Here is a 56,590-nt window from a genome sequence, read left to right on the forward strand (position 1 = left end):
TGCTGCTGCACGCCGCGGAGCGTGCCGACGGGGACCGACCCGGCGCCGAGCACGTCCGGCTCGCGCGCGAGACCGCCGCCGACGGACTCGCCGACACTCGTCGCTTCATCCGCGAACTGGCGCCGCCCACCCTCGAAGCGGGCCTCCCTGCGGCACTGCGCCGGCTCGCCGCGACGCAGTGGTCCGCCGACGGCGTGACCGTCGCGGTCGACGCCCCGGAGACGGTCGCGCTCCCGATGGACCTGCAGACCGCGCTGCTCCGCATCGCCCAGGGCGCCGTCGCGAACGTGGTGCAGCATGCCGGGGCCGCCCGCGTCCGCCTCGTGCTGGCGGTCGACGGCCGGGAGGCACGACTCACGGTGACGGACGACGGGCGCGGCTTCGACGTGGTCGCCGTCGACGGCCGGGCCCGCTCGACCGACTCGTTCGGTCTCCGGGCGATGGCCGACCGTGTCGCGCAGTTCGGCGGACGCCTCGAGGTCGACTCCTCGCCCGGCTCCGGCACGACGGTCGTCGCCACGCTGGAGGTCCCGTGATCCACGTCGTCATCGCCGACGACCACCCCGTCGTCCGTGCCGGACTCCGTGCGCTGCTCGACGGCGAGGACGACATCGCAGTGCTCGCCGACGCGTCCACCCCGGACCAGGCGGTCGAGCTCGCCGCACGGCTCACGCCCGAGCTGGTGCTGATGGACCTGCAGTTCGGCGAGCGGACCACCGGCGCCGACGCCACGCGCCGCATCCGGGCGCTGGACGCCGCACCGTACGTCCTCGTCCTCACGAACTACGACACGGACGGCGACATCCTGGGCGCCGTCGAGGCCGGAGCGAGCGGCTACCTGCTGAAGGACGCGCCACCGGAGGAGCTCGTCGCAGCGGTCCGGGCGGCGGCGTCCGGCCAGAGTGCGCTGGCTCCGGCGATCGCCGGACGTCTGATGGCGCGGATGCGTGCGCCGCGGGTCGCGCTGTCCGCGCGGGAGATCGAGGTGCTCGCGCTCGTCGCCGAGGGTGCTCCGAACACCGAGGTCGCCTCCCGGCTGTTCATCTCCGACGCCACCGTGAAGTCGCACCTCGTGCACGTGTTCTCGAAGCTCGGGGTGTCCTCGCGGACCGCCGCCGTCCGCGAGGCGCTGCGGCTGGGGATCCTGCGGCGCGGCGCTTGACCCGCCGACCGCGGCACGGTCTGATGGGGTGATGCGGGCCCGACACCGTGCTGCCCTGTTCGCCACGTCGACGATGACGGGGTTCGGGATCGCCTCCTGGATCACCCGGACGCCGGCCGTCCGCGACGAGCTCGGTGCCAGCATCGAGACGATGGGTCTCGTCCTGCTCGGGCTCTCCGTCGGGTCGATGATCGGCATCCTCGGCGCCGGCGCCCTCGTCCGGAGGATCGGCACCCGTCCGCTCGTGCTCGTCGGCGCAGCGCTGCCGGTCGTCGGCATGCTGCTGGTCGCACTCCTGGCGCCCGCGCACCTCACGGCCGGGGTGTGGGTGGGTCTCTGGTGCATCGGCTTCGGCTGCGGCGCGGCGGAGATCGGACTCAACGTGGAGGCCGCCGCCGTCGAACGGCGGCTCGGTCGCCCGGTCGTGCCGGTCCTGCACGCCTGCTTCAGCCTGGGCACCGTGGTCGGTGGTGCGGCGGGCATCGGGCTGACGGCCCTGCGCACACCGGTCACGGCGCACCTGCTCACCGCGACCGTGGTGATGGCGGGTCTGGCGGTCTACGCCGCGGCCAACCTCCGTCCCGAGCACCGCGTCGACCCGGCGGACACCGTCGGCACGGCTGCGCCGGCCCCGCGCCTCCGCTCGGTCCTGACGGTGCAGGTCCTGCTCATCGGCGTCATCACGCTCGCGATGGCGTTCGCCGAGGGGGCCGCGTCCGACTGGCTGCCGCTCCTCATCACGACCGGGCACGACGCCCCCGAGGTCACGGGGTCGCTCGTCTTCACCGGCTTCGCCCTGGCGATGCTCGTCGGCCGCAGCGCGGGGACACCGCTCGTGGCACGGTTCGGCCGTGCACCGGTGATCCGAGCGTGCGCGGTCATCGGGACCCTGGGTGTCCTGCTGGTCGTGACGGCGGCGACACCGGTCGTGACCGCGGTGGGTGCCGCGGTCTGGGGTCTCGGGATCGCGCTCGGGTTCCCGCTGGCCATCTCCGCCGCCGGCGACCACCCGACGGACGGGGACCGCCGGGTCTCCGTCGTCGCGACGGCCGGGTACGTGGCGTTCCTCGCGGGTCCGCCGTTGCTCGGGTTCCTCGGCGAGCACCTCGGGCTGCAGGCGGCGATGCTCGTCCCGGCCGGGCTGCTCGTGGTCTCCGCGTGCATCGCGTCCGCGACCAGGACTGCGCGATCCGGACAACGTTCGAGGCTCCCCGGATGACGCGCCAGGATGAGACGGTGCTCGTCTCCATCCTCTACATGAGCCGCGCGAACGTCCCCTTCGAGGACGGCGACATGCAGGAGCTCCTGACGGCGGCGCGGCTGCGCAACACCGCCCTCGGCGTCTCCGGGCTCCTGGTCGCGAAGGGCGGCCGGTTCATGCAGCTGCTCGAAGGACCTGCGTGGAGCGTCGACGACCGCTTCGCCGCGATCTCCCGTGATGCCCGGCACGGTGACGTGAAGTCGCTCGTCCGCGAGGACATCGACCGCCGACGCTTCGACGGCTGGGCGATGGCGTACCGCGCGCTCGAGGACGCCGACGTCGAGCAGCAGGAGGGGTTCAGCCCGTTCCTCACCAGCGACCTCGACTTCCCGCCCGAGTTCGACCGGACGAGCTCCGCCTGGCTGCTGAAGTGGTTCCGTTCGCGGGAACTCACCGACTCCTGACCGTCGCCGGCGGTCCGAGCGTCACCCACTCCTCGTCACGTCGGTACCCGAGCGCGGCGCAGGCGGCGATGATCGCCGGGTTGTCGTCCGAGCCTCCGGTCCGGAATCGGACGACGGCGTCGTCCTCGAGCAGGGCCAGCACGGACGCGGCCTTCACGGCCTGGCCGACGCCCGCGCCACGGTGCGTCCCGTCGACCACGGTGAACGCGGTCTCGACGGTGTCGCCCTCGACGTCGACGAACGTCATCCCGACGAGCTCCCCGTCCGGCGTCAGCGCGCCGAACGCCCGCCGAGCCGCCGTGGGTGTGGCCGAGGATCGGGTCAGGGCGGTGTGCTGCGTGGCGACGCTCCCCGGGTAGTCGTGCACGGTGGCGGCGTCGAGCCGGAGGACGGCGTCGAGGTCGGCCGTGCCGAGTTCGCGGACCACGACCGGCGCGATCCGGTCGACGAGCGCAGTGAGCCGCGGCCGGTCGACGTGTGCGGCGTCGAGCTGCGCCGCCCATGACCGCGCGGTGATCCGCCACCCGGCGTCGAGACGTGCGGCGACCTCCGCGTGGTCGGCCGGCAGGACGGTGGTCTCCCCCATGCACCGAGCCTAGGCGCCGACGGGCTGGTCGCCGAAGAGCTCCGCGACGACGCCGAGCAGCCGCTCGCGGTGACGCGGGGCCGCGATGCCGGCGATCACGATCCGCCACATCGCCGCGACCGCCGGGAAGAGGTCCTGGCGGCCGGTCCGCACGGCGGACACGAGCTGCACCCCCGTGAACATCGGCACGACGGTCGCACCGAGTTCCTCCGCGGACAGGTCCGTCCGCAGTTCACCGGCCGCGATCGCGAGGCGGAACAGGTCGCTGATCCCGCCGATCCACTGCTCGTAGAAGGCCGCCGTCGCCGCACCGAACTCGCCGCGTTCGAGGGAGAGCCGGATGCCCGCGCTCACGACGGGGTCGGTGAGGAGCATCCCGGCGATGCCCCTCGACGCCGCGACGAGCGCCACGGTGGGCGACGAGTCGACGTGGCTCACGACGTCGAAGGTCCTGACGTTCTGCTCGTCGATGACGCCGAGCGCGAGGGACACCTTCGTGGGGAAGTGGAAGTGCAGCGTCCCCTGCGGGACACCCGCCTCGCGGGCGACCGCCGCGATGGTCGTGGCGGCGTAGCCGACGCGCTCGAACTCGCGGGCGGCGGCCTCCAGGATCAGTGCGCGGCGTTCCACGCCTCCAGTGTGCCGGTCTGGAGGCGCGGGTCGGGCCCGACCCGCGCCTCCAGTCCGAGGGGTGCTCACCTCAGCGTGTCAGCCGTGCAGGCTGTCGGTCCGCTCCGGCGGCGTCTCCGGCTCGAGCCACACCTTCACCACGGGACCGGAGTGCGGGCTCGTCGACCGCGGGACCTCGACCTCGAGGGCCTCCACGGTCTGCGTCCAGGCGGCCTCGCCGTCGACGCCGAGCACCTGCACGCTCCTGATGGGACGGGTGAGCAGGCCGGCACCGCTGCCGAAGGACCGGATCCGGGCCGTCCCGTCCGCGGGGTCGGCGAGGAGGACCGCATGGACGTACTCGCCGGTGACGTCGGTGCGGCGGGTGAAGCGGACGTCCTCGGCGACGTACACCGGCAGGTCCGCGTCGACGAACGATCCCGCCTGCACACGGGTCGGCCCCTCGCCCGACACGGTCCAGGGGCGCGTGCCGTAGATCGCCTCCCCGTTCACGACGAGCCAGCGCCCGATGTCCTCGAGCAGCTGCTGCTCCGGCTCGGGGATGGTGCCGTCCGGCTTCGGGCCGACGTTGAGCAGGAGCACCCCGTTCTTCGCGACGACGTCGACGAGTTCCGCCACGAGGTCCCGCGCGGTCTTGTAGTCGTGCCCCTCCACCCAGCACCACGCGGTCTTCGACACCGCGGTGTCGTTCTGCCAGACGAACGGCGGGGTGGCGCCCATCGCGCCGCGCTCGATGTCGTAGACCGCCGAGCCCTCGGCGAACGCCTGCCACTTGTAGTTGATGACGACTTCGCGGCCCCACTCGGCGGCGCGGTCGTAGTAGTACGCGGCGAGGGTCCGGAGCCACGGCTCGAACGCGGGCTGCTCGATCCACCAGTCGAACCACAGCACCTGCGGCCGGTACTTGTCGATCACCTCGACCGTGCGGAGCAGCCAGTCCTCCAGGTGCCGTTCGTTCGGCGCGGTCTCCTCCCGTTGCGCCGGGCCGTAGAAGTCGATGAACCGTGGATCGAGCACGTCCGAGTCGAACCGGGTCCCCCCGTTCATGAAGAACCAGTGCTCGGCCCGGTGCGAAGACGCACCCCGGACCATGAACGCGTCGTCGACCGCGCCGAGGAGGTCACCGAACACGTCGCGCTCCGGTCCCATCCGGGCCGCGCTCCACCGGGAGCGGTCCGTGTCGTACATCGCGAACCCGTCGTGGTGCTCGGCGACCGGCACCACGAACTGCGCCCCGGCGCGACGGAAGAGGGCCGCCCAGGCGTGCGGGTCGAACCGCTCCATGGTGAAGGACGGGATGAAGTCCTTGTACCCGAACCCGGACTGCGGTCCGTACGTCGCCACGTGGTGCTCGAACTCGGGCGTGCCCTCCCGGTACATGTCGCGCGAGTACCACTCGTTCCGGAACGCCGGCACGGAGTAGACGCCCCAGTGCAGGAAGACGCCGAACTTCGCGTCCTGGTACCAGCGCGGCGGCGTGTACCGCTGCAACGACTCCCAGGTCGCGTCGTACGGCCCCGCGGCGATCACCGCCCGGACCGCCGCCAGCGCCTCCGAGTTGTCGTGGACGTCGACCGGTTCCGGCAGGGTCTCCGGGTCGATGCGGGGCAGGTCGTGCGGTGCGGTCATCACTCCTCCTCGAGTTGCACGAAACGTTACGCTCCCGCCAGCCGGAGCGCTAGCCTGTGTCGTGACGGTCGACCCGAAACGTTCCGTCTTCTGTTCGGCTCGTCGTGCTCCGGGTCGTCCGACCCGTCGCCCCGCTCCCGAGAGGACCACCCATGGACACCGCGACCACACGCACCCTGCGGACCGGCGCGACGATCCCCGTGATCGGCCTCGGGACCTTCGGTTCCGACCGGTACGGGCCGGAGGAGGTCGCGGCCGCCGTGCGCGGCGGATTGGAGGCCGGGTACCGGCTCGTCGACTGCGCAGCGGTCTACGGCAACGAGGCCGCGGTGGGCAGGGCGATCGCGGCGAGCGGTGTCCCGCGCGACGACCTCTTCGTCATGTCGAAGGTCTGGAACGACGCGCACGACCCGGACGCTGCCGTCGCTTCGGTCCGTCGTTCACTCCGGGACCTCGGCACCGACCACCTCGACGCGGTGTTCGTGCACTGGCCGTTCCCGAACCACCACGCGCCGCACGCCTCGGTCGAGGACCGCGACCGGACGGCGCGCCCGTACGACCACGCCGCCTACACGGCACTGTGGCGTGCGCTCGAGGGGCTCGTCGACGAGGGGGTCGTGCGGCACCTCGGGACCTCGAACACCACCGTCCCGAAGCTCCGGCTGCTGCTCCGGGACGCCCGCGTGCTGCCGTCCCTCAACGAGATGGAGCTGCACCCGACGTTCCAGCAACCCGAGCTGTTCGGGTTCTGCGTGGACAACGACATCCAGCCCGTCGGCTACTCGCCGCTCGGATCGCCGTCCCGCCCCGAGCGCGACCGCACCGAGGACGACCCGGTGGACGTGGAGCACCCGACCGTCCTCCGGATCGCCGAGGCCCACGGCGTGCACCCGGCCGTGGTCTGCCTGCAGTGGGCCGTCGCCCGCGGGCAGGTCCCGATCCCGTTCTCGGTCAAGCCGGAGCAGTACCGGGCGAACCTCGAGGGTGCACTCGCCGACCCGCTGACTCCCGACGAGCTCCGGGCGATGGCGGCGGTCGACCGAGGAGCACGGCTCATCAAGGGACAGGTGTTCCTGTGGCCCGGCGCCACGAGCTGGCACGACCTGTGGGACGAGGACGGCACGATCCCGGGCGGCCTCGCGTGACGGCGACCTACAAGGACCTGCAGCGCGAGACCGGGCTGTCGCTCGCGACGATCTCGAAGTTCTACAACGGCGGGACGGTCCGGGCGGAGAACGCCCGCGCCATCGAGCGTGCGGCGACGGCCCTCGGCTTCCTCCCGAACGCGTTCGCGCGGAGCCTGCGCTCCCGACGGTCCGGCACGATCGGGGTGCTCCTGCCCGCGCTCGACAACGACTTCCACCTGACGGTGATCGCCGGGGTCGAGAGCGCCCTCCGACCGACCGGCGGCAGCGTCATCGTGTCGTCGAGCCCGGACGCCGAGGCCGGAGCGGTCGACCTGCTGCGCAGCCGCATGGTCGACGGGATCATCGCCGTCCCCTCCCCGCACGACGTCGTCCCCCTCGCACGCGCCGCCGAGCACGTCCCCGTCGTGCAGATCGACTGGCGTGCGGACGGGCTCGACACCGACGGGGTCTTCCTCGACAACGAGCGCGCCGGGGCCCTCGCCGCGCAGCACCTGGTCGACCACGGGCACCGGCGGCTCGGTGTGGTCGGTGGCGATCCCGCGGTGTCGACCATGCGCGGCCGGGTGCAGGGCTTCCGTGCCGCCGCTGCCCGGGCCGGGGTCGACCCGGCACCGGAGGCCGTGCTCACCGGTCCGCTCACGGTGGAGCACGGGCAGGCGGCGATGCAGCGGCTGCTCGTGCTGCCGGAGCGTCCGACGGCGGTCTTCTGCGCGAACCACGAGCTCACCATCGGGGCGGTGATCGCCCTGAACGAATCCGGGCTGACCCTGGGTCGGGAGATGTCGGTCCTGGGGTTCGACGGCCGCGAGCTCGCGCAGGTGACGGTCCCGAAGCTCACCGTCATCGAACAGCCCACGCACGAACTCGCCGTACGGGCCGCCGACCGCATCCGGGAACGGCTCGCCGAGCGGACCGCCGGGGCCACTCCTCCGGCGCCGCCGGTCGACGTCGTGGTCGCACCGCGGCTCGTCGCCGGCGGGTCCGTCGCCCACCTCGGACCATCCACGACGACCCCGGAGCACTGATGCTGCGCTACACGCTGACCCACCGCCCGACCCTGAGTGCGCTGGCCTCGCTCGGCCACGGGTCGCGGGTGCTCCTCGCCGACGGGAACTACCCGTTCGCGACCGCGATGCACCCCCGGGCGGAGCTCGTGCACCTCAACTGGCGTCCGGGCGTGCTCGACGTCGACGAGGTCCTGACGACGCTCCTCGACGCCGTGCCCTTCGAGGCCGCGACCGTGATGACGGCGCCGCCGGACGCCCCGGTGACGGCGCACGACGGCTACCGGCGTATCCTCGGGCCGGACGTGCCGTTCGGGTCGCTCGACCGGTTCGCGTTCTACGACGCCGTCCGGGCGCCGGAGACCGGGCTCGTCATCGCCACGGGCGACCAGCGGTCACACGCGAACCTGCTGCTCGAGGTCGGCTTCGTCGCGACCGCCTGACCCCGTCGGCCGATCACGAGGCGCCGCCCATGTACGACGTCGCCGCTGTCGGACGACGACGGCACCGTCGCAGTCCCGCGTCCGCAACAGTCAGCGCCCGCAACGGACGACCCGGCCGCCGTCGTACGACGACGACGCTGTCGTCCGGCGGCGGCCGGAACTGAGCGTGCGAGCGCCCGGCGCACACCCGGCCGCGGCCCCGGTCAGGCGGCGTGCCTGCCCAGGGTGATCCGTTCCTCCCGGCCGGCGCCGAGGTCCCGACCACGGAACCACCGCAGCAGGAAGTCGGCGGAGGTCCCCGACAGCGACGCGGGCAGGCCCTCCCGGCGCTGCAGGAACCCGCTGAACCCGGGCTCGTCGAGGACGTCGGCGTCCGAGGGCGAACCGAACGCCATCGCCCAGCCGTCGAACCGCCGGGACTCGATCTGCTCCCGCGACAGCGACTGCACCTCGGTGTGGCGCGGGTCGCGCTCGATGGCCGCGTAACGGTCCTCGACGCTCCACGCCGGACCCTCCAGCACCTGGAGGAAGCGGCCGTCCTTCGCGAGGAGCAGTCCGGAGACGCCGAGGGCGTCGTTGCGGAGCCGGGCCTCGCGGAGCATGGCGACGAGGTCGTGGTCGGTGAGCTCGTCGACGGCGACGGACATGTACACGAGGGAGGTGAGGGAGGTCATCGGCGCCAGTGTCGTTCCGGTCCGGAACATCCGTCAACGTGGTCGTCCACGGACCGCACCGGGCCCGTGGACGAACGCGTGTTCCGGACGGTCCGGGTCCCGGGCGGTCCTGGTCGCGACCGGTGCGGGTCCCGTCCTTGCCCTTCCAGAGCTGCGTGAGGCCGGACTGGCAGTCGTCGTCCCGGAGGACGTCGCGATCGTCTCCTTCGACGGCGCCGCCGAGGCGGACTACACGAACCCCCAGCTCACGACCGTCCGGCAGCCGATCGAGGCGATGGCCCGCGCCGCCGTCGACCGCGTCCTCGGGATCGACGACACGGACGGCGGACACGGCGGCCTCATGCCGCCGGAGTTGGTCCTCGGCGCGAGCTGCGGCTGCAGCGTGCGTCGCTGACGCACGCGCGCGACGGCCGGGAGGCCCGTGGCGGGCCCGCCACGGGCCTCCCGGCCGTCATCTGGTCACGCTGTGCCGAGGCGGTCGGCCCACCCGGGGTGGACGCCGCGGCGCACCCTCCGGGTCAGACGCCCCGGACGGCGAGCCGGTCGAGCGGGACCGGCCGCCCGGTCGCAGCGACCACGGCTGCCGGCACGACCACCTCGTCCGTCTCGCGGTCCACGATCGCGAGGTCCGACGGCCGCGCGGACGGGTGGTGCCGGTCCGCCCACGCACCCAGTGCGAGCAGGACCGGGGCGAGGTCGCGGCCGGCGTCGGTGAGGACGTACTCCTCCCGCGACCGCCCCCCGTCGGGCTTGTAGGAGACCCGCTCGAGCACGCCGCCCTCGACCAGGGAGCCCAGGCGCGCGGTGAGGACCTCGCGCGGGATGCCGAGTCGCTCCCGGAAGTCACTGAACCGCGTCACGCCGAGCATCGCGTCGCGGACCAGCATGAGGGACCACTTCTCGCCGAGGACGTCGAGGGACCGCGCGATGGGGCAGCGCTCGTCGCCGCCGAGGATGCCGAGCATGGCCCCACCCTACCTGGGTTCGGAATACGGATGCACCGTGCTAGGTTCGGTACCCGTACTCAGCCACCTTCGTCAGGAGCACCCATGACCGCCATCACCGACGCCGTCGTCCTCGTCACCGGAGCCAACGGAGGACTCGGCACCGAGTTCGTCCGCCAGGCCCTCGCCCGCGGCGCCGCCAAGGTCTACGCCACCGCGCGCACCCCGCGCAGCTGGGACGACGAGCGCGTCGTGCCGCTCGCGCTCGACGTGACCGACCAGGCAAGCGTCGACGCGGCGGTGCAGGCCGCCGGCGACACCACGATCGTCGTCAACAACGCCGGCATCGGCGGCGCTGCACCCCTCGTCGAGACGAGCGTCGAGGACGTCGAGCACGTCTTCGCCACGAACGTGTTCGGCGCCCTGCGGGTCGCGAAGTCGTTCGCCCCGACGCTCGGCGGGAACGGGGGCGGTGCACTCGTGGACGTCCACTCCGTGCTGAGCTGGCTCGCGATCGCGGGCGGGTACTCGGCATCGAAGGCCGCGTTCTGGTCGATCACGAACTCCCTCCGCCTCGAACTCGCGCCGCAGGGCACCCAGGTCGTCGGCGCGCACCTCGGGTACACGGACACGGGCATGACCGCCGACCTCGACGTCGACAAGGCCGACCCGGCGGACATCGTCGCCACGATCTGGGACGCCGTCGAGGCCGGCGAGCACGAGGTCCTCGCCGACGAGGTCAGCCGGAACGTCCGGGCCGGGCTCGGTGCACCGCTGCAGGCGCTCTACCCGGCGCTCGCGCAGGGCTGACGGGCCGCGGGGCCTGGCGGACCCCCGGCCAGGCTCGGTCCGGTGGCACCTCCCGCGCGACGAAGCACGTGTCGTTCGACGCGTGCTCCGTCGCGATCGACGTGCATCCCGCCCGCGCACTGCCACACCAGGGACGCTCTACATCTTGTAGAGTCTTCCTCCGTGCGGCACGAGGTCGCGCCCGACACCGGAGAGCCCCGATGCCGCACGCCCCCGCAGCCACGCACACGCCCGCGCCAGCACCGCCACGGCCACCCGCCAGCGCGGGCTGGTTCCCCCAACTCCTGCTGCGCCTGCACTTCCTCGCCGGACTGTTCGTCGGCCCGTTCATCCTCGTGGCGGCCCTCAGCGGTGCCGTGTACGCCGTGGCCCCGTCGATCGAGCGCGTGGTGTACGCCCACGAGCTCACCGCGCCGGAGTCCGCGACCACACTCCCCCTCGCCGACCAGGTGTCCGCCGCCGAGCAGTACGTCGAGCGCCACCACCCGGGCGACACGGTCACCGAGGTCCGCCCGGCCCCGGCGAGCGGTACGACCACCCGCGTGATGTTCACCGAGGAGGGCCTCGCCGAGTCCACGACCCGCGCGGTCTTCGTCGACCCGGGCACCGCCGAGGTCCGCGGCGACCTGCCGGTGTACGGCACGTCCGGCTCCCTGCCGTTCCGCACCTGGGTGAGCACGGTGCACCGCAGCCTGCTGCTCGGCGACGTCGGCCGGCTCTACAGCGAGACGGCGGCGTCGTGGCTCGGCATCGTGTCCCTCGCCGGCATCGCGCTGTGGGCGACCCGGATCCGTCGAGCTCGTCGCAAGCGCGAGCTCGTCGTGCCGGACAACCGCGCGCGCGGGTACCGGCGGACGTTCTCGTGGCACGCCGCGACCGGCGTCTGGGTGCTCCTCGGCGCGCTCTTCCTCTCGGCCACGGGCATCACGTGGTCGCACTTCGCGGGCGACAACGTGACCGCGGTCCGGTCGGCACTGAGCTGGCAGGCGCCGGCGGTCGACACGGCCCTCGGCAGCGAGCCGACCGCGAACGGCGCAACGAGCGGGGAGCACGCCGGCCACCACGGCGGCGCCACCCCGACGGCTGCCGCGGCCGAGGTGACGCCGGACCAGTTCGACACCGTCCTCGCGGCTGCCCGTGGTGCGGACATCGACGCCGCCGAGCTCCGGATCCACGTCCCGACCGCCGCCGACCAGGCATGGCGCGTCGAGGAGAGCAAGCAGACCTGGCCCGTGGCGATGGACGCCGTCGCCGTCGACCCGCGCGATGCCCACGTCGTCTCGACCGTGCGCTGGGACGACTACCCGGTCATGGCGAAGGCCGCGAAGCTCGGCGTCAACACGCACATGGGCGTGCTGTTCGGGCTGCCGAACCAGATCGTGCTCGTGCTCGCCGCGCTCGGCATCGCCGCGATGGTCGTCTTCGGGTACGTGATGTGGTGGCAGCGACGCCCCACCGGCGCTCGCGTCGGCCGGGCTCCCGCCGCGGGTGCGCTCGCGCGGACACCGGGCTGGGGACTGGTCACGGTCGGCCTGGTCGCGGCCACGATCGGGGTCCTGCTCCCGACGGTCGGTGTCACCCTGCTCGGGTTCCTGCTCGTCGATGCAGTGGTCGTCACGGTGGGGGCGGCCCGCCGACGCTGAGCGTGCGAGACTCGATCAGTGCACCACCCACCGATCGCGGTCGTCATCGCCGCCATGAGCGAGGAGGTCTCCGCGTTCGCGGGACTCCTCGGCGGCACCCCCATCCTCGACGGTCCGGTCGGCGGCCACGACGAGCACCACCTGCTCGACGTCGGCGGCGCGACCGTCGCGGTCCGCCGCAGCGGGATCGGGTTCACGAACGCCACCGCGGCGGTCGCGCACGCGTTCCACGACTTCGGCTCCGGCATCCCGGTGATCAGCGTCGGCACCGCCGGCGGCCTCATGCACGGGGTCGCGATCGGCGACGTCGTGGTCGGCGACCGCTACGTGAACCTCAACGCCGACGCGACGGCCTTCGGCTACGCGCTCGGCCAGGTGCCCGGGATGCCGACGGGCTACGAGCCGGACCAGCGGCTGGTCGACCTCGCGCTCGCCGCCGGCACCGGCTCCCCGATGCGCGCCGCGACGATCGGGTCGAGCGAGATCTTCGTGACGGAGGGTCGCGCACGCCTGCTCCGCGACGCCTTCCCGACGGTCGCCGCGGTCGACATGGAGTCGGCGGCGATCGCGCAGTTCGCGCACGTGCACGACATGCCGTTCGTGTCGATCCGTTGCATCAGCGACCTCTGCGCCCCCGACGGGGACGAGTTCAAGGAGCACCTCGACGACGCGGCGGCGCGTGCCGCGCGCGTGGTCCACGACGTGGTGACGGGACTCGCCGGCTGACGTCGTGCCGTGGTCGCGACCACGGAACGGCCTGGAGGCGCGGTGCCCGCTGGCACCGCGCCTCCCGTCCGTCCCTCGGTGAGGACTACGCCGCTGCGGACGCCGTGATCGCGTCGCGCAGGGCGGACGCCGCAGCGGCGACGTCGTCGGCGCTGTAGATCGCACTGCCGGCCACGGCGACCCGCGCGCCCGATGCCTGGACGGCGGCGATCGTGTCGGTGGTGATGCCACCCGCGACGGAGAAGTCGACGCCCGAGGCCTCGCCGTCGCGCAGGAGCGTCTCGAAGGTGAAGCCCTCCTCGGCCTGCTCGTCGAGGCCCGCGTGCATCTCGACGAACTCGGCGCCGAGCGCCGTGACCTCCTTCGCGCGGGCTGCCTTGTCCGGCACGCCGATGAGGTCGACGACGATCCCCTTGCCGTGCTGCTTCGCGGCCTTGACGGCACCCGCGATCGTGCTGTCGCCGGCGACGCCGAGGACGGTGACGAGGTCGGCTCCGGCCTGGAAGGCGATGTCGGCCTCGAGCTCCCCGGCGTCCATCGTCTTGAGGTCGGCGAAGACGATCTTGTCGGGGTGGGCGTCCTTGACCGCGGTGATCGCGGAGAGGCCGGCGCTCTTGATGAGCGGGGTGCCGAGCTCGATGACGTCGACGTACGGCGCGGCCTTGCCGGCGAGTTCGAGGGCGTGCTCGGTGGTCAGGGTGTCCATGGCGAACTGGAGCTGCATGGTGGTGTCCTTCCGGTGGTGGGTCATTCGAGGTTGGCGTGGCGGGGCCACAGGTCGTCGGCGGAGTGCCCGCTGCGCTGCCAGAGCGCGTGGAACAGGGCGTCCCCGAGCAGGGCGACGGCCTGCTCGAAGAGGCTCCCGGCGTACTGCGCGGACGCGGTGCCGGAGCGGTCGGTCTTCGTCGCAGCAGGGACCACGAGCGTGGTGTCGGCTGCCGTCGACAGCGGCGAGTCGGCCGTCGTGCTCACGGCCAGGACCCGGGCGCCGACCTCCGCAGCGGTCTCGGCCGCGCGGACGATCCCGCCCGTCGTGCCGGAGCCGCTCGCGACGAGGAGCACGTCGCCCTCGCGGATGGCGGGGGTCGTCACCTCGCCGACCACGTGGACGTCGAGCCCGAGGTGCATGAGGCGCATCGCGGTCATCCGGAGCGCGAGGCCCGAGCGTCCGGCACCGTGCACGAAGACGCGGTCGGCGTCGGTCAGCAGCGTCAGTGCACGCTCGAACGGTGCCGGGTCGGCCGCGCGGACGGCGGCGACGAGGTCCTGCAGTTCGCTCCCGATCGTGCCGAGGGCGTCCGCGACGGTGGTGGTGGGCATGGCTCCGATGCTGCCGTGGTGTCGGTCGACGCGGTGCCGCCCGGGCGCACGGTCGTCCCGTCCGATCGGGTGGGACGGTCCGTCCGGGTGGGACGGGTAGGTTCGGTGCGTGGGATCGAGGTCACCGGGTGCACCGGCCGCTCCGGCGTCCAGCCGGACAGCGGCCGCACCGGCGTCCAGCCGCACGGCCGCCGCCGAGCACGCGCGGACGGTGGCCGAGACGGCGGACCGCCACGCCCTCACGCTCGAGTCCGTCCTCGCTGCCCTCCGCTCCGGCCGGCTCTCCGACGCCGCCGCCCGCGCCGAGGCCGTCGAGATCGCCTCGGCTGCACTCGTCGAGCTGCGCACGTCGAGCGACCGGCAGCGGAGCACGCTCCTCGAGCCCGTGACCGGCGCGTTCTCCCGTCTCCGAGCCGACCTCCGGCCGCTCGTCCGCTTCGGCGACCTCGACGTGCAGTTCGTCGAGCCGCCCGCCACCGGCCGTGCCCTGCCCGGGGACGTCGCTCACAGCGCCCGCGCGATCGTCCGCACCGCGGTCCTCGCGCTCGTGGACGACGGCGCCGCCCACCGAGTCCGCATCCAGTGGGACTGCGACGGACGGAACCTGCTCATGCAGCTCCGCGACGACGGCGCCGGGACCCTCGACGTGCACGACGACGCCGTCCGGCCCATCGCCGAGCGGGTCGTCGCCCTGGACGGCACCCTCGCGGTCGACTCGACGCCCGGGTGGGGATCGACGCTCGACATCGCGCTGCCGCTCGACCCCTCCCCCGCGACGCTCGACGTGCCTGACGACGCGGACCTCACCGAGCGGGAGCGCGACGTGCTGCGGCTCGTGGCGACCGGCGTCGGGAACCGGGAGATCGCGGACGGACTCGGCATCAGTGTCAACACGGTCAAGTACCACGTGGCGAACCTGCTCCGGAAGCACGGGGCCCGGACGCGGGCGGAGCTCGCGGCGTTCAGCGTGCGGGGCTGACCGGGCTCGCTCGGGCGGGTTCGTGAGCGCCCTCTCATGCACTTCACGCACGAGGCCCGGTGTCCGCGGCCGTTCGGCGGGCATCGTGGTTCGATCACATCGGGCACGAGCGGTGTCCGTCCGAGCACGATGATCGAGAGGCCACGAGATGCCGTCGAGGTCGACCGGGGCGCTCCGTCGCCGTCTCGCGGGGTGGGCGTTCGTCGTCGTCGGGTGCGCGGTGGTGTTCCTCGCCGAGGCGGTGGGCCGCGCGGTCACACTGGGCGAGATCGTCGTGACCGAACCGGTCGAGACGGCTGCGCCGGCGGAGGTGTCGGCGGACTAGCCGCGACCCCGGTGGCGGAGGGTGTGGGATTCGAACCCACGAGACATCACTGCCCACCTGTTTTCAAGACAGGCTCCATCGGCCGCTCGGACAACCCTCCAGTGACGCGACCACGTGGCGAGACGTGACCGCGTCCCGGGAAGTCTAGCGGGCCTCCCGGCTGGCGACCGATGGTGCGAGGTTCCACGCACGGTGGGACGTCTGGTGGCCCGCACGGTGTGCGGAACCTCGCACGCTGCGGGCGGCGCCAGCCGGGCCTCGCACGGTGCGAGGCGTCTGAGCGCCCGCGCGCCCGCGCGCCCGCGCGCCCGCGCGCCCGCGCCGGCCCTACCGCGGCAGCGTGTCGAGCGCTGCGGCGAGCCCGTCGTCGGTGACGCCGCCGGTCACCTCGTTGCCGGCCTCGATGACGTCGTCCGGCGCCTGTCCCATCGCGACCCCACGACCGGACGTCGACGCCCACCGGAGCATGTCGATGTCGTTCCGACCGTCGCCCGCGGCGAACACCCGGGAGCGCGGGATGTCGAGCCACTCGCGCACCCGCTCCATCGCGGTGGCCTTCGTCACGCCCTCGGGAGCGATGTCGAGCCACGAGGTCCAGCCGACCGAGTACGAGACCTTGTGCAGCCCCATCTGCTCGACGACCTGCAGGAAGTCTTCGGTGTCGTGCCCGGGCGAGATCACGACCACACGGGTGGCCTCGACGCCGAGCAGCTGCTCGAACGGCACGTGCTCGCCCTGCACGGTCATGGTGTCGTCGGGGAAGTTGCCGGAGAGCAGGAAGTGGCCGTCCTCGTCCTCGACGCCGAACGCAGCGTCGGCCAGGGCGCCGTGGATCGTCCGGAGCACCTCGGTCGGGTCGAACTGCTCGACGTGTGCGTGCTCGTACGAGCCGTCCTCGCGACGGCGGAGCGTGAGGGCGCCGTTCGCGGTGACGAGGTACTTCGGGTGGATGCCGAGCGTCTCGAGCAGGGGCACCGTCATGCTCTCGCTGCGGCCGGTGGAGAGCATGACCTCGTGCCCGGCTGCCTCGGCGTCGCGGACGGCGGCGATCACGGTGTCGGTGATGACGCCGTTCTCGCGCATGGTGGTGCCGTCGATGTCGAGCGCGACGAGCCAGCGCTTCGTCCGCGCGGGCGCCGCAGCGGCAGCACCGCCGGCGGCAGCACCGCCGGCGGCAGCACCGGTCGCGGGACCGGCCGAGGCACCACCGGCAGCAGCGCCACCAGCGGCAGCCCCGCCGCCTCGTGTCCCGTCGACGAACCGCTCGTGCGAGGTCATCGGGGCTCGATCGCCTCGACACCGCCGAGGTACGGGCGGAGCACCTCGGGCACGACGACCGACCCGTCGGCCTGCTGGTGGGTCTCGAGGATCGCGACGATCCACCGCGTGGTGGCGAGCGTGCCGTTGAGGGTCGCGACGGGCGCGGTCTTGCCGGACTCGGTGCGGTACCGGATGTCGAGGCGACGGGCCTGGAACGTCGTGCAGTTCGAGGTCGAGGTGAGTTCGCGGAAGGTGCCCTGCGTCGGCACCCACGCCTCGATGTCGAACTTCCGCGCGGCGCTCGTGCCGAGGTCACCGCCGGCGACGTCGATCACGCGGTAGTGCAGCCCGAGGTCCTGGAGCATCGACTCCTGGTACCCGACGAGCTTCTCGTGCTCGGCCTCGGCCTCGTCGGGGTGCACGTAGGAGAACATCTCGAGCTTGTTGAACTGGTGCACGCGGAGGATGCCGCGGTTGTCCTTGCCCGCGGACCCGGCCTCGCGGCGGTAGCAGGTCGACCAGCCGGCGTATCGGTGCGCCTCGCCCTCCGCGAGCGGCAGGATCTCGTCGGCGTGGAACCCGGCGAGGGCCACCTCGCTCGTGCCGGTCAAGTAGAGGTCGTCGGCCTCGAGGCGGTAGACCTCGGCCGCGTGCTCGCCGAGGAAGCCGGTGCCGGCCATCGTCTCGGGCCGGACGAGCGTCGGCGTGATGAGCGGCTCGAACCCGGCGGCGACGGCACGGTCGAGGCCGAGCGACATGAGCGCGATCTCGAGTCGGGCGCCGAGGCCGCGGAGGAAGTAGAAGCGGGAGCCGGAGACCTTGACTCCGCGCGGGATGTCGATGATCCCGAGGTGCTCGCCGAGGTCGGCGTGGTCCTTCGGCTCGAAGTCGAACTCGGGCTTCGTGCCGACGGTGCGGAGGGTGACGAAGTCGTCCTCGCCGCCCTTCGGCACGTCGGGCAGCACGACGTTCGGGATCGACCGGACGACCTGGTCGAAGGCGTCCTCGGCCTCCGTGACGGTGGCCTGCGCCTCCTTCACCTTCGCCGCGAGCGCCTGCGCCTGCTGCACGAGCGCCGCCTTCTCGTCCTTCGGCGCCTTCGCGACGGTCTTCCCGAAGGCGTTCTGCTCGGCGCGGAGGGACTCGAACGAGGTGATCGCGCTCCGCCGGGCCGCGTCCGCGGCGACGGCGTCGTCGACGACGTCGACGGAGGCGCCACGCGCCTCCTGCGAGGCCTTGATGACGTCGGGGTTGTCGCGCAGGAGCTGGGGATCGATCACCGGATCATCCTAAAGGGGCGGCCTGGAGGCGCGGGGCGGGCCCGCCCCGCGCCTCCCGGCCGGTCCCTGGTCGCGCCCGCGTCCCTTCGCAGCGTCCGGTCGGTACCGTGGCAGCATGTCGACCCCTTCGGAGACCGCGCCCACGGATGACGCCCTCCAGACCGAGCAGCGGACGGCCGCGGTGGTCTACAACCCGGTCAAGGTGCACCTGCCGACCCTCAAGCAGACCATCGAACGGCACCAGCGCGATGCCGGCTGGGCCGAGACCCTGTGGTTCGAGACCTCCGAGGAGGACCCGGGCGGCGGCATGACCCGCGAAGCGCTCGAGGCCGGTGCGGACGTGGTCGCGGCGGCCGGCGGCGACGGGACGGTCCGCGCCGTAGCCGAGGTGGTGCACGGGTCCGACGCCGCCCTCGCCCTGCTGCCAAGCGGGACGGGCAACCTGCTCGCCCGCAACATGAAGCTGCCGCTCGACGACCTGGAGGCGAGCGCGCGCACGATCTTCCACGGGGACGACCGTCCGATCGACTTCGGCACCCTCACCGTCGAGCGCGACGGCGGCGAGCGCGAGCAGCTCGGCTTCCTCGTGATGGCGGGGCTCGGGCTCGACGCCCGGATGCTCGCGAACACCCGGCCCGAGCTGAAGAAGCGCGTCGGGTGGCTCGCGTACGTGGACTCGCTGTTCCGCTCGGTCCGCGACGCCGACGCGTTCGAGTTCCGCTACCAGCTCGACGACGACGGCAACCATTCGGCGCGGGCACACTCGCTCATCGTCGGGAACTGCGGGCAGCTCCAGGCCGGGGCGATCCTGCTGCCGGACGCCGAGATCGACGACGGCGTGTTCGACATCGCCGTGATGCGGCCGCGCGGGTTCCTCGGGTGGGTGCGGATCGGGGCGCGGGTGTTCTGGGAGAACGGGATCCTCCGAACCTTCCGGCGGTCGTCGCTCGCGAACACCGCGGTGGGCAAGAAGATCGTGTCGGCCTCGCGGGAGGAGCGTCCGCTGCGGTACCTGCGCGGACAGGAGTTCACGGCGCGGCTCGAGCATGCGGACGAGTTCGAAGTCGACGGTGACCCCGTGGGCAAGGTCGTCGCGTTCCGGTCGCGCATCGATCCGCTCGGCCTCCGGGTCCGCGTGCCGAAGCCGGGCGACGATCGCCACGGCTCGCGTCAGGTCCCGTAGCCCGGCCTGCAGCCCGCGGTACCGGGTCCCGCCCCGGTCCCCGGCTTGGGACGCGTCGCGGGCCGCGCTGACCGATGGTGCGAGGTCACGCGCATGGTGCGAGGCCCACGGCGTCGCACGGTGCGCGAAACCTCGCACGGTGCGGGCGCTGCCTCGCACCGTGCGAGGCCGCCGGCGCGGGCGGTGCCGAGCGGTGGTGCGAGCGGTGGTGCGAGCGGTCCCGACAGATGGTGCGAGGTCACGCGCATGGTGCGAGGCCCACGGCGTCGCACGGTGCGCGAAACCTCGCACGGTGCGGGCGCTGCCTCGCACCGTGCGAGGCCGCGCGTGCGCGGGCGCAGTCGCGCACGGCGCGGGCGCTGCCTCGCACCGTGCGAGGCCGCGCGTGCGCGGGCGCAGTCGCGCACGGCGCGGGCGCTGCCTCGCACCGCGCGAGGCCGCGCATGCGCGGCCCCAGCCGCGCGCGCTCTACTGCGCCCCGGGCGCGCCCGAGACGATCGCGCGGAGCCAGTCCCGCGCCTCGACGAACGCCTCGTCCGAGTACCGCGCCGGCACCTCGGGTCGGAAGCCGTCCGCCCGCGGGTACGACCCGAGGAACGTCACGCGGGGGCTGAACCGGCGCAGGCCGAGCAGGGCGTCCGCGACGCGTTCGTCGCGGACGTGCCCGTCGAGGTCGATGACGAACCGGTAGCGTCCGAGCTCGTCACCGATCGGCCGCGAGGACAGCAGCCCCATGTTGATCCCCCGGGTCGCGAACTGCTCGAGCATGTCGACCAGGGCACCGGGGTGGTCGGCGGGGAGCTCCACGATGACGCTCGTCTTGTCCGCGCCGGTCGGCTCGGGCAGCGCGAGCGTCCGGGACACGAGCACGAACCGCGTCACCGCCGAGGCGTTGTCCCCGATCGAGGACGCCAGGACGGCGAGGTCGTGGTGGTCGGTGATGCCGGGCGGGGCCACGGCTGCGTCCGCGGTCGGGTGGTCGTCGAGCAGCGACACCGCGGCGGCGACGTTCGAGGACGCCGGGATGTGCCCGTGCCCGGGGATGTTCGCCTCGAGCCAGTTGTGCGTCTGCGCGTACGCGACCGGGTGGGCGTTCACGGTCCGGACGTCGGCGAGCGCGGTGCCGTGCCGGGCGACGAGGACGAAGTCGACGGGGACGAGGTACTCCCCCACGATCCGCACGCCGGGGATGCGCGCGAGGGCGTCCTGGGTGGCGCTGACGCCGCCGTCGACGCTGTTCTCGATCGCGATCACGGCGCCGACCGAACGACCGCTGACGACGTCGTCGAGCGCCTCGCCGACGTTGTTGACGCTCCGCCAGGGCTTGCCGGCGGCGGCGTCGACGAGCTTGAGGGCGGCCTCGGTGAACGTGCCGGCCGGTCCGAGGTAGGAGTACGTGTCGGAGGGCTCGGCGGGCGCGTTCATGCGGCGAGCCTATTGCAGCGCGTCGGCCGGATGACGCGCCACCGACCGGGCGTCAGCGCAGCGACCCGTGCGCCTGTTCCTGCCCCGTGAGCCGGGCCTCGCAGATCGCCGGGTCGTCCTCCTCGCGCGGGTACGACACGGCGGCGAAGCGCCCCTCCGGGTCGAGCCGGCCGAGCAGCGCCTTCGTGATGCCGTCGAGCTGTGTGACCTGCTCCTCGGTGAGGGCGTCGATCACGAATGCGCGGGCGGTCCGGACGTGCTGCGGGGCGGCCTCGACGATGGCGTCCCAGCCGGCGTCGGTGAGCCGGACGTCGGTGGCCCGGCGGTCGTCCGAGGACGGGCAGCGGCCGACGAGGCCCCGCTTCTCGAGCCGGGACACGACGTGCGAGAGCCGGGGCAGGGACGCGTTCGTCGCCGCGGCGAGCGCGGACATCCGGAGCGTCCGGGACTCGGTTTCGGAGAGCATCGCGATGACCATGTAGTCGAAGTGTGTGAGGTCCGCGTCACGCTGCAGCTGCTGGTCGAGCGCCGCGGGCAGGAGCTCCATGACCGCGACGAGCTTCATCCACGCGCGGAGCTGCGCGCGGTCGAGCCACGGGGTGTCGTCGGTCGGCTCGGGCATGACGGCAGTCTACCGATTGGTTGTCGGTTCAACCAGTGGACTCGGACGATTCCTCGACACCAGACCGCCGACCAGCAGGACCCCGAGCACGACGACGAGCAGGATGCCCTCGACGAGGACGAGCCGCAACCCGTAGTCGAACGGCAGCACGGTGGGGTTCTTCTGCCCGTGCGCCTTCGCTGCGATCTCGGGGAGCACCACGAGCGCGAGCACGCTCCCGAGGACGACCGCGCACTGCACGACGACGAGCATCCACGGCCGCACCGCGCGCCCGGTCCGGCGGAGCAGCAGTCCGGCCCCGACCACGAACGGCGACAGCACGACGTCGTGCAGGACCACCGCGCCGAGCAACCACGTCGCCAGGCCCCAGATCCGGTTCGGTCGGACGGTCGTCACGAGGACGTACGCCCCGAACGCCATCACCAGGACGCCGAGCACGACGAGCACGATCCGTGCGGCCCTCATGCGATCACCTCGATCCGCTCGATCCACTTCGTCTGGAGCACACCCGGCCGTCCCGGAGCGATGATCCGCGCCGGGAACCCGTGGTCGAGGTCGAGCGTCGCGCCGTTCAGCTCGAGCGCGACGAGGGTGGTCGGGTCCTCCGCGTACTCCGGACCCATCTCCATCACCCGGTAGCCGCCGTGCTGCTCGAGGCTGGTCACACGCACCCGGGACCCGGGCTCCGCCTGCACCGCCAGCAGCAGGTCACGCATCCGGACCCCGCGCCACGTCGCCATCTGGCTCCAGCCCTCCACGCAGGCGATGGGCAGGTCGGCCTCGGCCGTCCCGAGCGCGACGAGCTCCGCCCGGGAGAACGTGCGTGAGACGGCGGGGCCCGCGACCGTGAGGCTCCAGTCCGCCGCGGTCGCGGTCGCGAGGACCCCGGCCGCGCGGGCCGTGCGGTTGACCGGGAGGTCGTTCGGCCCCCGGTGCCGCTGACGCGCCCCGAAGACGTTGAACGGCTCCGCGAGGGACGACGACTGCCCGGCGGTCAGCGCGACGACACCGACGGTCGCCGCCGCCACGCCGGCGAAGAAGCCGCGTCGGGCGATCCGCTCACGTCGGCCGGCGGTCGCCGCGACGGGCGGCCGGGAGGCACGGCTCGGCTCCGCCCCGAGACTCGCCTCGGGCGCCCCGAGACTCGCCCCGGGCGCCGCGAGACTCGCGCTCGGCGACACCTCTCGGGGCTCGGGCCCCGAGTTCGGTCGCCCAGCGCGAGACTTGGCCGGCCCCGGCGCCGGCGCCGCCGGCGCCGGGGCGCCGTCGACCCAGCGCAGGACGCGGCCGGTGAGGCCGCGGGGGTAGGCGGTGGCCGCCTGCGTGTCCGCAGCCGGCGTGGCGGGGTCGAGCCGGGCCTCCCGGTCGGCCGACGGCGGCAACAGCTCGCTGCCCACCGTCGTGTCGGGCACGAACCGGCCCTGCTCGTCGTAGGAGTCCCGCGCCCGCCAGTACCGCACGATCACCCGCAGCTTCACCGCGACGTGCACGATCAGCGAACCGATGATCACGTAGGCGAGCGCGTTGTGCACCTGCTTGAACGGGAACGGGAACGGGTACCACTGGTACGTGTTGAGGAGCCCGGTCCCGACCTGCACGATCGCGGCGGACACGAGCACCGCGATGGAGAGGCGCTCCAGGAGGTGGAGGACACCCCGGACCGGCGGGACCTGCACGAGCGCGGGCATGACCGTGTTGAGCTTCGCCAGGAGCAGCGGGATGATCGCGATGCCGGCGGTGATGTGGAGCCCCTGCGTGAACTGGTACAGCTGCACCGGACGCGTGGGGAACCGCATGCCGGGGAACGGCTGCTGGAGGAGGTGGCTGTAGATCCCGGTGCCGAAGCAGACCAGGAACGCGATGCCGAGCAGCCGTCCCAGCACCACGGCGGAGCGGGCGTTCCGGTTCGGGGACGCCATCGCGGATCGTGCGTCCAGCAGCAGCCGCCGGACCGTCGCTAGCCTCGACCCACCATGAGTGATCGAACCCGCCCCGGCCGACCCCCGCAGCGCACCTCGGCGCCGACCGTGCTCGTGCCGACCGTGCTCGCCGTCGTCGGCGTGCTGGCCCTGGCGGGCGTCATCGCCTACGGTGTCACGCATCTGGGGTTCCTCCGAGCTGGTCATCGTTCCCCATTCGTCGCGTGGACCCTGATCGCTTGGACCGTGTTCGCCGGCGCGGTGCTCGCGCTCCGCTTCGTACCCCGGCGGTGGACGACGTGGCTCGTCGTCGGTGGCGGCCTGGTGGTCGGGCTCGCCGCGCTCGCCGGACAACCCAACACCAGTACCGACTCTGCTCGCTACGCCTGGGACGGGATCGTGCAGCACGCCGGGATCTCACCGTACGCGCACACGCCGGACTCGGCCGCGCTGGCCGGACTGCGGCCCGACTGGCTCTTCCCCGACAAGGTGGACGGCACGTGCAAGCCGCTGCTGCCGCGGTACCACGGCCTCGGTGACGGCGCGGACGGGCACTGCGTGGCGATCAACCGGTCGGACGTCGTCACGATCTACCCGCCGATGGCGCAGCTCTGGTTCGGCCTGGTGCGCGCGTTCGTCCCGGCGACCGCGCAGTACATGCCCTTCCAGATCGCCGGGCTCCTGCTCTCGCTCGGCGTGACCGTCGGACTGGTCGCCGTCCTCCGGCGGACCGGTCGGCCGGTGTGGTGGGCAGCGCTCTGGGCGTGGTCGCCGCTCGTCGCCGCGGAGGCCGTGACCAACTCGCACGTCGACGCGCTCGGTGCGGCCCTGGCGACGGCGGGCGCGGTGCTCGTCGTGTTCGGTCGGCCGGTCTGGGGTGGCGTGCTGCTCGGTGCGGCCACCGCCTCGAAGCTCATCCCCGCCCTCGTGTACCCGCCGCTCCTCGGCCGCCGGCGGCACTGGTGGGCGATCCCGGTCGGCATCGCGGTGTTCGCGCTGCTCTACGTGCCCTACGTGCTCTCGACCGGGCCGAAGGTGCTCGGGTACCTGCCCGGCTACCTGTCGGAGGAGGGGTACGAGGACGGCTCCCGGTTCGCACTCGTGTCGCTCGTGTTCCCGGGTGACGCCGGCACGGTGGTCGTCGGGCTGCTCGTGCTGCTCGCGGCCTTCGTGGCGTGGCGGCTCGCCGACCCGGCGAACCCCTGGTCCGGCGAGGTGCTGCTCATCGGCGTGACGTTCCTCGCGGTGACCCCGCGCTACCCCTGGTACGCGCTGCTCCTCATCCCGTTCGTGGCGCTCTCGGGACGCTGGGAGTGGCTGTCGATCGGGCTCGCCATCGCACTCCGCGGGGTGTGGCCGTCGACCGCGGCGTACCGCTGGTGGCTGGCGGCGGCCGTGCTCGTCGTGGTGGTCGGCACGCTCGCCCGGACGAGCCGGTCCGACTGGGCCCGGTGGCGCGACCGGCTGCTCTTCCGGGACGTCCGGGCACCGCACCCACCCGCGGCGGCGACAGGTGCGCGGTCCGCGGAGGACGTACGCTGACGGCATGGCTCCCGCGACCCTGCTCGGTTCGACCGGCGCTCCCTCGGCGGACGCACTGCTGGACCGCTTCGGCCGTCGTGCCGTCGACCTCCGGGTGTCGCTGACCGAGCGCTGCAACCTCCGCTGCACCTACTGCATGCCGGCAGCCGGGCTGCCCTTCGCCCCCGACGACGCCCTCATGACCGCGGCGGAGATCGAGCGGCTCGTGCGCATCGGCACGGCGCGCTTCGGCGTCCGCAAGGTCCGCTTCACCGGCGGCGAGCCGATGCTCCGGCACGACCTCGTCGACGTGATCGCCCGCTGCGCCTCGCTGCCGGACGCACCCGAGCTGTCCCTCACGACGAACGCGATCGGTCTGGCGCACCGGGCGTCGGCGCTGTACGCGGCCGGGCTCCGCCGGGTGAACGTCTCGCTCGACACGGTCGACCCGGACGTCTTCACCGAGGTCACCCGGCGGCCGTTCCTCGACAAGGTGATCGCCGGGTTGTCGGCCGCACACGACGCCGGGCTCGCGATCAAGGTCAACGCGGTGCTGCTCCGCGGGGTGAACGACCACCTCGCCCCCGACCTGCTGCACTGGTGCCTCGAGCGCGGGTACGAGCTCCGCTTCATCGAGCAGATGCCCCTCGACCCCGACCACGCGTGGGACCGCACGTCGATGGTGACCGCCGCCGAGACCCGTGCCGCACTGTCGCGGACGGTGCGGCTCGAGCCGGACGAGGCCCCGCGCGACGGCGCCCCGGCCGAACGCTTCCGCGTGCTCTCCCGGGACGGAGCGCTGCTCGGCACGATCGGCATCATCGCCAGCATCACGGAGTCGTTCTGCGCGGACTGCACCCGCACCCGGCTGACCGCGGACGGGCACGTCCGGAGCTGCCTGTTCTCCGACGACGAGACCGACGTGCTCGGGCCGATGCGCGCGGGTGCCGCGGACGACGAGGTCGCCGACCTCTGGCAGCGGGCGATGTGGGCCAAGCCCCGCGACCACGGGGACGACACGGACGACCTCGTGCACCCCACGCGGGGCATGAGCGCGATCGGGGGGTGACGGTGACGACGGTGCGGTTCTTCGCGGCGGCTCGGGCCGCGGTGGGCGCGGACGAGGTCGCGGTCGACGTCGACGCGATGGACGTGGCCTCGCTCGACGCGGCGCTGGCCGGGATCGAGGCGGCGGACCCGGAGCGGTGGTCGGCGCTGGTGGAGCGGTGCTCCTACCTGGTCGACGGCGTGAGCACGAGGGACCGTGCGACCTCGCTCGTCGGGGTCGGCACGGTCGACGTCATGCCGCCCTTCGCCGGGGGCTGACGGGGACCGGGTTCCCCGGGACCACCGGGCTGCGCCCGGGACCACCAGGGGGACGCCCGGGACCACCAGGCCTCCCGCGCAACGGCCCCGCCCACGCCCACGCGGCCCTACGGCGCGATCGACAGCACGATGAACGCGGCGAAGACCACCAGGTGCACCCCGCCCTGCAGCCGTGTCGCCCGCCCCGGCAGCACGGTCAGCACCGCGGCGACGATCGTGAGCGCCAGCAGCACGATCTGCGCCGATCCGAGGCCGAGCAGCAGCGTCCCGGGCATGAACAGGGATGCCACGGCGATGGACGGGATCGTCAGGCCGATCGACGCCATCGCCGACCCCATCGCCAGGTTGAGGCTCGTCTGGATCCGGTCCCGGGCCGCCGCCTTCGACGCCGCGATGCCCTCGGGCAGCAGGATGAGCAGCGCGATCACGACACCGACGAACGACGGCGGGAAGCCGACCGCTGCGACCCCCGCCTCGATGGCGGGCGACTCGACCTTGGCGAGCCCGACCACCGCGACGAGCGCGAGCAGCAGCAGCCCGAGCGACACGAGCGTCTGGCGTCCGGTCGGGGTGGCGGCGTGCGCGGTCTCGTCCACGGCCGACGACGGACCCGCGGCCGACCCGTGACCGGCCGACCCGTGACCGGCCGACCCGTGACCGGCCGGCCCCGAACCGGCCGACCCCGACCCGGCCGACCCGCGGCCGACCGGCAGGAAGAAGTCCCGGTGCGCGATCGTCTGCGTGAACACGAACAGCCCGTACAGCGCGAGGGACGCGATCGCCACGAACACGAGCTGCACGCCCGTGAACGAGGCGTTGTCGGTGCCGGTGGTGAAGGTCGGCAGCACGAGGGTCAGGACGGCGAGGGCCGCGACCGTCATCGTCGCCGCCGAGGCCCCCTCCTGGTTGAACCGCACGGTGTGGTGCCGGATCGTCCCGATGAGGATCGCCAACCCGACGAGTCCGTTCATGGTGATCATCACCGCGGAGAACACCGTGTCCCGGGCGAGGGTCTCGGCCTTCGCGCCGCCCGAGCTCGACAGCGCGATGATGAGCGCCACCTCGATGATCGTGACGGCGACCGCGAGCACGAGCGACCCGAACGGCTCCCCCACGCGGTGCGCGACGACCTCCGCGTGGTGCACGGCTGCGAGGACCGTCGCCGCGAGCACGACCGCGACGAGCACGACGACCACGGTCCCGAGGTCGTGCCGACCGAACGACAGCGCCAGCACGACCGCTGCGACGATGGGGACCCCCACGGGCCAGGCCTTGCCGATCCAGGAGGTCATCCCCCGATCCTCCCACCCCCCGGCTCGTAGACCACCACCTCGTCCGCCGGGACCGAGATGCGGCAGGTGTCGCCGATCGCCAACCCGAGTGCGGCGAAGCGGGTCAGGGTGACGTCGGCGACGAGCTCCCCGGCCCGGACGCGGACCAGGCCGTCCCGCGGCTCGACCGCGTCCACGCGCCGCCCGGCTCCGTCGTCGTCCCGCGTCAGGCACGCGGCCGTCGGGTGGTACGCGGCGAGCGCGGCCCGGCCGGGAGGCACGGTGTGCGCCGCCGCCGACAGCTCACCACCCTCGGCGGTCACCACCCCACCCGTCGTCGCCGTCCCCGACACGGTCACCAGCCCCGAGAACCGGGCCGCGAAGGCGCTGCGGGGACGACCGAGCACCTCGGCCGGGGTGCCCTGCTCGACGACCCGACCGGCCTCGAGCACGACGACGCGGTCTGCGAGCGCCGCGACCTCGACGGGATCGTGCGACACGAGCAGCGTCGGACGACCGGCGGACGCCGTTGCGAGCGCGGCCCGGACCTCCTGCCGTGCGGTGACGTCGAGCGCCGATGTCGGCTCGTCGAGGAGGAGCACCGCCGGGTCGGTGGCGAGGGCGCGGGCGATCGCGACCCGCTGCGCCTGTCCACCCGAGAGCGTCCCCGGCGCGCGGTCTGCCAGCGCGACCGCCCCGACGGCGGCCAGCGCCTCACGGGCGCGGCCACGGGCCTCCCGGCCGGACGCACCGGTCGCGCGCGGACCGAAGGCGACGTTCGCGAGCACGGACCGGTGCGGGAAGAGGTCGGGGCGCTGCGCGACCAGGCCGGTGCGTCGGCGGTGGGTCGGGACGGCGCGCCCGTCGCCGGCGAGCGTGCGGCCGTCGACGACGACGCTGCCGCCGTCCGGACGGACGAGTCCCGCGAGCACGTCCACGACGGTCGACTTGCCGGCGCCGTTCGGACCGATGAGCGCCACGCACTCGTCGGCCCCGACCGAGAGCGCGACGTCGACGCTCCGCGGGTCGACGACGATCCGGGCCTCCAGACCGCTCATGCGAGCACGCTCCGGCGCCGCACCGACGACACCCCGATCACGACGACGGCGACGACGACGAGCACGAGCGACAGCGCGACCGCGGTGTCGGGGTCGATCTCACGCTGCAGGTAGATCTCGAGCGGCAGGGTCCTCGTGACGCCCTGCAGGCTGCCCGCGAACGTGAGGGTGGCGCCGAACTCGCCGAGCGCACGGGCGAAGCAGAGGACGAGCCCGGACACGATGCCGGGGAGGACCCGCGGGGTGGTGACGGTCAGGAACGTCCGGGTCGGACCGGCGCCGAGCGTCGCCGCCACCCGTTCGTACCGGTCACCCCCGACGCGGAGGGCGCCCTCGACGGAGGACACCAGGAACGGCATCGAGACGAACGTCTGCGCGATGACGACCGCGGTCGTGGTGAAGGCGATCCGCACCCCGTGGTCGTCGAGGAACGCCCCGACGGGCCCGAGGCGCCCGAACGCCGCGAGGAGCGCCAGTCCGCCGACGACGGGCGGCAGCACGAGGGGCAGCAGCACGACCGCCCGGGCGGCGCCGGTCCACCGGGACGTCGACCGGGCGAACAGGACGGCGAGCGGGTAGCCGAGGACGAACGCGATCCCGGTCGTCGCGGCGGCCGTACCGAGGCTCAGCCCGAGGGCGCTGCGGGAGGCGGGCGACGTCACGAGCGCGACGAACGACCCCCAGTCGACGCGGCCCACCATGGCGAGCACGGGCACGACGACGAAGAGGCCGCCGAGGGCCGCGGGGACGGGGAGCCACCACGGCACGGGACGTCGGACGGGCCGGTCGGCGGGCCAGGCCCGGTCAGCGGGTCGGGGCCGGTCGGCGGGCCACGCCCGGTCAGCGGGTCGGGGCCGGGGCCGGTCGGCGGGCCGTGGCCGGTCGCCGCGCACCGCTCAGGGCTTCCCGAAGCCGGCGTCGGCGAGCACCCGTTGCCCCGCGTCGGACAGGACGTACGCGGTGAACGCCGACGCGAGCGCGGGGTCCGCGGACTGCCGCAGCACGCCGATCGGGTAGGTGTTCACCGCCTTCGCGGCCTCGTCGAAGCGGACCCCGTCGACCTTCCCGCCGGCCGCCTCGACGTCGGTGACGTAGACGAGCCCGGCGTCCGCCTGGCCGGACTCGACCTTGCCGAGGACGTCCGTGACCGACTGCTCCTCGCTGACCGGACGCAGGTCGACCCCCGTGGCCCGCTCGACCTTCGCCGTCGCCGCTCCGCACGGCACGGGGGTGGCGCACGTCACGACCTGGAGGCCGGTGCGGGTGAGGTCGTCGAACGCGCCGATCCGCTCGGGGTTGCCGGGTGCGACCGCGATCTCGAGCTCGTTCGTCGCGAAGTCGCGCGGGGACCCGGTGGCGAGGTCCGTCCGGGCGAGCTTGCCCATGTTCGCCTCGTCGGCGGAGGCGAACACGTCGGCGGGAGCGCCGTTCTGGATCTGCGTCACGAGGTCGCTCGAGCCCGCGAACGAGAACGCGATCGAGGTGCCGGGGTGCTGTTGCTCGAAGCGGTCACCGAGCGCCGTGAAGGTCTTCTGGAGCGAGGCGGCGGCGAAGACCGTGATCTTCCCGGTCAGCGCCCCGCCGGTCGCGGACGCCGTACTGCTCGCGGCCGGGGCGGCCTGCGTCGAACACCCGGTGAGCGCGAGCAACGTCACGGCCGCGATCGCGATGATGACCAACCGGGATGTCCGCAAAGGCGTCTTCACCGGGACAGCGTATCCGCATCTGCGGGATCCGGCACCGTCGGGTGGCCCTCGGCGCGCCAGGCGGCGATCCCGCCGTCGAGGACCACGACCGGTCGGTCGAGCGTCCGTGCCCAGGCGGTGGCGCGGCGGCCGCTCGCGCAGACCGCCACGACGGTGCGGGCGTCGGGCTGCAGGTCCTCCGGTGGGATGCTGCCGGCGATGACGCCCGACGCCCGTTCCTCCGGGGTGCGGACGTCGACGAGGACGAGGGACACCGGGACGGACGGGCCGGTGCTGATCGGGCCGGTGCTGATCGGGCCGGTGCTGATCGGCTCGGGGCCGAGCGCCGCGGCGAGGGCGGACGGGGCGATCGTCTCCGGCTCGGCCTCAGCGGGGGCGACCGGCCGTCGGGAGTCCGGCCCACGCCGCAGCGGGCTCTCGGTCCACCGCCACCGCCGGGCGTCGACCGTGAGGACCCGGCCGAGCAGCGGCTCGCCGAGGCCCGCGACGATCGCGGTCACCTGCGCCGCCATCACCGAGCCGACCGCGCCGCACAGCGCCGGGAGCACGCCGTCGACCGCGCACGAGCCCTCGTCGGGGAGGACGTCCGGGTGGAGGTCGTGGAAGTCCACCGGCTCCGGTCCGGCGTCGTGGAACACCGACACCTGCCCGTCGTAGCCGAGGACCGTGCCCCAGACGAACGGGACGCCCGCCGCGGCGCACGCGTCCGAGACGGCCCGCGTCACGACGACGCTGTCGGCCGCGTCGACCACGACGTCGTGCCCGGCGACCTGCGCGGGGTCGAACCAGCCGGTGACCGCGACGACCTCGAGCTCCGGGTCCACCGCACGGAGGCGCTCCGCCGCCACCTCGGCCTTCGGGCGCCCGACGTCCGCGAGCTCGAACAACACCTGCCGGGCGAGGTTCGACGGGTCGACGACGTCGTGGTCCACCACCGTCACCCGACCGAGTCCGGCGCCCGCGAGGTACTGCAGGACCGGGGCGCCGAGCCCACCGGCGCCGACCACGAGGACCCGCGCCCGCGCCAGTGCCTCGAGCGCGCGGTCGCCGGCGCCCTGCAGCGCGGCCGTCCGCGCGGTCAGCGCCCGACGGAGCGACGGCGTCGTCACTCGCGCACCGCCGTGGCGTCCGGGCCGGGCACCTCGACCGAGACCATCGTCGCCTTCACCGAAGCCACGGCCACGGCGCCGACCTCGAGTCCGAGGTCCCGCACCGCCTCGGCACTCATGAGCGACACCACGCGGTGCGGCCCGCTCTGCAGTTCGACCTGCGCCATCACGCCGTCGACGACCAGGTCCGTCACGATGCCCACGAACCGGTTGCGGGCGGAGCTCCGGACGCCCGAGGGATCCCCGAGCTGCGCGCCGCGCTGCCGGGCGTGGTCGGCGAGCTCCCGGCCGTCCACCACCGCTCGACCGGCCTCGTCGTCGTGCCGTGTGAAGGTGCCGCCGTCGACCAGGCGCCGGACGGTGTCGTCGCTCACCCCGAGGTACGTCGCCGCGTCGCGGATCCGGAGCATCGTCATGGTGCCTGACGATAGTCCGTACCCCGGCACCCGACGAGCATGTGAACTCTCAGTGGACGGCACGGTCCACCCCGGCGGTCGTCCAGACGCTGCGGCTACCGTGCAGGACGTGAGCTCCCCCCGTACCGACACCATCATGGTGCAGCCCGGCCTGAGCCCCGTCACGGTCCGGGAGCGTCTGCGTGCGGTCCCGAGCGGCGTACGCGTCGCGGTCGTCCGGACGCCGGAGCTCACCGTCGGCGCGATCGGGACGCTCGTCGCCGCCGCCTTCGCCTGGGTCCCGTCGCTCTGGTACGACGAGGCCGCCACCGTGACCAGCGCCCAACGGTCGTGGCCGCAGCTCTGGGCGGAGCTCCACAACGTCGACGCCGTGCACGGGCTGTACTACGCGCTCGTGCACGCCTGGTTCTGGCTCGTGGGGTACACCCCGTTCACGCTCCGGTTCCCCAGCGCACTCGCCGTCGGGATCGCAGCCGGTCTCGTCGTCGCGCTCGGCCGTCGGCTCGGCGGACGGCGCTTCGGCATCGCCGCCGGCCTCGTGTTCCTGGCACTGCCGCGGGTGCAGTGGGCGGGCAGCGAAGGCCGTTCCTACGCCACGATCACCACCTTCGCGGTGTGCCTGACGCTCGTCGGCCTGACCGCGGTCCGTCGATCCCGATCCGGACGGAGCCTGCACTGGTGGGTCGCGTACGGGTTGCTGGCCGTCGTCGCGATCACCTTCAACGTCTACCTCGCGCTCGCCGTCGCCGCGCACGCCGTCACGTTCCTGTGGACGATGGCCGCCGATCGTCGGGCGCGTCGGTCCGACCCGACCGTCCGCGCCCTCGCCCCCGGTGGCTCGTTGCTCCGGTGGGCGATCGTCTCGGCGGTCGTCCTCGTCGCGGTGACCCCGTTCGTGGCTGCCGTCGCCAGCCAGTCGAAGCAGGTCGCGTGGCTGGGACCGATCGGCGACCGCACCTTCCCGCAGGTCTTCTCGACCGCGTGGTTCGGCGGCGTCGACGTCTACGCCGCCGTGGCCTGGGCGCTCATGGTCCTCGGGGTCGCATCGGCCCTCGTCGCCGCGCACCGCGCATCACCCACCGTCCGGTCGCTGTTCCGGGCGCAGGCCGTGCGCGTCGCCCTGCCGCTCGTGGTGCTCCCGACCCTGGCCCTGCTGGTCGCGACCGCGTTGGGTCGTCACCTCTACACGCCGAAGTACGCCAGTCTCAGCCTGCCGTTCGTGGCGATGCTCATCGCCCTCGGCATCACCGTCATCCGGCGCCGGGCGCTGCTCGGCGGCGCGCTCGTCGCCGCTCTGGTGCTCTCCGTCCCGACCGCGGTCGTCGTCAAGACACCCCGCTCGAAGCAGGACTCGACGTGGTCGGTGGCGTCGTCGATCATCAGCTCGGAGCGCGCGAAGCACCGCGACAGCGACGAAGGCGTGGTGTTCGGCAGCGTCTACGGGCACCCCGGCACCACGGCGGACATCATCCGCGTGGCGTACCCGTCCGCGTTCGCGGGCATGACGGACCTCGCCGTGCGGAAGGACGGCGCCGCGTCCGGCGTGCTCTGGAACCAGAACGGCGACCTCTCGTCGACCATCCCGAGCCGGCTCGCGGACATCGACACCGTGTGGTTCGTCGGCGGGACCCCGAAGGCGCGCAACATCCAGCCGGAGACGACCCAGGTGCTGGCGGAGCACGGCTTCACGGCCGTGCGGCACTGGAAGACCGGCGAGGTCGTCATCACCGAGTTCCGCCGCAGCTGAGCCCGGACCCGCGTCGCACCCGAGCACGGCACCGAGGCGGACACCGGGCGCGCCTCGTCTCGGTTCAGTGCACCACGCGCGCGCCGTGTACCGGCCCCGTGGCCCGGACGGCGACGATGCCGGCGGCGCTGAGTTCGACCTGCACCTCGAGTGCGGCGTCCCGGTCGGCCACGAGGAACGCGACCGTCGGTCCACTCCCGGACACGAGCCCGGCCAGTGCGCCCGCCTTCTCACCGATCTCGAGCGTCTCGGCGAGGGCCGGCTGCAACCGCATGGCCGGTGCCTGCAGGTCGTTGTGCAGGCAGTCCGCGAGGAGGTCCGGGTCGCCCGCTCGGAGCGCCTGCAGCACGTTCGCGTCCACCGTCGGGGTCGTCGGCGCCGGCGCGATGTCGGCCCGGTAGCGCTCCCGGTGCTCGTCGAGCGCGCGGTACACCGCGGGGGTCGACAGCCCGGCGTCGCTCAGGGCCAGCACCCACCGGAACTCGCCCTTCGCGAGCGCGGGGCTGAGCTCGTCGCCACGGCCCGTCCCGACCGCGGTCCCGCCGGCGAACGCGAACGGCACGTCCGCGCCGAGCTGCGCCGCGAGCCGGAGGAGTTCGTCCCGCCCCAAGGCGGTCCCCCAGAGGGTGTCGACCGCGAGCAGGGTGGCCGCGGCGTCCGCCGAGCCGCCCCCCATGCCGCCCGCGACCGGGACCTGCTTGTCGATCGTGAGACGGACCCCGCCGCGGTGACCGGCGGCGTCCGCCACGAGGCGGGCCGCACGGATCGCGAGGTTCGACTCGTCCGTCGGGACGCCCGACGAGTCGATCGGACCGGTGAAGGTCACCGAGAAGTCGTCGGCCGGCTCCGCGGTGACGTCCTCGTACAGCGAGACCGCCTGGTAGGCCGTCGCGACGTCGTGGTAGCCGTCGTCCTGCAGCGCGCCGACCGACAGGAACACGTTGATCTTGCCGGGGGCGCGCACCCGCACGCGGGTCGGAGCGGCCAGCGAGGTCATGGCTCCAACCTATCCCGCGGCCGGACCCCGTTCCTGCGCGTGACGACTCTCCGCGTCAGGCTCGGGCAGCCGCGAACCCGCGCTCGAGATCGGCCAGCACGTCGTCGACGTGCTCGAGGCCGATCGACAGGCGGATGAGCCCCTCGCCGACACCCGCCGCGGCACGCTCGCTCGGGGTCATCTGCACGTGCGTGGTCGACGCGGGATGGACCACGAGCGACCGGACGTCGCCGATGTTCGAGACGTGGTCGAACAGCTCGAGGGCACCGACGAACCGCCGACCGGCCTCGAGCCCGCCGTCGAGGTCGAACGCGAGCACCGCCGACGGCCCCTTCGGCACGTACCGCTGGGCGAGCGCGTGCCACGGCGACGAGGGCAGTCCGGCGTAGTGCACGCCGAGGACCTGGTCGTGCGCGTCGAGCCACGATGCCACTGCGGCCGCGTTCGACACGTGCCGTTCCATCCGCAGGGACAGCGTCTGGATGCCCTGCAGCACGAGGAACGCGGTGAACGGGGCGATCGCCGGTCCGAGGTCGGCGGACAGCTTCGACCGGGTGCGCTGGATGAACGCGCGCGGTCCGAACTTCGCGGCGAAGTCGGTGCCCGCGAACCCGGAGTGCTCGACGCTCGTCAGCTGCGGGTACTTGTCCGGGTACGCCGCCCAGTCGAACCGGCCGCTGTCGACGATCAGGCCGGCGATGGCGCTGCCGTGTCCCGCAAGGTACTTCGTCGCGGAGTGCACGACGATGTCCGCCCCGTGCTCGATCGGTCGGACGAGCCACGGCGTCGCGATGGTGTTGTCGACGATGAGCGGGACCCCGGCCTCGTGCGCCACCCCGGCCACACCGGCGAAGTCGAGGACGTCGCCGCGGGGGTTCGGGATCGACTCGCCGAAGAACGCCCGGGTCTCGGGACGGACCGCGGCCCGCCACGCGTCGAGGTCGGTCGGGTCCTGCACGAACGTGAAGGTGATGCCGAGGTCGCGGAGCGTCGAGGCGAAGAGGGTGTAGGTCGCCCCGTACAGCGAGGCGCTCGACACGACGTGGTCGCCGGCTCGGGCGACACCGAGCACCGCGAGCGACGTCGCGGCCTGCCCGGACGCGAGCGCGAGCGCTCCGACGCCGCCCTCGAGGTCCGCGATGCGCCGCTCGAGCGCGGCGGCCGACGGGTTGTTCACGCGCGAGTAGGTGTGACCAGGGGCGTCGAGCATGAACCGGGCTGCCGCGTCCTCACCCGACGGGTAGACGAACGCGGCGCTCTGCGCGATCGGCGGGACGTTCGCGCCCCAGCCCGGGTCGGCCTTGAACCCGGCCCGGATCTGGCGGGTCTCGAAGGCCCAGTCGTCCTCGGGTGCGGCCATCAGGCGGCCGTCCCGCTCGGGACCGCCGCGGAGGACCGGACGAGCGGGATGACCTGCTCCCCGAAGCGCTCCATCTCCTCCGCCTGCGGCGAGAACTGCAGCAGGAGGGTGTCCACCCCGGCGTCCTCGAACTCCCGGATGCGGGCCGCGACCTGCTCGGGGGTGCCGACGAACCCGGGACGCAGGCCGCGGTTCGACACCGAGTAGTCCTCGAGCGACGGGACGTGCTCGAGCTGCGACTTCGAGATGAAGTCCTGGTAGGACTCGTAGGCCTTGCCGTGCTGCACGTCGGTGATGCGTGCGAGCTCGGCCTGCGCCTCCGCCTCGGTGTCGCGCACGATCACGTACGCGGCCATGCCGAACGCCTCGAACGGCTCGGCTCCGGCGTCGGCGCGACGACGACGCATCTCGTCGATCTTCGTGCGGAGCTCGTCCACGGTGCCGCCGTGGGTCAGGTAGGCGTCAGCGAACCTCGTGATGGACGACTTGCCCGCCTCGCTCTCGCCGCCGGCGTAGATGCGCGGGGTCACGCGCGGCTTCGGCTCGAGGTGGCTGTTCGCGATGTCGTAGTACTCGCCGGAGAAGGAGAACGGCGTCTCACGCCACAGCCCCTTGAGGATCGCGACGAACTCCTCGGTGCGCTTGTACCGGTCGTCGTGCTCGGAGAAGATCCCGCCGTACTGGCGCGCCTCTTCCGCCCACCACGCGCTCACGACGTTGAACGTGAAGCGGCCGCCGGAGATGTCGTCGATCGTCGCCGCCTGCTTCGCCGTGACCGCCGGCAGGTGGTACCCGGGCCGCATCGCCGCCATGATCTCGAGCCGCTCGGTCGTCGCCGCGATGGCCGCGGCGAGGGCCCACGCCTCCAACGAGGGCGCCGCCGTCCCCTTGATGTCGTTGAGGTTGAGCTCCGGCACGAGCGTCAGGTCGAAGCCGATGCGCTCGGCTCGCTGCGCGAGCCGCTTCACGTAGTCGAAGGTGACGGGCATCGCCTCGTCCTCGACGTTGCGCAGCCAGCCGCCGAAGAGCGGGGTCCAGTATCCGAATCGCACGGGTGGGTTCCTTGGTGGTGAGTACCGGCCTGGAGGCGCGGTGCGGGCCCGCACCGTGCCTCCAGGCCGGAGGGTGGTGTGGTCCTCAGACCGCAGCGGTCTGGTACTGCGCGGCCAGCAGGCCGCCGGTGAAGCGCGCGATCGCGCGCGGACCGGAGACCGGCGCGGACGCCTCGACCGCCGGGTTGTAGTTCGTGTTCGTGTTGATGTCGTAGACGACGTGGCGACCGTCGGTGGTCTCCATGAACTCGACCCCGGCGATCGGGATGCGCTGCTCGGCGAGGAACGCCCGGAGCTGCTGGACGAGCGGGTGCGCCGCGGTGACGTCCTCGCGCACGCTGAACGCGCTCGGGGCGTCGGAGCCCGGAACCTCGCAGACGGCGCCGGCGATGGTCTGTGACCCCGGAGCGGGCACCTCGCACGCGTCCGCCGGGCAGAGCTCGAAGCTGCCGGCGCTGGTGTCGACGCGGACGGCGTAGACGAACTCACCGCCGACGAACTCGATCCGGGTGATGAACGGCTCGCGCGCGGTGAGGTACTCCTGCAGGAGCGTGATGCCGTCGACCGGGGCCTCGAACTCGGGGCTGTCGACGTACGCGTCGAACTCGGCGAGCGAGTCGAAACGCCGGACGCCGAGGCCCTTGCCGCCCTGGTTGTGCTTCGTGATGAACGGCACGTCCTGGCCGTCGGTGAAGGTGCGGGCGGCGTCCTTGAGCTGCGCGGAGCCGAAGACGGCCGTCGTGCGGGGCACGTCGAACCCGGCGTCGCGGAGCAGACCGTGCTGCGCCACCTTGGACACCTCGAGCTCGAGCACGTGGCTGCCGTTCACGACCGTGCGGCCTGCGCGCTCGAGCCAGCCGAGGAGCGCACGGGTGTACTCCTTGCTGTGCTCGTGCCCGCGGGTGTGGCTCGACGCGGACATCCGGCTCCAGTAGACGCCCGGCGCCGGTTCCGCGGAGAGGTCGATCTGCCCGTCGGTGAGGAGGATCTCCTCGACGGGGACCCCCTCGGCCTCGAAGGCGGCGGCGAGCGGCGGGAACCACTCGGGGTTCTCGTGGATGACGTACACGCGCGGAGAGCTCACGCGCCCACCCTAGGCACGAGGGGTGACAGACGGCCAGGTGTGTGACGCGGCGCTACCTCGTTCGCCGGCCTGCGCGTCGTCGAACTGCTGCGTGCCGACGACGCCGAGGAGCTACAGCTTCTGCGCGTCGTCGCTCCCGGGCGGCGAGCGTCGCCGTACGCCGTACGCCGTACTCGCGTTCGCGTTCGCGTTCGCGTTCGCACAACCAAGATCAAACGGCACCGCGCGGATCCCTGGTGCCGATCGACTTCGGTCGGGCGAACGCGATCGGCACAGCCCGCGCGGCGACCTGACGCTCAGTCGGTCGCGGGTCCCGCTCCGCCGTTGCGTCCTTCCCGTCGGCGCACCCAGCGGTCGACCGCGCGGTTCACGAGCAACAGGGCCACGACGCTCCCGACGGCCACGAGCGACGAATCGACCGGACGGCCGATGAGACGGGCGGCGACGTACCCGGCGAGGAGCGCGATCGCCCAACTCAACCGGGCGAGGGGCGCGCCCAGGAGGCCGCCGGAGCGAGCTTCCTCGTCGTCCTCGTCGTCCTCGTCGTCGGGGCTGTCGTCAGCGCTCATCCGGGCGAACGTGACGCCCCAGCCGACGAGGAGGACGCCGAGCGGGATCGCGACCCACGCGGCGTCGCTCGTCGGGTCGTGCACGATCGCGATGAACGCGAGCGCGGCGACCACGACGCCGCCCAGCACGAACGACGCGGTGATCGCACGAGCGAACTTGGAGGGACGTTGCGGCACCCGGTGAGCGTAGCGCCGCCCGGGGCGTCCGAGGAATCCCTCTTCGGGGGCGTACTTCCGGACGCGTTCTCGGATCACGGCGACCCGCTCGGCCTGTGGCGCGGGCTCGGTTCGAGCATCGTTCCTCCTCGGCTGGTCTCGGAGGAACTCCGGACTTCGCGGATCGATCACCGAACATCTGAGATGTGCGGTGGGCCACGGTCAGCCTGCCGCGAGCACCGTCCGCGCCAGCCGGACGAAGTCGTCGACCCCGATCACCTCGCCACGCGCCGTCGGGTCGATGCCCGCGGCGGTGAGGACCTCGGCCGCACGGGCGCTGCCGCCGAGCACGCCGGAGAGGCTCTGGCGCAGCATCTTCCGCCGCTGCTGGAAGGCCGCGTCGACGAGCACGAACACGCGGGACCGGAGGGCCTCGTCACCCGGCTGCTCGCCGCGGTCGAACCCGACGAGCACGCTGTCGACGTTCGGCACCGGCCAGAACACCTGGCGGCTCACCTGTCCGGCGATCGACCATGACCCGTACCACGCGGCCTTGACGCTGGGCGCTCCGTAGACCTTGTTGCCCGGGTCGGCGGCCAGCCGGTACCCGACCTCGGCCTGCACCATGACGAGCGCCCGCTCGATGGACGGGAAGGTGGCCAACAGGTGCAACAGCACCGGCACCGACACGTTGTACGGGAGGTTCGCCACGACGTGCGTCGGTGCCTCCGGCAGGTCGGACGCGGCGACGGTCAGCGCGTCCTGGTGCACGACACGCAACCGTGCCTCGGGCTGCATCGCGGCCACGGTCGCGGGCAGCTGCGCGGCCAGGCGTCCGTCGATCTCGACCGCCGTGACCGAGGCACCGGTCTCGGTCAGCCCGAGCGTCAGGGACCCGAGGCCGGGCCCGATCTCGAGCACGCGGGAGTCCGCGTCGACGCGACCCGAGGCCACGATGCGGCGGACGGTGTTCGCGTCGTGCACGAAGTTCTGCCCGAGCTTCTTCGTCGGGGTGACGTCGAGCTTCGCGGCGAGGTCGCGGATCTCCGCCGGCCCGAGCAACGCACCCACGACTACTCCGCCACCGTGACGGGCTCGGCGTCCCACGCGCCGTACACGGTCTCGGTGTTCGACGCGATCTGCGCGGCGAGCATCGAGACGTCGGTGCCGAGGGTGTCCGCCATCGCACGAAGCGTGAGCGGGATGAGGTACGGCGCGTTCGGCCGGCCCCGGTAGGGCGTCGGGGTGAGGAACGGTGCGTCCGTCTCGACCATGATCAGGTGGCGCGGCGCGACCTCGAGTGCATCGCGGAGGTTCTGCGCGTTCTTGAACGTGACCGTGCCGGCGAAGGACATGTACCAGCCGCGCTCGGCGCAGAGCCGCGCGAGGTCCGGTCCGCCGGAGAAGCAGTGGAACACCGTGCGCTCGGGAGCACCGACGCGGTCGAGGACCTCCACCACGGCGTCGTGCGCGTCGCGGTCGTGGATCGTCAGCGCGAGGTCGTGCTCCTTCGCGATGCGGATGTGCTCCTCGAACGAGCGGACCTGGGCAGCACGACCGTCCTCGCCGGTGCGGAAGAAGTCGAGTCCGGTCTCACCGATCGCACGGACCCGCGGGAGCGCGGCGAGCTCAGCGATCCCGGCGAGGTGCTCGTCGAGGGTGCCGGCGGCGTCGAGCACCGGGGCCTCGTTCGGGTGCAGCGCGACGGCGGCCAGGACCCGGGGTTCACGGGCCGCGATCGACGCCGACCACTGCGAGGTCGCGAGGTCGGTGCCGACCTGCACGACGCCACGGACGCCGACGCTCGAGGCGCGGTCGAGGTGCTCGCGGTACTCGAGCGGGCCGTCGCCGCCGTCGCCGATGCCGTCGGCGATCTCCATGTGGGTGTGGTTGTCGTACACCCCGACGACGAGGGCCTGGGGCAGCGGCGGGTAGGTCAGGTCGCGCTTCGACGAACCCGACCCGCCGCCCTCGCCCCGGGAGCGGACGTGCGCGGCGTCGGTCACGCTGCGCCCTGCTCCGGCTGCTGCTCGATGCGCGGGAACAGCCCGGACTCGAGCGGCACGACCTGCGCGGCGCCCTGCCACTCCCACGCTCGGTCGATGCGCTGCTCGGCGATGGACCCGCCTGCACCGATCGACGCCCAGAGCTTCTGCGTGGCCTTCGGCATGACCGGCGACACGAGGACCGCGACGGTCCCGAGACCACGGAGCGCGGTGACGAGCACGGTCGCGAGGCGCTCGCGCTTCGCGTCGTCCTTCGCGAGCGCCCACGGCTCCTGCTCGGTGATGTACCCGTTGAGAGCGTCGACGAGCTCCCACACGGTGGCGATCGCGTCGTGTGGCGCGAAGTCGCCGACGGCGGCATCGGCCCGCTCGGTCACGGACTTCGCGAGCGCGTCGATCGCGGCGTCGGAGTCGGTCGGCGCCCCCGCTGCCGGCACCACGCCGTCGAAGTAGCGTCCGATCATCGCGACGATGCGCGAGGCCAGGTTGCCGAAGCCGTTGGCGAGCTCGGCCTGGTAGCGCGCGGAGATGTCTTCCCAGCTGAAGTTGCCGTCCTGGCCGAACGTGATCGCGCGGAGGAAGTAGTACCGGAAGGCGTCAGACCCGAACGTGTCGGTGATCTCCGACGGCGCGATGCCGGTCAGCTTCGACTTCGACATCTTCTCGCCGCCGACGAGCAGCCAGCCGTGCCCGAAGACGCGCTTCGGGACCGGCAGGCCCGCGGCCATGAGCATGGCGGGCCAGATGACCGCGTGGAACCGGGCGATGTCCTTCCCGACGATGTGCACGCTCGGCCAGAGGCGCTGGAACGCTTCGTCGTCGTCGGACCCGTACCCGAGTGCGGTCACGTAGTTCAGGAGCGCGTCGAACCACACGTAGAGCACGTGGTCGTGGTCCCACGGGATCTGGATGCCCCAGTCGAAGCTCGACCGCGAGATCGACAGGTCGCGCAGCCCCTGCTTCACGAACGAGACGATCTCGTTGCGGACGCTCTCGGGCTGGATGAACTCGGGGTTCGACTCGTAGAGGTCGAGCAGGCGCTGCTCGAAGTCGGACATCCGGAAGAAGTAGTTGCGCTCGGCGAGGACCTCGACGGGGATCGAGTGGATCGCGCACACCTGCTGGCCCTCGTACGCGCCGGTGCCCGCCACGAGGTCGCTCGGCTGCTTGTACTCCTCACACCCGACGCAGTAGAAGCCCTCGAACTCGCCCGCGTAGATGAAGCCGTCGTCGTACAGCTTCTGCAGGAACGCGGTCACCCCGCGCTCGTGCCGCTCGTCGGTCGTGCGGATGAAGTCGTCGTTCGCGATGTCGACGGTGTCGAGCAGCGGCTTCCAGGCGTCGGTGACGAGTCGGTCCGCCCACTCCTTCGGGGTGACGTCGTTCGCCGACGCGGTGCGCAGGATCTTCTGCCCGTGCTCGTCGGTGCCGGTCAGCAGCCAGGTGTCGTCCCCGCGCTGCCGGTGCCAGCGCGCGAGCACGTCCGCGGCGACCTCGGTGTACGCGTGCCCGATGTGCGGCACGTCGTTCACGTAGAAGATCGGCGTGGTGATGCTGAAGGAGGACCCGTCGGACATGCCGACCATCCTACGGGCGCGCGGAGCGCGCATGACGCGCCTGTGGACAAGTCGGACTGGAGGCACGTGGCGGGCCCGCCCCGCGCCTCCAGGCCGCTGATCGGCACGTTACTTCGCGGCCAGCGCGCCCTCGTAGAGGTCCCGCTTGGACAGGCCGGTCGCGTCCGCGACCGCGGTCGCTGCCTCCTTCATCCGGGCCCCGGCGGCGACCCGTTCGAGCACGAGGCGGACCCCGTCCTCGATGCTCGTGACGTCGAGTGCGCCGGTCGAGCCCTCGACGACGATGCAGATCTCGCCGCGGACCCCGTCGGCCGCCCACGCGGCGAGCGCGGCGAGCGAGTCGCGGCGGACCTCCTCGTGCAGCTTCGTGAGCTCGCGGCAGACGACCGCACGGCGCTCGTCGCCGAAGCCCGCCGCCATGTCCGCCAGCGTGTCGGCGAGCCGGTGCGGCGACTCGAAGAAGACCATCGTCCGCTGCTCGCCCGCGAGGGACGCGAACAGGCGGCGTCGCTCGCCGCCCTTGCGCGTCGGGAACCCCTCGAAACTGAAGCGGTCGGTCGGCAGCCCGGACACCGCGAGCGCCATGAGCACGGCCGACGGGCCGGGGAGGGCGGTGACCGTGACGCCGGCGGCTGCCGCGGCCTCGACCAGGGGGAAGCCCGGATCGCTGATGGCGGGCATGCCGGCGTCGGTGAGGACCACGACGTCCTCGTCCCGTGCGAGTTCGACGACCTCGGCGGCCTTCGCTCGCTCGTTGTGCTCGTGGAGGGCGATGAGCCGCGGTCGGTTCTCGATGCCGAGCGCCCGCATGAGGTGGATCGCGGTGCGGGTGTCCTCCGCAGCGACGACCGTGGCGTTCGAGAGGGTCTCGACGAGACGGCGTGACGCGTCTCCGAGGTTGCCGATGGGGGTGGCTGCGAGGACGATCACCTCCCCATTGTCGCCGCAGTGCCGTCGTCCGGTGGTCGCAGCGGGGTCATGGGACGCGTCCGTAGGATGTGCGCGATGACCAGCGAGCTGACCGACGACCGCCGGGACGTGACGGAACACCCGACCGGCTCGCGCCTCGACGACTGGTGGGCGCACGTGCTCCGCACCGGGACCCGTGTCGCGGTGTGGCGCTGGACCGGCCCGCTCGCCGTGACCCTGCTCGCCGCCGTCCTCCGTCTGGTCGGACTGGGACACCCGCACTCGCTCGTGTTCGACGAGACCTACTACGTCAAGGACGGCTGGTCGATCGTCCACCTCGGGTACGAGGGCACCTGGCCGGCGAACCCGTCCGGCGATGGCGCACCGACGACGGACCAGCGGTTCGCGGACGGCCAGACCGGCATCTTCTCGAGCGCCGCCGAGTTCATCGCGCATCCGCCGCTCGGCAAGTACCTCATCGGGCTCGGCATGCTGCTGTTCGGGGCGGACAACTCGTTCGGCTGGCGCTTCACGGTGGCCGTGCTCGGCATCGCGACCGTGTTCCTCACCGCGGTGATCGCCCGCTCGCTGTTCCGTTCCACCCTGATCGGCACGCTCGCCGGCTTCCTGCTCGCGATCGACGGCCAGGCGATCGTGCTGTCGCGCGTGACCCTGCTCGACGGCATCGTGACGTTCTTCGTCGTGCTCGGGTTCGGCGCGCTGCTCCTCGACCGCCGATGGACCGAGCGGCGGCTGGACGCCTGGATCGCGCGACGGACCGCCGCCGGGCGGGACACGCTCTGGGGGCCGTTCCTCTGGTGGCGGCCGTGGCTGATCGCGATGGGACTCGCGCTCGGGCTCGCGACCGCGACGAAGTGGTCGGGGATGTTCTTCCTGGCGTTCTTCGCGGTGTACTCGGTGCTCAGCGACATGATGATGCGGCGGCGAGCGGGCGTCGAGTTCTGGTCGTCGAGCGCGTTCCTGCAACAGGCACCGGTGTCGTTCCTCCTCACCGTGCCCATCGCCGCCGCCACGTACCTGGCGTCGTGGACGGGCTGGTTCGTGTCGAAGGACGGGTGGGACCGCGACTGGATCGGCTCCGAGGGTGGGCAGCGCTGGACCGGGCTGCTCGCGTGGGTGCCGGACAGCCTGCAGAACTGGTGGCACTACCAGTCCGAGATCTACGGCTTCAACATCGGCCTGCACACCCCGCACTCGTACCAGGCGAACCCGCTGCTCTGGCTCGTCATGCAGCGCCCGACCTCGATGTACTACGTCGGGACGGACGCCGGACAGGCCGGCTGCACGGCGTCCCGGTGCGGCGAGGCCATCACGGGGATCGCGAACCCGTTCATCTGGTACGCCTCGGTCATCGCGGTGGTGGCGCTGCTCGTGCTCTGGTTGCTCCGCCGACGCTGGGAGTACGGCTTCGTCCTGCTCGGCGTCGCCGCGGGCTACCTGCCCTGGCTGATGTACGTGAACCGGACGGTGTTCCAGTTCTACACGATCGCCTTCGAGCCCTTCATGGTGATGGCGCTCGCGGCGGCGATCGGTCTGGTGCTCGGACGCCGGACGGACGAACGGTCACGTCGGACCCGGGCGATCGTCTGGGTCGGCGTGTACCTCGGCGTCGTCGTGCTCGCATCGGTGTACTGGTACCCGATGTGGACGGCGATCCAGATGCCGTGGGACTTCATCCGGTCGCACTACTGGATGCCGAGCTGGCTGTAGCCGTCCCGGCGCCGAGCCGCGCGTCAGCCGGTGGTGCTCAGTTCGCGGGCTGCATGGCCCGCTCGAGGGCTTCGCGGTCGAGCGGTGTGCCGAGCATCGGGTCGGCGTGCTCCGGCGGCATCACCCCGTCGATCAGCACCTGCGCGTACCGCCGCCACGCGTCGGGGTCGGTGGCGCGAGTGGTGTCCGCGACGACGCCGAGCATCTGGGTCAGCATCGGCAGGTCGCGGTAGTCGAAGCCGTCCCGCACGACACCGGCGGCCTTCGCACGCCCGATGATCTCGGAGACCTGGGTCTCGAGCCGGTTGCGCTCCTCGACGATCGACGGCCGGGCCTTGCCGGCGCGGACGATGGCGTCGGCGAGGGCACGGTCACGTGCCCGGAACTCGAACACGCCCATCAGGTACACGCGGAGGGACTCGCGCGGGTCGAGCTCTCCGGCGGCGCGCGCCGCCACGCCGTTCATCGCCTCGAACTTGGTGGCGAGCAGCGCCTCGATCAGGGAGTCCTTGTCGGCGAAGCGGCGGTACACGGTGCCCACGCCGACGCCCGCTTCGTGCGCGATGTCGTTGAGCGTGACCGAGAGCCCGCGCTCCGCGAAGCACCGACGCGCCGTCTGCAGGATCAGTTCGCGGTTGCGTGCCGCGTCCGCGCGCAGGGGGCGATCGACGTCGGTGGTGCTCACGACGGCCACCGTAGTTGAACTTTCTGGGAATAAGCGGATGCAGGCCTTCCGTTTCGGTCTACACTGGTCGCAAGCGGATGCACGGCATCCGCTTCACCCCCGGTCGATCCGACCACCTCATCCCCCTCCACCTTCCAGAAGGAGGCTGCCCGTGACGGCAGAACAGACGGCGCCGACCCCGACCGGGTCAGCGCCCACCCAGACTCCCCGGCAGACCGGCACCCCCGCCCGCTCCGACCACCGCTGGATCGCCCTGGCGGTCATCGCACTCGCGCAGCTGATGGTCGTGCTCGACGCCACGATCGTGAACATCGCGCTGCCGTCGGCACAGGCGGACCTCGACTTCGGCACCGACCAGCGGCAGTGGATCGTCACCGCCTACTCGCTCGCGTTCGGCTCGCTCCTGCTGCTCGGCGGACGCCTGGGCGACCTGTTCGGGCGCAAGAACACGTTCATCATCGGCCTCGTCGGCTTCGCGGTCGCCTCGGTCCTCGGCGGCCTCGCCGACTCGTTCGGGCTCCTGGTCGCCGCCCGGGCGCTCCAGGGCGTCTTCGGCGCCCTGCTCGCTCCGTCGGCGCTCGGCATGCTGACGACGACCTTCCGCGACCCGAAGGAGCGCGGTCGCGCGTTCGGCATCTTCGGCTCGATCGCCGGGTCCGGTGCCGCACTCGGGCTGCTGCTCGGCGGCGTGCTCACCGAGTACGCCTCGTGGCGCTGGTGCCTCTACGTCAACGTGGTCTTCGCGGTGCTCGGCGTGATCGGTGCGCTGGTGTTCATGGCGAAGCCGCCGAAGGTCGACCGGCCCCGCATCGACGTCGCCGGTGTGGTCGCCATCACGGCCGGCCTCGTCGGGATCGTCTACGGGTTCTCGAACGCCGAGACCAACGGCTGGGACGACCCGGTCACGATCGTCATGCTCGCAGCCGGCGTGCTGCTGGTCGCCGCGTTCGTGTTCATCGAGACCCGGGTGGCGCACCCGCTGCTGCCCCTGCGGGTCGTCCTCGACCGCGATCGCGGCGGGTCCTACGTCGCGATCGGCCTCGTGGCGATCGGCATGTTCGGGATCTTCCTGTTCCTCACGTACTACCTCGAGCAGACCCTCGGGTTCAGCTCGCTGCAGACCGGTCTGGCGTTCCTGCCCATGCCGCTCTCGATCATCGTGTCGTCGACCCAGGTCGGTGGCCGACTCCTGCCGCGAGTCGGGCCGAAGGTGTTGGTCTTCGCCGGTGGGCTCGTCGCGGCGACCGGCCTCCTCCTGCTCCTGCGCACCGACCTCGACAGCACCTACGCGGGCACCGTGCTGCCGGCGCTCGTCGTGATCGGGCTCGGCATGGGCACGATCTTCTCGTCCGCGATCAACACGGCGACGACAGGGGTCGCCCGGGCCGACGCGGGGGTGGCGTCCGCGACCGTCAACACGATGCAGCAGATCGGCGGCTCGATCGGGACGGCACTGCTCTCGACGATCTTCGCCGACGTCGTGAAGAACAGCTTGTCGGGGCTCTCCGCGGCACCGACCAAGGTGCAGCAGGCGCAGGCGGTGCTCGACGGCTACCACGTCGCGTTCGGCATCTCGGCCGGCGTCCTCGTGCTGGTCGCCCTCGCAGGGGGACTGCTCATCAACCGGCAGTCCGTCCGGCTGGCGAAGCTCGAGCACGCGGCGGCGACCGCGACGGGGAGCATCGCGGCCGCGGCGCACTAGGGCTGCGGCCCACCGTCGCGGTGGCGCGGGCAGGCTCCGACGGCCGTTGGCCGCAGCGCCAGCGCCAGCGCCTGCGCCTGCGCCTGCGCCACTGAACCTCGGACGACCCGCTCGGCGATCTGCCGGGCGGGTCGTTCGCGTCGTGTGCGGTGTTCGGCGTGTGCTGCCGCGGGGGTCCGGGTCGCCGCCGTCGAACGACGACGCCGCCGCTGTCGTCCGGCGCGCCGCTGTCGAACGACGCCACCGCCGTCGAACGACGCCACCGCTGTCGGACGACGACGGCGGGGTCGTTCCGCAGCGACCGGCGCCGCGGGCGTCCGGCGCGCCGCTGTCGCACGACGACGCCGCTGTCGGAGGACACGGTCGCCGTCGAACGACTCCACCGCCGTCACACGACACCACCGCCGTCGAACGACGACGGCGGGGTCGTTCCGCAGCGACCGACGCCGCGGGGGTCCGGCGCACCGCCGTCGAACGACGCCACCGCTGCCGAACGACACCACCGCTGTCGAACGACGACTGCGCGGTCGTTCCGCAGCGACCTCGATCCGAATCACGCGGCACCGATGAGGCTGCGATTGCGCACTGTTGCGGTTCCCCTCGCAGGCGTCAGGGGTCGTCGTTATCGTGTGCCGCATGGCCCCCGTCCTGACCTCGCCGCTCGTGTCGACGCAGTGGCTCGCAGACCACCTCGGTGCTGACGAGCTCATCGTGCTCGACGCCTCGGTGCGTTCGACGGGGACCGGCCTCGACACCACGTGGGCTCCGGCGGCGGACGCCTACGAGCGGCGCGGACACGTCCCGGGAGCGCGGTACGCCGACCTCCTCGGTGACTTCTCCGCTCCCGACACCGCCGTCCCCTTCACCCGGCCGGACGCAGAACGCTTCGAGTCCGCGGCGCGACAGCTCGGCGTCACGAACACCGCGACGGTCGTGGTCTACGACGACGGCGTCGGGCAGTGGTCGGCCCGACTCTGGTGGATCTTCCGCTCGTTCGGCTTCGACGCGGTGGCGGTGCTCGACGGCGGCTTCACGAAGTGGCGGGACGAGGGCCGTCCGGTCCGCATCGGCTCGCTCGCGACCGCCGCTGCCGCGGAACGGGATGCGTTCCTCGCAGCAGAGGAGCGCCCGCTCTGGGTCGACCACGATCGCGTCCTCCGCGCCGCGACGGGGACGGAGCCGGCAGCGCTGGTCCTCGCTGCCGACGAGTCCGCCCTCGGCGCCGGTCACGCTCCGGTGATCCCCGGCTCCACGGCGATCCCGGTCGGTTCCCTCGTCGACCCCGACACGAACGCCTACCGGAAGGGTCCTGCGCTCGCGGCGGCGTTCGCCGAGGTCATCGACGCCGAGGAGATCGTCACCTACTGCGGCGTCGGGACGGCAGCGTGCGTCGACGCCCTCGCGCTCACCGTCCTCGGGCACGACCGCGTGCAGGTGTACGACGGATCGCTGCTCGACTGGTGGCGCCGCGAGCCGGAGGCCGTCGCGTCCTGACGGCGCCCAGCGCGGGAACGCCGCGCCGCACGCGGGCTGCGCGACGGGCGAGACCGACGAGACGGACCGGCCGCACTACCGTTGCACCATGAGCACCAGACGAGCGGTCGTCCTCGGCGGCACCGGCGGTATCGGCTCCGCCGTGGCGCAGTACCTGCTCGACTCCCCCGACGACTGGCAGGTCGAGGTCGTCTCCCGCCGCGGCGGCCCCGTCGCCGACGCCCTCGTGGCCGACGGCGCCACCTCGACGCTCGGCGACCGACGGGACACCGCGCTGCTCCGGGCGCTCCTCCGCCCCGGCGCCGACCTCGTCGTGGACACTGTGGGACGCACCCGGGACGACGCCCTCCAGCTGCGGCCGTTCCTCGACGACGCGGGTTCGACGGTGTTCATCTCGTCGAAGGCCGTCTACGTCGACGACCAGGGTCGACACGGCAACTCGGTGGAGCGTCCGGTGTTCGCGGGTCCGGTGTCGGAACTGCAGCCGACGGTCGTGCCGAACGACGCCGACCCGACCAGCCGTGACGGCTACGGCGCAGCGAAGGTCGCCGCCGAGCAGGTGCTCCTCGACCACGGTGCACCGGTCACCGTGCTGCGGCCCTCGAAGGTGCACGGCCCGCACATCGGGCGGCCGCGGGAGTGGTTCGTCGTCCGTCGAGCGCTCGACGGTCGGGAGCGGATCCTGCTCGCCGACCACGGCCGCGGCGTCGACCACACGACGGCGGCGAACGGCATCGCCAGCCTGGTCGGGCTCGTCGCCGAGCAGCCCGACCGGCGGATCCTCAACGTGGCGGACGACACCGCTCCGAGCGTGCTCGAGATCGTCCGGACGGTCGCCGGACACCTCGACCACGCGTTCGACGAGGTCCTCCTCGACGAGGACGCGCCGGCGTTCGTCGGCGTGACGCCCTGGTCGTCGGCGACGCCGTTCGTCCTCGACACGTCGGCCGCGCGGGCGCTCGGGTGGCAGCCGCCCGCGTTCGGGTCGGCGGTGGTGCCCGAGTTGGACTGGTTGGTCGACACGGCGCACCGGGTCCCGGCCGGGGGCGACGTGCCCTGGGCCGACGACCCGTTCTGGGAGCGGATGTTCGACTACGGCCCGGAGGACGCGGCGCTCGCGCTCCTCATGCTCGGCCGGGGCTGACCACGTGACACGGTCCGAGGTCCTCTGCGTCGGCGGCCGATCCGGGGTCGGGAAGTCCACGGCCGCGGAGGCCCTGCACGACCTCCTCGTCGCCGGCGACGTCCGTCACGTCGTGATCGAGGGGGACGCCCTGGATCTCGCGCACCCGGCGCCCCACGTCGAGCACCCCGAGGCGCACCTCGCGGAGCGCAACCTCGCGACCATGTGGAGCCGGTACCGGGAGCTCGGACACCACCGGCTCATCTTCACGAACACGGTCGCGGTCCTCGAGCAAAACGCACTCGCACGGGCGATGGGCGACGATCCGGTCGTGACCGCCGTGCTCCTCCGAGCGGGCGACGAAGCCACAGCGGACCGCCTGCGTCGACGGTCAGGGGGTCGCCTCCCCGAAGCGCAGATGGCGCACAGCGCCAGGACGGCCGGGAGGCTCGACACGGCCGCCCGGGACGACGTCACCCGGGTGGACACCGACGACCTGACCCCGGAGGACGTCGCGCGCCGGCTCGCGGTGCTCACGGGTTGGCTCCTCCCCCAGCAGGGTGTGGACGACGCTGATCCGTCCACAGCCGACGGCTGACGCTGCGCTGCACAGGCCGGGCGGGGCAGGCTGGCCCCATGAGCGACAACCGCCTCGACTCCGCAGTCAGCCCCTACCTGCGCCAGCACGCCGACAACCCGGTCGACTGGCGTGAGTGGGGCCCCGAGGCCTTCGCGGAGGCACGCGAGCGAGACGTGCCGGTCCTCGTGTCGATCGGATACGCCACTTGCCACTGGTGCCACGTCATGGCGCGGGAGAGCTTCTCCGACCCGGCGGTGGCCGAGCTCCTGCGGCAGGACTTCGTCGCCGTGAAGGTCGACCGGGAGGAACGCCCCGACGTCGACGCCAGCATGATGGCCGCGGCGAGCGCCTTCACCGGGCAGCTCGGCTGGCCGCTGACCGTCTTCACCACGCCGGACGCGCACGTGTTCTTCGCTGGGACCTACTTCCCGCCGGAGCCCGTGCAGCAGGTCCCGTCGTTCCGCCAGGTGGTCGGCGCCGTGCTCGACGCGTGGCGTGACCGGCGGGACGAGGTCGACGCGAACGCGTCCGCCATCGCGACGGCGATCCGGCAGGGGGCCGAGGCCGACCCGACCGCTTCCGGAGGTGCCGGGTCGGACGGAGACGAGCCGGGCCTCCCGTCCGTCGATGCGGTCCGCGGTGTCCTCGACCAGCTGCTCCAGGCGGAGGACACCACGTACGGCGGTTTCGGTGGTGCCCCGAAGTTCCCGAGTGCCCCGCTGCTGGAACTGCTCGGCGACCTCGCTGCGGACGGTGCGGAGGGGGCCGGCGGCCTCCTCGAGCGCACGCTCGCCGTGATCAGCCGGTCGGAGCTCACCGACGAGGACGGCGGCGTCTTCCGCTACGCGACGCGGCGCGACTGGAGCGTGCCGCACTACGAACGGATGCTCTACGACAACGCCGGACTGCTGGCCGTGGCCGGTGCCGAGCAGGCCCGGGGCATCGCGTCCTTCCTCCGCGACACGCTCCGCCGACCCGACGGCGCGTTCGTGGCGGCACAGGACAGCGAGTCCACGATCGACGGGCGTCGGGTCGAGGGCGAGTGGTACCGACGGCCCGTCGCCGAGCGCGCGACGCTCGACCCGCCGCCGCTCGACGACCAGGTGCTCACGGGGTGGAACGGGCTCGCGGTCAGGGGCCTGGCGATCGCCGGCGCCCGGCACGACGACGACGCGATGATCGCCCTGGCCCGGGGAGCAGCCGACGCGGTCCTCGGCGTCCACGTGCGGGACGGTCACGTCGCCGTCCGGTCGAGCTCGTCGCGCGGGGTCTCGACCGCTCCGCCGACGGTGGAGGACGTCGGGCTCCTCGCCGAGGGGCTCCTCGAGCTGGCGCTCGTCACCGGCGAGGTGTCGTACGCGTCCGTCGCGCGCGGCCTCGTCGACGACGGCCTGGCCGGGCGGTTCGCGGTGGACCCGGTCCTCGACGCCGCCCGGACCGCGACCGGTGAGCAGCCGCAGACCGCCCTCCGTTCGGGCACGGTGGGCCTGGCGTCCGCCGCGGCGACGATCGCCGCGCTGACCGGGGAGCACTCGTACCGCGCCGCGGCGGAGCGACTCGTGGCGGACCGCGCAGCCTCCGGCACCGAACGACCCCTGGGGTACGCGGACGCCCTCGGGCTCGCGCTGTCCCTCGGCCGGGCGTCGCGGGAGGTCGTGGTGGTCGCCTCGGACGGTGCCCACCCGATGCGGCAGACCGCTCGCGCGGCCCGGCAGCCCGGTACCGTCACCGCCACGGTCACGCCCGCGCAGGCCGAGGCGTGGGCTGCGGCCGGCTTCGCGCTGTTCGCGTCGCGGAGCGGGCTCGACCCGGCCGCGTACGTCTGCCACGACCGCGTGTGCGCGCTGCCCGCACGCACCGCCGACGACCTCGTCGGCCAGCTCGGCCGGTGAGCACCGTGTCCGGCGGAGGCGGCGGGTCCCTCGAGAGCGCACCGGACAGGTATCCTGGAATGCTCATGTCCGACATGCCCGTCATCACGTACCCGCCCGAGCTGCCCGTCTCGCAGCGGCGGGACGACATCGCTGCTGCGATCCGCGATCACCAGGTCGTGATCGTCGCCGGTGCCACGGGTTCCGGCAAGACGACGCAGCTGCCGAAGATCTGCCTCGAGCTCGGACGCGGGTCGATCGGGCACACGCAGCCCCGGCGCATCGCCGCCCGCACGATCGCGGAGCGGGTGTCCGAGGAGCTCGGCGGTGAGCTCGGCGACCTCGTCGGGTACCAGGTCCGCTTCACGGACAAGGTGTCGGCGAACACGAAGATCAAGCTGATGACGGACGGGATCCTCCTCAACGAGATCCACTTCGACCGTGACCTGAAGCGCTACGACACGATCATCATCGACGAGGCGCACGAACGCTCGCTGACGATCGACTTCCTGCTCGGCTACCTCAAGCGACTGCTGCCGCGTCGCCCGGACCTCAAGGTCGTCATCACCAGCGCGACGATCGACCCCGAGTCGTTCTCGCAGCACTTCGGCGGCGCCCCGATCATCGAGGTGTCCGGTCGCACCTACCCGGTCGAGGTGCGCTACCGACCGCTCGTGGCGGAGGACACCGACGACCGCGACGGTCGCGACGACGACGAAGACGACCCGCGGACCGACGACCACGGCTCCGGCGGTTCCCCCGACGACCGCGACGTCCTGCAAGGCATCACCGATGCGCTCGACGAACTCGCGCGCGAAGACCCGGGCGACGTGCTCGTGTTCCTCTCCGGCGAGAACGAGATCCGCGACGCGCAGGAGGCCATCGAGGGCAAGCGCTACCCGGGCACCGAGGTCCTCCCCCTCTACGGCCGACTGTCCGCCGCCGACCAGCACCGGGTGTTCGAGCGACGCAGCACGCCGGGCGTCCGACGCCGCGTGGTGCTCGCCACGAACGTCGCCGAGACCTCCCTGACCGTGCCCGGCATCAAGTACGTCGTCGACACGGGGACCGCCCGCATCTCGCGCTACTCCCCGCGCGCGAAGGTCCAGCGCCTCCCGATCGAGGCGATCAGCCAGGCCAGCGCCAACCAGCGCTCCGGTCGTGCCGGCCGCACGAGCGCGGGCATCGCGATCCGCCTGTACTCCGAGGACGACTTCGATCGGCGGCCGGAGTTCACCGACCCCGAGATCCTCCGCACGAACCTCGCCGCGGTGATCCTGCAGATGATCTCGCTCGGCTTCGGCGACATCGAGCGGTTCCCGTTCCTCCAGCCGCCGGACTCCCGGGGCGTGAAGGACGGCCTCGACCTGCTCCGTGAGCTGCGCGCGGTGGACGGGGACGGCCGCATCACGAAGACCGGCCGCCAGCTGACCCGGCTGCCGATCGACCCGCGTCTCGGTCGGATGGTGCTCGAGGCCGGCCGGCAGGGCGTCGGCCGCGAGGTCATCGCCGTCGTCAGTGCCCTCAGCATCCAGGACCCGCGCGAACGTCCGCTCGAGAAGCGTGCCCACGCCGACCAGCTGCACGCCCGCTTCGCCGACCCGACGAGCGACTTCCTCACGCTGTTGAACCTCTGGAACCACATCGAGGACAAGCAGGACGAGCTGTCGTCCAGCGCGTTCCGCCGACTCTGCAAGGCCGAGTTCCTGAACCACCTCCGCATCCGCGAGTGGCAGGACCTGTACCGGCAGCTCGTCCGCGCCGCGAAGCAGGTCGACGTGCGCGTGGCCCAGTCACGCAGTGAGGACGGCGACGCGGTGCACCGGTCCCTCCTCGCCGGACTCCTCAGCCAGATCGGTCTCCGCGACCGCGAGAAGCGCGACTACCTCGGCTCCCGCAACGTCCGGTTCGTGGTGTTCCCGGGCAGCGTCCTCGCCAAGAAGCAGCCCGACGCCGTGATGGCCGCCGAACTCGTCGAGACGAGCCGGCTCTTCGCCCGCACGGTCGGGAAGATCGACCCCGCCTGGGTGGAGCCGCTCGCCGGCGACCTCCTGAAGCGCACCTACGGTGAGCCGCACTGGGAGAAGAAGCAGGGCGCGGTGGTCGCGTACGAGCGCGTGACCCTCTTCGGCGTCCCCGTCGTGCAGCGTCGCCGCGTCCAGTACAAGCGGGTCGACCCCGAGCACTCCCGCGAACTCTTCATCCGGCACGCCCTCGTCGAGGGAGAGTGGGACTCGCAGCAGGCGTTCGACCGCGAGAACCGACGACTCCGGAAGGAACTCGAGCAGCTCGAGGAGCGCACACGCCGGCGCGACATCCTCTTCGACGACGAGAAGATCGTCGACTTCTACGACGCCCGCATCCCCGCGGACGTCGCGACCACGCGCGACTTCGAGGGGTGGTGGCGGCAGGCGAGGCGCGACCAACCGGACCTGCTCACGATGCGCAGGTCGGACCTCCTGGCCGAGGACGCGGCGGAAGCCGCACAGGACCAGCAGGAGTACCCGACCCAGTGGCGGTCGGGCGACCAGCGTCTCGCCATCAAGTACCGGTTCGAGCCGGGCGCACAGGACGACGGCGTCAGCGTGCAGGTGCCACTCGCGCTGCTCCCACGCATGCGCGAGGAGGGCTTCGACTGGCAGGTCCGCGGCCTCCGCAAGGAGCTCGTGACCGCGCTGATCAAGTCGTTGCCGAAGCAGATCCGCAAGAACATCGTGCCCGCTGCCGACTGGGCCGAGAAGATCGTCGCCGAGCTGCCCGACGACGCGCCGACGGAGCCGACCGAGTCGTTCCGATCGACCCTCGCGAAGACGATCCAGCGCATGACCTACGTGCCGGTGTCCGAGTCGGACTTCGACCTGGGCCGCGTCCCGCAGCACCTCCTGCCCACGTGGGCGGTCGTCGACGAGCGCGGTCGGCGGGTCGAGTCGGGCAAGGACCTCGCGGCGCTGCAGACGAAGCTCAAGGACCGGACCCAGCAGAGTGTCGCCTCCGCCACGGCGAAGGCGAACCGGCCGGGAGGCCCGTCCCGCGTCGCGCAGGCCGGTTCCGACCTCGAGCGGTCGGGGCTCACCGCCTGGCCGAGGGGCGACCTGCCCCGCGTCCTCGACACGAAGCAGTCCGGCGGTGTCATCCGCGCCTACCCCGCCCTGGTCGAGGAGGGCTCCGGTCCCAAGGCCACCGTCGCCGTGCGCCTGCTCGCCACCGAACGCGACCGCGCGGTCGAGATGCCCGCCGGCGTCCGACGGCTCGTGATGCTCGCGGTGCCCTCCCCCGTGTCGTACATCCAGCAGCACCTGACCGCGCAGGAGAAGCTCGCGCTCGCCGCCTCGCCCTACCCGTCGACCCAGGCGCTGTTCGACGACGTCCTCGCTGCGGTCGTCGACGCCGGCATCCGGCAGGCGCACCCCGACGGCCTCGTGTTCGAGCAGGCGGCGTTCGAGCAGGTCCGCGACCGGGTGTCCGCGACCGTCGTCGACACGATGTTCACCGCGGTGTCCGAGGTCGCCGCGGTCCTCACCGCACACCGGAACGCCGAGCGGGCGATCAAGCAGGCGAACGCGATGACGCTCCTGGGCGCGCTGACGGACATGCGGCAGCAGCTCGAACGGCTCGTGTTCCCCGGGTTCGTCGCGGTCGCAGGCCTCGATCGGCTCCGACGGATCCGCGTGTACCTGCAGGGCATCGAGGCCCGGGTGCAGAAGCTCCTGCAGAACCCGGGGCGCGATGCCGCATGGATGCGCGAGGTCACCGTCGCCACGGACCGGTACACGGACGCCGGCGGCACGTTCCCACCGGCGGTCGGTGCCCACCCCGAGCTCGTGCACGCCCGGTGGATGCTCGAGGAGTTCCGGCTGAGTCTCTTCGCGCAGGAGCTCGGGACCGCTGAGACGGTGTCGCTGCAGCGGATCACGAAGACGCTGGCCGCCGCGCGCTGACCGGGCTAGCGTGGCCGCCATGATCGGCACCCTCGACGTCGTCGTCCTCGATTGCCCCGACCCCCGTGCCCTGGCGCGCTTCTACGTCGGGCTCCTCGGCGGCGAGATCGTCGCCTTCGACGAGGACTGGGCGGAGATCGCCCTCCCGTTCACCGACCACCGGCCGATCCTCGCGTTCCAGCAGGTGGCGGACTACCGCGCTCCGGAGTGGCCCGGGCAGGACGT

55 protein-coding genes and 1 tRNA gene (2 of these 56 only partly in view) are annotated in these 56,590 nt (G+C 72.8%); 26 read left to right on the forward strand and 30 right to left on the reverse strand.

Features of this window, described 5'->3' with window-relative positions:
• The 4 genes in view from MON03_RS12935 to MON03_RS12950 are tightly spaced (at most 28 nt apart) and all read left to right on the forward strand, a layout consistent with a single transcriptional unit that may run on beyond the window.
• Positions 1-536: the 3' portion of a sensor histidine kinase gene (locus tag MON03_RS12935; protein ID WP_242088794.1), read on the forward strand. Its footprint begins 637 nt before the window's first position; only the last 536 of its 1,173 coding nucleotides appear in the window; its start codon lies off the left edge, out of view; the stop codon is at positions 534-536.
• Entirely contained in the window at positions 533-1,162 is a 630-nt protein-coding gene (locus MON03_RS12940) for a response regulator (RefSeq protein WP_242088796.1), read from the forward strand. The genes MON03_RS12935 and MON03_RS12940 overlap by 4 nt, the downstream gene beginning before the upstream one ends.
• Positions 1,163-1,190: 28 nt before the next feature.
• Positions 1,191-2,381, forward strand: a complete 1,191-nt coding sequence (locus MON03_RS17440) for an MFS transporter (RefSeq protein WP_350355054.1) — start codon at positions 1,191-1,193, stop codon at positions 2,379-2,381.
• Positions 2,378-2,827 (forward strand): BLUF domain-containing protein, encoded by a 450-nt coding sequence (locus MON03_RS12950; protein ID WP_022902388.1) that lies wholly within the window; start codon positions 2,378-2,380, stop codon positions 2,825-2,827. Before MON03_RS17440 ends, MON03_RS12950 begins: the two co-directional genes overlap by 4 nt.
• Here MON03_RS12950 and MON03_RS12955 read toward each other — a convergent pair.
• The 3 genes from MON03_RS12955 to MON03_RS12965 all read right to left on the reverse strand — a co-directional run bounded on the left by MON03_RS12955 (position 2,814) and on the right by MON03_RS12965 (position 5,672).
• Complete coding sequence (locus tag MON03_RS12955; RefSeq protein WP_242088799.1) at positions 2,814-3,413, reverse strand: GNAT family N-acetyltransferase; 600 nt, start codon at positions 3,411-3,413, stop codon at positions 2,814-2,816. The two genes, MON03_RS12950 and MON03_RS12955, sit on opposite strands and share 14 nt — an antisense overlap.
• Positions 3,414-3,422: 9 nt before the next feature.
• Positions 3,423-4,043 carry a ScbR family autoregulator-binding transcription factor gene (locus MON03_RS12960; RefSeq protein ID WP_242088801.1) on the reverse strand — a complete coding sequence of 207 codons (621 nt, stop codon included), beginning with the start codon at positions 4,041-4,043 and terminating at the stop codon, positions 3,423-3,425.
• A 78-nt stretch (positions 4,044-4,121) separates the two neighbouring features.
• Positions 4,122-5,672 (reverse strand): alpha-L-fucosidase, encoded by a 1,551-nt coding sequence (locus tag MON03_RS12965; RefSeq protein ID WP_242088803.1) that lies wholly within the window; start codon positions 5,670-5,672, stop codon positions 4,122-4,124.
• A 152-nt stretch (positions 5,673-5,824) separates the two neighbouring features.
• On the opposite strand from MON03_RS12965, the gene MON03_RS12970 reads away from it, so the two are divergent.
• The 3 genes from MON03_RS12970 to MON03_RS12980 are packed head-to-tail and all read left to right on the forward strand — an operon-like array spanning position 5,825 to position 8,267.
• Complete coding sequence (locus MON03_RS12970; RefSeq protein ID WP_242088805.1) at positions 5,825-6,817, forward strand: aldo/keto reductase; 993 nt, start codon at positions 5,825-5,827, stop codon at positions 6,815-6,817.
• Positions 6,814-7,845 carry a LacI family DNA-binding transcriptional regulator gene (locus MON03_RS12975; protein WP_242088807.1) on the forward strand — a complete coding sequence of 344 codons (1,032 nt, stop codon included), beginning with the start codon at positions 6,814-6,816 and terminating at the stop codon, positions 7,843-7,845. Before MON03_RS12970 ends, MON03_RS12975 begins: the two co-directional genes overlap by 4 nt.
• The gene (locus MON03_RS12980) at positions 7,845-8,267 is read left to right on the forward strand and encodes an RbsD/FucU domain-containing protein (RefSeq protein WP_242088809.1); all 423 of its coding nucleotides are present in this window, start codon (positions 7,845-7,847) and stop codon (positions 8,265-8,267) included. The genes MON03_RS12975 and MON03_RS12980 overlap by 1 nt, the downstream gene beginning before the upstream one ends.
• 203 nt (positions 8,268-8,470) lie before the next feature.
• On the opposite strand, the gene MON03_RS12985 is transcribed toward MON03_RS12980, so the two are convergent.
• Positions 8,471-8,941: a BLUF domain-containing protein gene (locus MON03_RS12985; protein WP_242088811.1), complete on the reverse strand. Its 471-nt coding sequence runs from the start codon at positions 8,939-8,941 to the stop codon at positions 8,471-8,473.
• Between MON03_RS12985 and MON03_RS12990 the strand changes: the two genes are divergently transcribed.
• Positions 8,928-9,335: a substrate-binding domain-containing protein gene (locus MON03_RS12990; RefSeq protein ID WP_049976506.1), complete on the forward strand. Its 408-nt coding sequence runs from the start codon at positions 8,928-8,930 to the stop codon at positions 9,333-9,335. The genes MON03_RS12985 and MON03_RS12990 overlap by 14 nt on opposite strands.
• Before the next feature lie 124 nt (positions 9,336-9,459).
• Here MON03_RS12990 and MON03_RS12995 read toward each other — a convergent pair whose 3' ends face one another.
• Positions 9,460-9,906: a winged helix-turn-helix transcriptional regulator gene (locus tag MON03_RS12995; RefSeq protein WP_242088813.1), complete on the reverse strand. Its 447-nt coding sequence runs from the start codon at positions 9,904-9,906 to the stop codon at positions 9,460-9,462.
• Between the two features lie 84 nt (positions 9,907-9,990).
• Between MON03_RS12995 and MON03_RS13000 the strand changes: the two genes are divergently transcribed.
• The 3 genes from MON03_RS13000 to mtnN all read left to right on the forward strand — a co-directional run bounded on the left by MON03_RS13000 (position 9,991) and on the right by mtnN (position 13,064).
• Positions 9,991-10,695, forward strand: a complete 705-nt coding sequence (locus tag MON03_RS13000; RefSeq protein ID WP_242088817.1) for an SDR family oxidoreductase — start codon at positions 9,991-9,993, stop codon at positions 10,693-10,695.
• Positions 10,696-10,895: 200 nt separating this feature from the next.
• Positions 10,896-12,338, forward strand: a complete 1,443-nt coding sequence (locus MON03_RS13005; protein WP_242088819.1) for a PepSY-associated TM helix domain-containing protein — start codon at positions 10,896-10,898, stop codon at positions 12,336-12,338.
• Positions 12,339-12,356: 18 nt separating this feature from the next.
• The gene (mtnN, locus tag MON03_RS13010; protein WP_242088821.1) at positions 12,357-13,064 is read left to right on the forward strand and encodes a 5'-methylthioadenosine/S-adenosylhomocysteine nucleosidase; all 708 of its coding nucleotides are present in this window, start codon (positions 12,357-12,359) and stop codon (positions 13,062-13,064) included.
• An 85-nt stretch (positions 13,065-13,149) separates the two neighbouring features.
• Here the strand turns inward: mtnN and hxlA are convergent, their stop codons facing one another.
• Both hxlA and hxlB read right to left on the reverse strand, forming a co-directional pair.
• Positions 13,150-13,788 (reverse strand): 3-hexulose-6-phosphate synthase, encoded by a 639-nt coding sequence (gene hxlA / locus MON03_RS13015; RefSeq protein ID WP_031272415.1) that lies wholly within the window; start codon positions 13,786-13,788, stop codon positions 13,150-13,152.
• Positions 13,789-13,811: 23 nt separating this feature from the next.
• Positions 13,812-14,384 carry a 6-phospho-3-hexuloisomerase gene (gene hxlB / locus MON03_RS13020; RefSeq protein ID WP_022902398.1) on the reverse strand — a complete coding sequence of 191 codons (573 nt, stop codon included), beginning with the start codon at positions 14,382-14,384 and terminating at the stop codon, positions 13,812-13,814.
• Between the two features lie 109 nt (positions 14,385-14,493).
• On the opposite strand from hxlB, the gene MON03_RS13025 reads away from it, so the two are divergent.
• Positions 14,494-15,363, forward strand: a complete 870-nt coding sequence (locus tag MON03_RS13025; RefSeq protein ID WP_175327254.1) for a helix-turn-helix transcriptional regulator — start codon at positions 14,494-14,496, stop codon at positions 15,361-15,363.
• A gap of 148 nt (positions 15,364-15,511) precedes the next feature.
• Entirely contained in the window at positions 15,512-15,688 is a 177-nt protein-coding gene (locus tag MON03_RS13030) for a hypothetical protein (protein WP_242088823.1), read from the forward strand.
• Between the two features lie 12 nt (positions 15,689-15,700).
• On the opposite strand, the gene MON03_RS13035 is transcribed toward MON03_RS13030, so the two are convergent.
• The 3 genes from MON03_RS13035 to serS all read right to left on the reverse strand — a co-directional run bounded on the left by MON03_RS13035 (position 15,701) and on the right by serS (position 18,228).
• Positions 15,701-15,788, reverse strand: a tRNA-Ser gene (locus MON03_RS13035).
• Between the two features lie 227 nt (positions 15,789-16,015).
• The gene (locus tag MON03_RS13040) at positions 16,016-16,966 is read right to left on the reverse strand and encodes an HAD family hydrolase (RefSeq protein ID WP_242088826.1); all 951 of its coding nucleotides are present in this window, start codon (positions 16,964-16,966) and stop codon (positions 16,016-16,018) included.
• Complete coding sequence (gene serS, locus MON03_RS13045) at positions 16,963-18,228, reverse strand: serine--tRNA ligase (RefSeq protein WP_242088827.1); 1,266 nt, start codon at positions 18,226-18,228, stop codon at positions 16,963-16,965. Before serS ends, MON03_RS13040 begins: the two co-directional genes overlap by 4 nt.
• A gap of 115 nt (positions 18,229-18,343) precedes the next feature.
• On the opposite strand from serS, the gene MON03_RS13050 reads away from it, so the two are divergent.
• The gene (locus MON03_RS13050; protein ID WP_175327258.1) at positions 18,344-19,411 is read left to right on the forward strand and encodes a diacylglycerol/lipid kinase family protein; all 1,068 of its coding nucleotides are present in this window, start codon (positions 18,344-18,346) and stop codon (positions 19,409-19,411) included.
• Positions 19,412-19,879: 468 nt separating this feature from the next.
• Here MON03_RS13050 and pheA read toward each other — a convergent pair whose 3' ends face one another.
• Genes pheA through MON03_RS13070 form a run of 4 tightly spaced genes read right to left on the reverse strand, consistent with a single transcriptional unit; the run spans position 19,880 to position 23,377 of the window.
• On the reverse strand, positions 19,880-20,836 hold the full coding sequence (gene pheA, locus MON03_RS13055) for a prephenate dehydratase (protein ID WP_175327259.1): 957 nt from the start codon (positions 20,834-20,836) through the stop codon (positions 19,880-19,882).
• A gap of 52 nt (positions 20,837-20,888) precedes the next feature.
• Positions 20,889-21,458, reverse strand: coding sequence for a MarR family winged helix-turn-helix transcriptional regulator (locus tag MON03_RS13060; RefSeq protein ID WP_242088829.1), 570 nt, complete (start codon positions 21,456-21,458; stop codon positions 20,889-20,891).
• Between the two features lie 9 nt (positions 21,459-21,467).
• On the reverse strand, positions 21,468-21,923 hold the full coding sequence (locus MON03_RS13065) for a hypothetical protein (protein ID WP_049976575.1): 456 nt from the start codon (positions 21,921-21,923) through the stop codon (positions 21,468-21,470).
• A complete protein-coding gene (locus tag MON03_RS13070) occupies positions 21,920-23,377 on the reverse strand; it encodes a molybdopterin-dependent oxidoreductase (protein ID WP_242088831.1) in 1,458 nt (485 codons plus the stop codon). Before MON03_RS13070 ends, MON03_RS13065 begins: the two co-directional genes overlap by 4 nt.
• Before the next feature lie 54 nt (positions 23,378-23,431).
• Here MON03_RS13070 and MON03_RS13075 point away from each other — a divergent pair, with 54 nt between their 5' ends.
• The 3 genes from MON03_RS13075 to MON03_RS13085 are packed head-to-tail and all read left to right on the forward strand — an operon-like array spanning position 23,432 to position 26,224.
• Positions 23,432-24,919, forward strand: coding sequence for a glycosyltransferase family 87 protein (locus tag MON03_RS13075; protein WP_175328060.1), 1,488 nt, complete (start codon positions 23,432-23,434; stop codon positions 24,917-24,919).
• Between the two features lie 4 nt (positions 24,920-24,923).
• Positions 24,924-25,967, forward strand: a complete 1,044-nt coding sequence (gene moaA / locus MON03_RS13080; RefSeq protein WP_175328059.1) for a GTP 3',8-cyclase MoaA — start codon at positions 24,924-24,926, stop codon at positions 25,965-25,967.
• Complete coding sequence (locus MON03_RS13085; RefSeq protein ID WP_242088833.1) at positions 25,964-26,224, forward strand: MoaD/ThiS family protein; 261 nt, start codon at positions 25,964-25,966, stop codon at positions 26,222-26,224. The genes moaA and MON03_RS13085 overlap by 4 nt, the downstream gene beginning before the upstream one ends.
• A 107-nt stretch (positions 26,225-26,331) precedes the next feature.
• On the opposite strand, the gene MON03_RS13090 is transcribed toward MON03_RS13085, so the two are convergent.
• From MON03_RS13090 to MON03_RS13115, 6 genes are all read right to left on the reverse strand, one after another.
• Positions 26,332-27,516: a calcium:cation antiporter gene (locus tag MON03_RS13090; protein WP_242088835.1), complete on the reverse strand. Its 1,185-nt coding sequence runs from the start codon at positions 27,514-27,516 to the stop codon at positions 26,332-26,334.
• Positions 27,513-28,553, reverse strand: coding sequence for a sulfate/molybdate ABC transporter ATP-binding protein (locus MON03_RS13095; protein ID WP_242088837.1), 1,041 nt, complete (start codon positions 28,551-28,553; stop codon positions 27,513-27,515). The genes MON03_RS13090 and MON03_RS13095 overlap by 4 nt, the downstream gene beginning before the upstream one ends.
• Positions 28,550-29,320 carry an ABC transporter permease gene (locus MON03_RS13100; protein WP_242088839.1) on the reverse strand — a complete coding sequence of 257 codons (771 nt, stop codon included), beginning with the start codon at positions 29,318-29,320 and terminating at the stop codon, positions 28,550-28,552. The genes MON03_RS13095 and MON03_RS13100 overlap by 4 nt, the downstream gene beginning before the upstream one ends.
• A gap of 129 nt (positions 29,321-29,449) precedes the next feature.
• Entirely contained in the window at positions 29,450-30,259 is an 810-nt protein-coding gene (gene modA, locus MON03_RS13105; RefSeq protein WP_242088841.1) for a molybdate ABC transporter substrate-binding protein, read from the reverse strand.
• A complete protein-coding gene (locus MON03_RS13110) occupies positions 30,256-31,368 on the reverse strand; it encodes a ThiF family adenylyltransferase (RefSeq protein WP_242088843.1) in 1,113 nt (370 codons plus the stop codon). The genes modA and MON03_RS13110 overlap by 4 nt, the downstream gene beginning before the upstream one ends.
• A complete protein-coding gene (locus MON03_RS13115) occupies positions 31,365-31,784 on the reverse strand; it encodes a TOBE domain-containing protein (RefSeq protein ID WP_022905018.1) in 420 nt (139 codons plus the stop codon). The genes MON03_RS13110 and MON03_RS13115 overlap by 4 nt, the downstream gene beginning before the upstream one ends.
• 109 nt (positions 31,785-31,893) lie before the next feature.
• On the opposite strand from MON03_RS13115, the gene MON03_RS13120 reads away from it, so the two are divergent.
• Complete coding sequence (locus MON03_RS13120) at positions 31,894-33,531, forward strand: glycosyltransferase family 39 protein (RefSeq protein WP_242088845.1); 1,638 nt, start codon at positions 31,894-31,896, stop codon at positions 33,529-33,531.
• A 64-nt stretch (positions 33,532-33,595) separates the two neighbouring features.
• On the opposite strand, the gene MON03_RS13125 is transcribed toward MON03_RS13120, so the two are convergent.
• The 9 genes from MON03_RS13125 to rsmI all read right to left on the reverse strand — a co-directional run bounded on the left by MON03_RS13125 (position 33,596) and on the right by rsmI (position 43,262).
• Complete coding sequence (locus tag MON03_RS13125) at positions 33,596-34,528, reverse strand: 4-(cytidine 5'-diphospho)-2-C-methyl-D-erythritol kinase (protein ID WP_022905015.1); 933 nt, start codon at positions 34,526-34,528, stop codon at positions 33,596-33,598.
• A gap of 55 nt (positions 34,529-34,583) precedes the next feature.
• The gene (locus tag MON03_RS13130; protein WP_188889212.1) at positions 34,584-35,888 is read right to left on the reverse strand and encodes an O-acetylhomoserine aminocarboxypropyltransferase/cysteine synthase family protein; all 1,305 of its coding nucleotides are present in this window, start codon (positions 35,886-35,888) and stop codon (positions 34,584-34,586) included.
• Complete coding sequence (locus tag MON03_RS13135) at positions 35,888-36,940, reverse strand: LLM class flavin-dependent oxidoreductase (RefSeq protein ID WP_022905013.1); 1,053 nt, start codon at positions 36,938-36,940, stop codon at positions 35,888-35,890. The genes MON03_RS13130 and MON03_RS13135 overlap by 1 nt, the downstream gene beginning before the upstream one ends.
• An 85-nt stretch (positions 36,941-37,025) precedes the next feature.
• Positions 37,026-38,024 (reverse strand): ATP-grasp domain-containing protein, encoded by a 999-nt coding sequence (locus MON03_RS13140; RefSeq protein ID WP_175328050.1) that lies wholly within the window; start codon positions 38,022-38,024, stop codon positions 37,026-37,028.
• A gap of 296 nt (positions 38,025-38,320) precedes the next feature.
• Complete coding sequence (locus MON03_RS13145) at positions 38,321-38,770, reverse strand: hypothetical protein (RefSeq protein ID WP_148286306.1); 450 nt, start codon at positions 38,768-38,770, stop codon at positions 38,321-38,323.
• Between the two features lie 201 nt (positions 38,771-38,971).
• On the reverse strand, positions 38,972-39,820 hold the full coding sequence (rsmA, locus tag MON03_RS13150) for a 16S rRNA (adenine(1518)-N(6)/adenine(1519)-N(6))-dimethyltransferase RsmA (RefSeq protein ID WP_022905009.1): 849 nt from the start codon (positions 39,818-39,820) through the stop codon (positions 38,972-38,974).
• Positions 39,821-39,822: 2 nt separating this feature from the next.
• A complete protein-coding gene (locus tag MON03_RS13155; protein ID WP_242088847.1) occupies positions 39,823-40,755 on the reverse strand; it encodes a TatD family hydrolase in 933 nt (310 codons plus the stop codon).
• Complete coding sequence (gene metG, locus MON03_RS13160; RefSeq protein ID WP_242088849.1) at positions 40,752-42,332, reverse strand: methionine--tRNA ligase; 1,581 nt, start codon at positions 42,330-42,332, stop codon at positions 40,752-40,754. The genes MON03_RS13155 and metG overlap by 4 nt, the downstream gene beginning before the upstream one ends.
• 108 nt (positions 42,333-42,440) lie before the next feature.
• Positions 42,441-43,262, reverse strand: a complete 822-nt coding sequence (rsmI, locus tag MON03_RS13165; RefSeq protein ID WP_022904796.1) for a 16S rRNA (cytidine(1402)-2'-O)-methyltransferase — start codon at positions 43,260-43,262, stop codon at positions 42,441-42,443.
• A gap of 75 nt (positions 43,263-43,337) precedes the next feature.
• Here rsmI and MON03_RS13170 point away from each other — a divergent pair, with 75 nt between their 5' ends.
• A complete protein-coding gene (locus MON03_RS13170) occupies positions 43,338-44,972 on the forward strand; it encodes a dolichyl-phosphate-mannose--protein mannosyltransferase (RefSeq protein WP_242088851.1) in 1,635 nt (544 codons plus the stop codon).
• Between the two features lie 37 nt (positions 44,973-45,009).
• On the opposite strand, the gene MON03_RS13175 is transcribed toward MON03_RS13170, so the two are convergent.
• Entirely contained in the window at positions 45,010-45,657 is a 648-nt protein-coding gene (locus MON03_RS13175) for a TetR/AcrR family transcriptional regulator (RefSeq protein ID WP_022904794.1), read from the reverse strand.
• Between the two features lie 151 nt (positions 45,658-45,808).
• Here MON03_RS13175 and MON03_RS13180 point away from each other — a divergent pair, with 151 nt between their 5' ends.
• The 7 genes from MON03_RS13180 to MON03_RS13210 all read left to right on the forward strand — a co-directional run.
• Positions 45,809-47,359 (forward strand): MFS transporter, encoded by a 1,551-nt coding sequence (locus MON03_RS13180; protein ID WP_022904793.1) that lies wholly within the window; start codon positions 45,809-45,811, stop codon positions 47,357-47,359.
• Positions 47,360-47,995: 636 nt separating this feature from the next.
• Positions 47,996-48,853, forward strand: coding sequence for a sulfurtransferase (locus MON03_RS13185; RefSeq protein WP_175328045.1), 858 nt, complete (start codon positions 47,996-47,998; stop codon positions 48,851-48,853).
• An 88-nt stretch (positions 48,854-48,941) separates the two neighbouring features.
• Entirely contained in the window at positions 48,942-49,997 is a 1,056-nt protein-coding gene (locus MON03_RS13190; RefSeq protein WP_175328044.1) for an NAD-dependent epimerase/dehydratase family protein, read from the forward strand.
• A gap of 4 nt (positions 49,998-50,001) precedes the next feature.
• Positions 50,002-50,574: an AAA family ATPase gene (locus tag MON03_RS13195; protein ID WP_242088853.1), complete on the forward strand. Its 573-nt coding sequence runs from the start codon at positions 50,002-50,004 to the stop codon at positions 50,572-50,574.
• 38 nt (positions 50,575-50,612) lie between these two features.
• The gene (locus tag MON03_RS13200; RefSeq protein ID WP_242088854.1) at positions 50,613-52,448 is read left to right on the forward strand and encodes a thioredoxin domain-containing protein; all 1,836 of its coding nucleotides are present in this window, start codon (positions 50,613-50,615) and stop codon (positions 52,446-52,448) included.
• Between the two features lie 65 nt (positions 52,449-52,513).
• Positions 52,514-56,365: an ATP-dependent RNA helicase HrpA gene (gene hrpA / locus MON03_RS13205; RefSeq protein ID WP_242088856.1), complete on the forward strand. Its 3,852-nt coding sequence runs from the start codon at positions 52,514-52,516 to the stop codon at positions 56,363-56,365.
• 19 nt (positions 56,366-56,384) lie between these two features.
• On the forward strand, positions 56,385-56,590 hold the 5' portion of the coding sequence (locus tag MON03_RS13210) for a VOC family protein (RefSeq protein ID WP_031274178.1). Its footprint extends 163 nt past the window's final position; 206 of the gene's 369 nt are visible here — the first part of the coding sequence; it begins with the start codon at positions 56,385-56,387; the stop codon falls past the right edge of the window.

It is taken from the genome of Curtobacterium sp. DN_7.5, from assembly GCF_022655355.1.
GTDB lineage: Bacteria > Actinomycetota > Actinomycetes > Actinomycetales > Microbacteriaceae > Curtobacterium > Curtobacterium luteum.

Bases quoted from the DNA above. Each gene is read 5' to 3' on its own strand.
- MON03_RS13170 (WP_242088851.1), top strand. From the start codon at position 43,338: ATGACCAGCGAGCTGACCGACGACCGCCGGGACGTGACGGAACACCCG.
- MON03_RS13070 (WP_242088831.1), bottom strand. From the start codon at position 23,377: ATGGCGTCCCCGAACCGGAACGCCCGCTCCGCCGTGGTGCTGGGACGG.
- MON03_RS13000 (WP_242088817.1), top strand. From the start codon at position 9,991: ATGACCGCCATCACCGACGCCGTCGTCCTCGTCACCGGAGCCAACGGA.
- MON03_RS13185 (WP_175328045.1), top strand. From the start codon at position 47,996: ATGGCCCCCGTCCTGACCTCGCCGCTCGTGTCGACGCAGTGGCTCGCA.
- hxlB (WP_022902398.1), bottom strand. From the start codon at position 14,384: ATGCCCACCACCACCGTCGCGGACGCCCTCGGCACGATCGGGAGCGAA.
- MON03_RS12965 (WP_242088803.1), bottom strand. From the start codon at position 5,672: ATGACCGCACCGCACGACCTGCCCCGCATCGACCCGGAGACCCTGCCG.
- metG (WP_242088849.1), bottom strand. From the start codon at position 42,332: ATGTCCGACGGGTCCTCCTTCAGCATCACCACGCCGATCTTCTACGTG.
- MON03_RS12995 (WP_242088813.1), bottom strand. From the start codon at position 9,906: ATGCTCGGCATCCTCGGCGGCGACGAGCGCTGCCCCATCGCGCGGTCC.
- MON03_RS13200 (WP_242088854.1), top strand. From the start codon at position 50,613: ATGAGCGACAACCGCCTCGACTCCGCAGTCAGCCCCTACCTGCGCCAG.
- hrpA (WP_242088856.1), top strand. From the start codon at position 52,514: ATGTCCGACATGCCCGTCATCACGTACCCGCCCGAGCTGCCCGTCTCG.
- MON03_RS12970 (WP_242088805.1), top strand. From the start codon at position 5,825: ATGGACACCGCGACCACACGCACCCTGCGGACCGGCGCGACGATCCCC.
- MON03_RS13050 (WP_175327258.1), top strand. From the start codon at position 18,344: ATGTCGACCCCTTCGGAGACCGCGCCCACGGATGACGCCCTCCAGACC.
- MON03_RS13115 (WP_022905018.1), bottom strand. From the start codon at position 31,784: ATGACGATGCTCCGGATCCGCGACGCGGCGACGTACCTCGGGGTGAGC.
- MON03_RS13190 (WP_175328044.1), top strand. From the start codon at position 48,942: ATGAGCACCAGACGAGCGGTCGTCCTCGGCGGCACCGGCGGTATCGGC.
- moaA (WP_175328059.1), top strand. From the start codon at position 24,924: ATGGCTCCCGCGACCCTGCTCGGTTCGACCGGCGCTCCCTCGGCGGAC.
- MON03_RS12955 (WP_242088799.1), bottom strand. From the start codon at position 3,413: ATGGGGGAGACCACCGTCCTGCCGGCCGACCACGCGGAGGTCGCCGCA.
- MON03_RS13030 (WP_242088823.1), top strand. From the start codon at position 15,512: ATGCCGTCGAGGTCGACCGGGGCGCTCCGTCGCCGTCTCGCGGGGTGG.
- MON03_RS13005 (WP_242088819.1), top strand. From the start codon at position 10,896: ATGCCGCACGCCCCCGCAGCCACGCACACGCCCGCGCCAGCACCGCCA.
- MON03_RS12980 (WP_242088809.1), top strand. From the start codon at position 7,845: ATGCTGCGCTACACGCTGACCCACCGCCCGACCCTGAGTGCGCTGGCC.
- MON03_RS13125 (WP_022905015.1), bottom strand. From the start codon at position 34,528: ATGACCTCGCTGGCCGCTCCGACCCGCGTGCGGGTGCGCGCCCCCGGC.
- MON03_RS13075 (WP_175328060.1), top strand. From the start codon at position 23,432: ATGAGTGATCGAACCCGCCCCGGCCGACCCCCGCAGCGCACCTCGGCG.
- MON03_RS13095 (WP_242088837.1), bottom strand. From the start codon at position 28,553: ATGAGCGGTCTGGAGGCCCGGATCGTCGTCGACCCGCGGAGCGTCGAC.
- MON03_RS13130 (WP_188889212.1), bottom strand. From the start codon at position 35,888: ATGGCCGCACCCGAGGACGACTGGGCCTTCGAGACCCGCCAGATCCGG.
- MON03_RS13060 (WP_242088829.1), bottom strand. From the start codon at position 21,458: ATGCCCGAGCCGACCGACGACACCCCGTGGCTCGACCGCGCGCAGCTC.
- pheA (WP_175327259.1), bottom strand. From the start codon at position 20,836: ATGAACGCGCCCGCCGAGCCCTCCGACACGTACTCCTACCTCGGACCG.
- hxlA (WP_031272415.1), bottom strand. From the start codon at position 13,788: ATGCAGCTCCAGTTCGCCATGGACACCCTGACCACCGAGCACGCCCTC.
- MON03_RS12950 (WP_022902388.1), top strand. From the start codon at position 2,378: ATGACGCGCCAGGATGAGACGGTGCTCGTCTCCATCCTCTACATGAGC.
- MON03_RS13090 (WP_242088835.1), bottom strand. From the start codon at position 27,516: ATGACCTCCTGGATCGGCAAGGCCTGGCCCGTGGGGGTCCCCATCGTC.
- MON03_RS12985 (WP_242088811.1), bottom strand. From the start codon at position 8,941: ATGACCTCCCTCACCTCCCTCGTGTACATGTCCGTCGCCGTCGACGAG.
- MON03_RS13040 (WP_242088826.1), bottom strand. From the start codon at position 16,966: ATGACCTCGCACGAGCGGTTCGTCGACGGGACACGAGGCGGCGGGGCT.
- MON03_RS13065 (WP_049976575.1), bottom strand. From the start codon at position 21,923: ATGAGGGCCGCACGGATCGTGCTCGTCGTGCTCGGCGTCCTGGTGATG.